The organism is Microbispora sp. H10830 (assembly GCF_014161375.1).
In the GTDB taxonomy this organism is placed as follows: Bacteria; Actinomycetota; Actinomycetes; order Streptosporangiales; family Streptosporangiaceae; genus Microbispora; species Microbispora catharanthi.
On record NZ_JABBWX010000012.1, the window covers coordinates 225,158 to 281,943 of the forward strand.

The 56,786-nt window shown below is 69.9% G+C and carries 52 protein-coding genes, 1 tRNA gene and 3 pseudogenes (2 of these 56 running past the window's edge); 25 read left to right on the forward strand and 31 right to left on the reverse strand.

What is annotated here, in order from left to right; translation table 11 throughout:
* The 7 genes from HHX35_RS28660 to rpmH all read right to left on the reverse strand — a co-directional run.
* Positions 1-614, reverse strand: the 5' portion of a protein-coding gene (locus HHX35_RS28660; RefSeq protein ID WP_205825859.1) for a ParA family protein. 160 nt of this gene lie to the left of the window's left edge; only the first 614 of its 774 coding nucleotides appear in the window; its start codon is at positions 612-614; its stop codon lies off the left edge, out of view.
* A gap of 322 nt (positions 615-936) precedes the next feature.
* A complete protein-coding gene (gene rsmG / locus HHX35_RS28665) occupies positions 937-1,617 on the reverse strand; it encodes a 16S rRNA (guanine(527)-N(7))-methyltransferase RsmG (protein WP_182901792.1) in 681 nt (226 codons plus the stop codon).
* 199 nt (positions 1,618-1,816) lie between these two features.
* Positions 1,817-2,311: a R3H domain-containing nucleic acid-binding protein gene (locus HHX35_RS28670; RefSeq protein WP_182901793.1), complete on the reverse strand. Its 495-nt coding sequence runs from the start codon at positions 2,309-2,311 to the stop codon at positions 1,817-1,819.
* Positions 2,312-2,329: 18 nt separating this feature from the next.
* Positions 2,330-3,280: a membrane protein insertase YidC gene (gene yidC, locus HHX35_RS28675; RefSeq protein ID WP_182901794.1), complete on the reverse strand. Its 951-nt coding sequence runs from the start codon at positions 3,278-3,280 to the stop codon at positions 2,330-2,332.
* 4 nt (positions 3,281-3,284) lie between these two features.
* Positions 3,285-3,599 (reverse strand): membrane protein insertion efficiency factor YidD, encoded by a 315-nt coding sequence (gene yidD, locus HHX35_RS28680; RefSeq protein WP_079314210.1) that lies wholly within the window; start codon positions 3,597-3,599, stop codon positions 3,285-3,287.
* On the reverse strand, positions 3,596-3,973 hold the full coding sequence (rnpA, locus tag HHX35_RS28685) for a ribonuclease P protein component (RefSeq protein WP_182901795.1): 378 nt from the start codon (positions 3,971-3,973) through the stop codon (positions 3,596-3,598). Before rnpA ends, yidD begins: the two co-directional genes overlap by 4 nt.
* 61 nt (positions 3,974-4,034) lie before the next feature.
* Complete coding sequence (gene rpmH, locus HHX35_RS28690; RefSeq protein WP_015772801.1) at positions 4,035-4,172, reverse strand: 50S ribosomal protein L34; 138 nt, start codon at positions 4,170-4,172, stop codon at positions 4,035-4,037.
* A gap of 435 nt (positions 4,173-4,607) precedes the next feature.
* Between rpmH and dnaA the strand changes: the two genes are divergently transcribed.
* The 9 genes from dnaA (at position 4,608) to HHX35_RS28735 (ending at position 16,879) form a co-directional block, all read left to right on the forward strand.
* The gene (dnaA, locus tag HHX35_RS28695) at positions 4,608-6,260 is read left to right on the forward strand and encodes a chromosomal replication initiator protein DnaA (RefSeq protein ID WP_182901796.1); all 1,653 of its coding nucleotides are present in this window, start codon (positions 4,608-4,610) and stop codon (positions 6,258-6,260) included.
* A gap of 522 nt (positions 6,261-6,782) precedes the next feature.
* Complete coding sequence (gene dnaN, locus HHX35_RS28700) at positions 6,783-7,922, forward strand: DNA polymerase III subunit beta (RefSeq protein ID WP_030508588.1); 1,140 nt, start codon at positions 6,783-6,785, stop codon at positions 7,920-7,922.
* A gap of 104 nt (positions 7,923-8,026) precedes the next feature.
* A complete protein-coding gene (gene gnd / locus HHX35_RS28705) occupies positions 8,027-8,971 on the forward strand; it encodes a phosphogluconate dehydrogenase (NAD(+)-dependent, decarboxylating) (RefSeq protein ID WP_182901797.1) in 945 nt (314 codons plus the stop codon).
* A 239-nt stretch (positions 8,972-9,210) separates the two neighbouring features.
* Positions 9,211-10,398 (forward strand): DNA replication/repair protein RecF, encoded by a 1,188-nt coding sequence (gene recF / locus HHX35_RS28710; RefSeq protein ID WP_182901798.1) that lies wholly within the window; start codon positions 9,211-9,213, stop codon positions 10,396-10,398.
* On the forward strand, positions 10,388-10,921 hold the full coding sequence (locus tag HHX35_RS28715) for a DciA family protein (protein ID WP_310739360.1): 534 nt from the start codon (positions 10,388-10,390) through the stop codon (positions 10,919-10,921). Before recF ends, HHX35_RS28715 begins: the two co-directional genes overlap by 11 nt.
* Before the next feature lie 367 nt (positions 10,922-11,288).
* Positions 11,289-13,235 carry a DNA topoisomerase (ATP-hydrolyzing) subunit B gene (gene gyrB / locus HHX35_RS28720; protein ID WP_259405474.1) on the forward strand — a complete coding sequence of 649 codons (1,947 nt, stop codon included), beginning with the start codon at positions 11,289-11,291 and terminating at the stop codon, positions 13,233-13,235.
* A gap of 28 nt (positions 13,236-13,263) precedes the next feature.
* Positions 13,264-15,765 carry a DNA gyrase subunit A gene (gene gyrA, locus HHX35_RS28725; RefSeq protein WP_182901800.1) on the forward strand — a complete coding sequence of 834 codons (2,502 nt, stop codon included), beginning with the start codon at positions 13,264-13,266 and terminating at the stop codon, positions 15,763-15,765.
* Positions 15,766-15,952: 187 nt separating this feature from the next.
* On the forward strand, positions 15,953-16,651 hold the full coding sequence (locus tag HHX35_RS28730; protein ID WP_310739361.1) for a DUF3566 domain-containing protein: 699 nt from the start codon (positions 15,953-15,955) through the stop codon (positions 16,649-16,651).
* A gap of 154 nt (positions 16,652-16,805) precedes the next feature.
* Positions 16,806-16,879 (forward strand) — tRNA-Ile (locus HHX35_RS28735).
* Between the two features lie 66 nt (positions 16,880-16,945).
* On the opposite strand, the pseudogene HHX35_RS28740 reads toward HHX35_RS28735, so the two are convergent.
* From HHX35_RS28740 to HHX35_RS28790, 11 genes and pseudogenes are all read right to left on the reverse strand, one after another.
* Positions 16,946-17,218: pseudogene (locus tag HHX35_RS28740) on the reverse strand (tyrosine-type recombinase/integrase); the annotation flags it as partial.
* A gap of 63 nt (positions 17,219-17,281) precedes the next feature.
* Positions 17,282-18,433 carry a glutathione-independent formaldehyde dehydrogenase gene (locus HHX35_RS28745; RefSeq protein ID WP_182901801.1) on the reverse strand — a complete coding sequence of 384 codons (1,152 nt, stop codon included), beginning with the start codon at positions 18,431-18,433 and terminating at the stop codon, positions 17,282-17,284.
* A gap of 13 nt (positions 18,434-18,446) precedes the next feature.
* Positions 18,447-18,899 carry a DUF1931 family protein gene (locus HHX35_RS28750; protein ID WP_182901802.1) on the reverse strand — a complete coding sequence of 151 codons (453 nt, stop codon included), beginning with the start codon at positions 18,897-18,899 and terminating at the stop codon, positions 18,447-18,449.
* Between the two features lie 31 nt (positions 18,900-18,930).
* Positions 18,931-19,095, reverse strand: coding sequence for a hypothetical protein (locus HHX35_RS28755; protein ID WP_220506034.1), 165 nt, complete (start codon positions 19,093-19,095; stop codon positions 18,931-18,933).
* A gap of 174 nt (positions 19,096-19,269) precedes the next feature.
* Positions 19,270-19,713 (reverse strand): thioredoxin, encoded by a 444-nt coding sequence (gene trxA, locus HHX35_RS28760; RefSeq protein WP_220505988.1) that lies wholly within the window; start codon positions 19,711-19,713, stop codon positions 19,270-19,272.
* A gap of 3 nt (positions 19,714-19,716) precedes the next feature.
* Complete coding sequence (clpB, locus tag HHX35_RS28765; protein WP_182901903.1) at positions 19,717-22,335, reverse strand: ATP-dependent chaperone ClpB; 2,619 nt, start codon at positions 22,333-22,335, stop codon at positions 19,717-19,719.
* Positions 22,326-22,652: a chaperone modulator CbpM gene (locus HHX35_RS28770; RefSeq protein WP_079314187.1), complete on the reverse strand. Its 327-nt coding sequence runs from the start codon at positions 22,650-22,652 to the stop codon at positions 22,326-22,328. The genes clpB and HHX35_RS28770 overlap by 10 nt, the downstream gene beginning before the upstream one ends.
* Positions 22,649-23,638: a DnaJ C-terminal domain-containing protein gene (locus HHX35_RS44805; RefSeq protein ID WP_182901803.1), complete on the reverse strand. Its 990-nt coding sequence runs from the start codon at positions 23,636-23,638 to the stop codon at positions 22,649-22,651. The genes HHX35_RS28770 and HHX35_RS44805 overlap by 4 nt, the downstream gene beginning before the upstream one ends.
* On the reverse strand, positions 23,638-24,132 hold the full coding sequence (locus HHX35_RS28780) for a nucleotide exchange factor GrpE (protein ID WP_182901804.1): 495 nt from the start codon (positions 24,130-24,132) through the stop codon (positions 23,638-23,640). Before HHX35_RS28780 ends, HHX35_RS44805 begins: the two co-directional genes overlap by 1 nt.
* 13 nt (positions 24,133-24,145) lie before the next feature.
* Entirely contained in the window at positions 24,146-26,044 is a 1,899-nt protein-coding gene (gene dnaK / locus HHX35_RS28785; protein ID WP_182901805.1) for a molecular chaperone DnaK, read from the reverse strand.
* Positions 26,045-26,066: 22 nt separating this feature from the next.
* Positions 26,067-26,534 carry a general stress protein gene (locus HHX35_RS28790; RefSeq protein WP_182901806.1) on the reverse strand — a complete coding sequence of 156 codons (468 nt, stop codon included), beginning with the start codon at positions 26,532-26,534 and terminating at the stop codon, positions 26,067-26,069.
* Between the two features lie 515 nt (positions 26,535-27,049).
* On the opposite strand from HHX35_RS28790, the gene HHX35_RS28795 reads away from it, so the two are divergent.
* The 6 genes and pseudogenes from HHX35_RS28795 (at position 27,050) to HHX35_RS28820 (ending at position 33,355) form a co-directional block, all read left to right on the forward strand.
* Positions 27,050-27,604 carry a hypothetical protein gene (locus HHX35_RS28795; RefSeq protein ID WP_182901807.1) on the forward strand — a complete coding sequence of 185 codons (555 nt, stop codon included), beginning with the start codon at positions 27,050-27,052 and terminating at the stop codon, positions 27,602-27,604.
* A 7-nt stretch (positions 27,605-27,611) separates the two neighbouring features.
* Positions 27,612-28,091: pseudogene (locus tag HHX35_RS28800) on the forward strand (transposase); the annotation flags it as partial.
* Positions 28,092-28,329: 238 nt separating this feature from the next.
* Entirely contained in the window at positions 28,330-31,098 is a 2,769-nt protein-coding gene (locus HHX35_RS28805; protein WP_182901808.1) for an AAA family ATPase, read from the forward strand.
* 160 nt (positions 31,099-31,258) lie between these two features.
* Entirely contained in the window at positions 31,259-32,083 is an 825-nt protein-coding gene (locus HHX35_RS28810; protein ID WP_182901809.1) for an alpha/beta fold hydrolase, read from the forward strand.
* A 136-nt stretch (positions 32,084-32,219) separates the two neighbouring features.
* Complete coding sequence (locus tag HHX35_RS28815) at positions 32,220-32,543, forward strand: putative quinol monooxygenase (RefSeq protein ID WP_182901810.1); 324 nt, start codon at positions 32,220-32,222, stop codon at positions 32,541-32,543.
* A gap of 119 nt (positions 32,544-32,662) precedes the next feature.
* Positions 32,663-33,355 (forward strand): SDR family NAD(P)-dependent oxidoreductase, encoded by a 693-nt coding sequence (locus HHX35_RS28820; protein ID WP_182901811.1) that lies wholly within the window; start codon positions 32,663-32,665, stop codon positions 33,353-33,355.
* Between the two features lie 179 nt (positions 33,356-33,534).
* Here the strand turns inward: HHX35_RS28820 and HHX35_RS45210 are convergent.
* The 5 genes and pseudogenes from HHX35_RS45210 to HHX35_RS28845 form a co-directional block, all read right to left on the reverse strand.
* Positions 33,535-34,197, reverse strand: a pseudogene (locus tag HHX35_RS45210) (methyltransferase); the annotation flags it as partial.
* A complete protein-coding gene (locus HHX35_RS28830; protein WP_182901812.1) occupies positions 34,164-34,511 on the reverse strand; it encodes a hypothetical protein in 348 nt (115 codons plus the stop codon). The pseudogene HHX35_RS45210 and the gene HHX35_RS28830, both read right to left, overlap by 34 nt.
* A 200-nt stretch (positions 34,512-34,711) precedes the next feature.
* Complete coding sequence (locus tag HHX35_RS28835) at positions 34,712-35,497, reverse strand: DUF1963 domain-containing protein (protein ID WP_182901813.1); 786 nt, start codon at positions 35,495-35,497, stop codon at positions 34,712-34,714.
* 321 nt (positions 35,498-35,818) lie between these two features.
* Positions 35,819-36,568, reverse strand: a complete 750-nt coding sequence (locus HHX35_RS28840) for an SDR family oxidoreductase (RefSeq protein ID WP_182901814.1) — start codon at positions 36,566-36,568, stop codon at positions 35,819-35,821.
* A 130-nt stretch (positions 36,569-36,698) separates the two neighbouring features.
* Positions 36,699-37,442 (reverse strand): SDR family NAD(P)-dependent oxidoreductase, encoded by a 744-nt coding sequence (locus HHX35_RS28845; RefSeq protein WP_182901815.1) that lies wholly within the window; start codon positions 37,440-37,442, stop codon positions 36,699-36,701.
* A gap of 127 nt (positions 37,443-37,569) precedes the next feature.
* Here HHX35_RS28845 and HHX35_RS28850 point away from each other — a divergent pair, with 127 nt between their 5' ends.
* Entirely contained in the window at positions 37,570-38,169 is a 600-nt protein-coding gene (locus tag HHX35_RS28850) for a TetR/AcrR family transcriptional regulator (protein ID WP_182901816.1), read from the forward strand.
* A gap of 126 nt (positions 38,170-38,295) precedes the next feature.
* Here the strand turns inward: HHX35_RS28850 and HHX35_RS28855 are convergent, their stop codons facing one another.
* Together HHX35_RS28855 and HHX35_RS28860 are read right to left on the reverse strand one after the other, a co-directional pair.
* The gene (locus tag HHX35_RS28855) at positions 38,296-38,658 is read right to left on the reverse strand and encodes a nuclear transport factor 2 family protein (protein ID WP_182901817.1); all 363 of its coding nucleotides are present in this window, start codon (positions 38,656-38,658) and stop codon (positions 38,296-38,298) included.
* Positions 38,659-39,033: 375 nt separating this feature from the next.
* Positions 39,034-39,996, reverse strand: coding sequence for a GlxA family transcriptional regulator (locus HHX35_RS28860; RefSeq protein ID WP_182901818.1), 963 nt, complete (start codon positions 39,994-39,996; stop codon positions 39,034-39,036).
* Between the two features lie 181 nt (positions 39,997-40,177).
* On the opposite strand from HHX35_RS28860, the gene HHX35_RS28865 reads away from it, so the two are divergent.
* On the forward strand, positions 40,178-40,807 hold the full coding sequence (locus tag HHX35_RS28865; protein WP_182901819.1) for a hypothetical protein: 630 nt from the start codon (positions 40,178-40,180) through the stop codon (positions 40,805-40,807).
* Positions 40,808-40,979: 172 nt separating this feature from the next.
* On the opposite strand, the gene HHX35_RS28870 is transcribed toward HHX35_RS28865, so the two are convergent.
* The 4 genes from HHX35_RS28870 to HHX35_RS28885 all read right to left on the reverse strand — a co-directional run bounded on the left by HHX35_RS28870 (position 40,980) and on the right by HHX35_RS28885 (position 44,143).
* A complete protein-coding gene (locus tag HHX35_RS28870; protein WP_259405476.1) occupies positions 40,980-41,267 on the reverse strand; it encodes a LysE family translocator in 288 nt (95 codons plus the stop codon).
* Positions 41,257-42,171, reverse strand: a complete 915-nt coding sequence (locus tag HHX35_RS28875; protein WP_182901821.1) for an alpha/beta fold hydrolase — start codon at positions 42,169-42,171, stop codon at positions 41,257-41,259. Before HHX35_RS28875 ends, HHX35_RS28870 begins: the two co-directional genes overlap by 11 nt.
* Before the next feature lie 264 nt (positions 42,172-42,435).
* Positions 42,436-43,065 (reverse strand): HD domain-containing protein, encoded by a 630-nt coding sequence (locus HHX35_RS28880; protein ID WP_182901822.1) that lies wholly within the window; start codon positions 43,063-43,065, stop codon positions 42,436-42,438.
* A gap of 100 nt (positions 43,066-43,165) precedes the next feature.
* Entirely contained in the window at positions 43,166-44,143 is a 978-nt protein-coding gene (locus tag HHX35_RS28885) for an L-threonylcarbamoyladenylate synthase (protein WP_182901823.1), read from the reverse strand.
* Between the two features lie 423 nt (positions 44,144-44,566).
* On the opposite strand from HHX35_RS28885, the gene HHX35_RS28890 reads away from it, so the two are divergent.
* From HHX35_RS28890 to HHX35_RS28905, 4 genes are all read left to right on the forward strand, one after another.
* A complete protein-coding gene (locus HHX35_RS28890) occupies positions 44,567-48,799 on the forward strand; it encodes a SpoIIE family protein phosphatase (protein WP_182901824.1) in 4,233 nt (1,410 codons plus the stop codon).
* Positions 48,799-49,101, forward strand: a complete 303-nt coding sequence (locus tag HHX35_RS28895; protein WP_182901825.1) for an STAS domain-containing protein — start codon at positions 48,799-48,801, stop codon at positions 49,099-49,101. The genes HHX35_RS28890 and HHX35_RS28895 overlap by 1 nt, the downstream gene beginning before the upstream one ends.
* Positions 49,102-49,254: 153 nt before the next feature.
* Positions 49,255-50,460: a cytochrome P450 gene (locus tag HHX35_RS28900; protein WP_182901826.1), complete on the forward strand. Its 1,206-nt coding sequence runs from the start codon at positions 49,255-49,257 to the stop codon at positions 50,458-50,460.
* A 52-nt stretch (positions 50,461-50,512) separates the two neighbouring features.
* On the forward strand, positions 50,513-51,142 hold the full coding sequence (locus tag HHX35_RS28905; protein WP_310739363.1) for a TetR family transcriptional regulator: 630 nt from the start codon (positions 50,513-50,515) through the stop codon (positions 51,140-51,142).
* On the opposite strand, the gene HHX35_RS28910 is transcribed toward HHX35_RS28905, so the two are convergent.
* Positions 51,105-51,965: a helix-turn-helix domain-containing protein gene (locus HHX35_RS28910; RefSeq protein WP_182901828.1), complete on the reverse strand. Its 861-nt coding sequence runs from the start codon at positions 51,963-51,965 to the stop codon at positions 51,105-51,107. The genes HHX35_RS28905 and HHX35_RS28910 overlap by 38 nt on opposite strands.
* Positions 51,966-52,055: 90 nt before the next feature.
* Between HHX35_RS28910 and HHX35_RS28915 the strand changes: the two genes are divergently transcribed.
* The 4 genes from HHX35_RS28915 (at position 52,056) to HHX35_RS28930 (ending at position 55,649) form a co-directional block, all read left to right on the forward strand.
* The gene (locus HHX35_RS28915) at positions 52,056-52,883 is read left to right on the forward strand and encodes an SDR family NAD(P)-dependent oxidoreductase (protein ID WP_182901829.1); all 828 of its coding nucleotides are present in this window, start codon (positions 52,056-52,058) and stop codon (positions 52,881-52,883) included.
* A gap of 72 nt (positions 52,884-52,955) precedes the next feature.
* The gene (locus HHX35_RS28920) at positions 52,956-53,183 is read left to right on the forward strand and encodes a FeoA family protein (protein ID WP_182901830.1); all 228 of its coding nucleotides are present in this window, start codon (positions 52,956-52,958) and stop codon (positions 53,181-53,183) included.
* A complete protein-coding gene (gene feoB / locus HHX35_RS28925; protein WP_182901831.1) occupies positions 53,176-55,356 on the forward strand; it encodes a ferrous iron transport protein B in 2,181 nt (726 codons plus the stop codon). Before HHX35_RS28920 ends, feoB begins: the two co-directional genes overlap by 8 nt.
* Positions 55,353-55,649, forward strand: coding sequence for a FeoC-like transcriptional regulator (locus tag HHX35_RS28930; protein ID WP_182901832.1), 297 nt, complete (start codon positions 55,353-55,355; stop codon positions 55,647-55,649). The genes feoB and HHX35_RS28930 overlap by 4 nt, the downstream gene beginning before the upstream one ends.
* An 8-nt stretch (positions 55,650-55,657) precedes the next feature.
* Here the strand turns inward: HHX35_RS28930 and HHX35_RS28935 are convergent, their stop codons facing one another.
* Positions 55,658-56,786: the 3' portion of a glycosyltransferase family 4 protein gene (locus HHX35_RS28935; RefSeq protein WP_182901833.1), read on the reverse strand. Its footprint extends 59 nt past the window's final position; the window shows 1,129 of its 1,188 coding nt (coding positions 60-1,188); the start codon falls outside the window, past its right edge — the gene reads right to left on this strand; its stop codon occupies positions 55,658-55,660.

The following is a 56,786-nucleotide window of genomic DNA, read 5'->3' on the forward strand; positions in this document are numbered from 1 at the left end:
GTGTCGCCGAAGTGGGAGCGCACCTCTTCGGCCACCTGGGAGGCGAGGCGGGTCCGGCCGTCGTACATCGTGAGCAGGATGGTCGAGACCGCCAGCGTCTGGTTGAGGTGCGCGCGCACCAGTTCCACGTTCTGCATAAGCTGGGTGAGCCCCTCCAGGGCGTAGTACTCGCACTGGATGGGAATCAGCACCTCCTGGGCCGCCGCCATGGCGTTCACGGTCAGCAGGCCCAGCGACGGCGGGCAGTCGATAAGGATGTAGTCGAACTCCATCGCGTCGAACGAGGCGAGCGCCCGCCGCAGACGGGTCTCCCGGCCGACCATCGGAACCAGCTCGATCTCCGCGCCCGCGAGGTCGAGCGTGGCCGGAGCGCAGTACAGGTTAGGCATGTCGGGGACCGGATTCACGATCTGCGACAGCGGCATGTCGTCCACGAGGACCTGGTACACCGACGGCATCCCCGACCGGTGTTCCGTCGCCAACGCCGTGGACGCGTTGCCCTGCGGGTCGAGATCGACCACGAGAACGCGCTGATCGTGCATGGACAGCGCCGCCGCGAGGTTGACGGCCGTGGTGGTCTTCCCCACGCCGCCCTTCTGGTTGGCCACCGTCATCACGCGACACCGGGTAGGCCGGGGCCAGGCCCCCTCGTCGCGTGTCGAGTAACCGACGGAAGGCGCAGCCGCCTGCGGGGGCGTGGCGGCTGTTTCACGTGAAACCACAGAACTCAGTGCCTCTCGTACCAGCGGCGAATCGCCAGGGTTAAGGGGGGTCTGGGACACGGTCGTCGTCCTTTCGACCGGCGAGACAGGGGGACGAGGCCAGCCCACCCCGGAGGACCGGCCTGCTGTCGCGATCTCCCAGCGTAGGGGGAGCCGAGTCTCCGGCCAACCCAGACCCGCTGTCACACCGCCTGATCCGGCGTCCGCCACCGGTTCACCTCTTTCGTCGCCTCCGCGTGTCCGTTCGCGGAGACCGTCCGGCGACGACGCGAACGAGGGTCGCGGGCGGCTCGACCTTACCGCGCCCCACCGTGATCAGCTCGACGTGCCTCACGCCATACGACTCCAACTGGGGGCGAGCCGCGTCCAGTTCCTCCTGTGCCCGCTCCCCCTTCATCGCGAGCAACTCCCCGCCCTCGTGCAGCAGCGGCATCGACCACGACAGCAGACGGTCGAGCGGCGCGACCGCCCGCGCCGTCGCCACGTCGAAGACGCGCTTGCGGGCGAGTTCCTCGGCCCGCCCGCGCAGCACCTCCACGTTGTCGAGCTTGAGCGTCTCGACGCACTCGGACAGGAACACGGTGCGGCGCAGCAGCGGCTCCAGCAGCGTCACCGTCACATCGGGGCGCACGATCGCGAGCACGAGGCCGGGCAGGCCGGCGCCCGAGCCGATGTCGATCACAGTCGAATCCTGCGGGACCGCTTCCTCCACGACCGCGCAGTTCAGCAGGTGCCGGTCCCAGATGCGGGGCACCTCGCGCGGCCCCAGCAGTCCCCGCACCACACCCGGCCCGGCGAGCAACTCGGCGAACACCCGGGCCCGCTCCAACGCCTCACCGGTGAAAATCTCCCGGGCCACCGGGGGCGCCTCGGGCAGCTCGTTGCTCTCCGTCATCACTCACTCATCCAGGAACGCTCTCGGCCAAGGGTAACCGTCCTTTCCCTTCGGCGACGGCCAGCCGTACATCCGGCGGCCGCCGGCCGTGCGATGCCGACCGAAGGGGCAGGGCGAGGAAAGGACGTACAGGACGGAAAAGCCGCCGGTCCCGGATGTGGGACCGGCGGCTTCCCCGCGTCGGAACTGTGAAAAGCGGTCAGGCGGGCAGGACCACCACGAAGCGGCGGGGTTCCTCACCCTCGGACTCGCTGCGCAGGCCCGCAGCGGCGACCGCGTCGTGAACGATCTTGCGCTCGAACGGCGTCATCGGCTTGAGCGCCTTCGGCTCGCCGGTGCGCTTGACGTCGTCGGCCGCCGTGGCGCCCACCTTGGTGAGCTCGGCCCGGCGCCGCTCCCGATAACCGCCCACGTCGAGCATGAGTCGCGAACGCTCCCCCGTCTGGCGGTGCACGGCCAGGCGCGTCAGCTCCTGCAGCGCCTCCAGCACCTCCCCACCGGGGCCCACGAGCTCGTCGCCCTTGACGCCCACGATCGAGACCATCGCACGGTCCCCCTCGACGTCCATGTCGATGTCGCCGTCGAGGTCGGCGATGTCGAGCAGGCCCTCCAGGTAGTCCGCCGCGATCTCGCCCTCCTGTTCCAGGGCTTCGACGTCGGGAGCAGGCTTGAGGGTCTCCTCAGCTTCGGTCACGTCCGGACTCTCCTTCTCCTACGACTTCTTGCTGCCGGTGCGCTTGCTGCGAGGCTGGCGCGTCGGCTGCTGACGGACGATCTTGGGGGCGGGTTCGGGCTCAGGCTGCGCCGCCGCCTTGGGCTTTCCCACCAGCTTGGTGAAGATGCCGTTCGTCGGCTCGGGAGTGGTGACGTTGCCCTTCTCGTCCACGACCGGCATCGGGTGACGGCTGTAGAACCAGTGCTGCTGGCCGAGCGTCCACAGGTTGGTGGTCACCCAGTAGAGGATCAGACCGAGTTGGAAGTTCAGGCTGAAGACGGCGAACAGCGGCGAGATGTACATGAGGAGCTTCTGCTGCTGCGCCATGGGGTTGTCCGGCATCTGCGCCATCGAGCGCTTCACGCTCTGCCGGACGGTGAGGAACGTGGTGCACGAGCTGATGGCCACGAAGCAGGCGAGCACGATCTTCGTCATCAGCGGCTGGGCGCCGAGACTCTGGATGACCTCGGAGCTGTCGAAGAACTTCGCCGTCAGCGGCGCGCCGATGACGTGCGCGGCACGCGCGCTGTTCACCAGTTCCTTGGTCATGCCGAAAACGGCCCGGTCCTCGGCGATGGCCCGCAGCACGGTGAACATCGAGATGAAGATCGGGAACTGCGCGACGATCGGGAGGCAGCCCCCGAGTGGATTGGCGCCCCCCTCCTGGTACAGCCGCATGACCTCCTGGTTCATGCGCTGCTTGTCGTTCTTGTACTTCTTGCGCAGCTCCTGGACCTTGGGCGCCAGCTCCTGCATCTTGCGCGACGAGCGCATCTGCTTCATGAAGAGCGGGAAGATCAGCAGACGCATCAGCACGGTCAGCGTGATGATGGTCAGCGCCCAGTTGAGACCGCTGCTGGAGGGGATGAAAGTGCTGTAGCCGGCGTGGATCTGGGTGATCACCCAAGCCACCGCCGTATACAGCCAATTCAGGAATGGCAGCTCCACCGAGCTAGCTCCCTTGCGTTTCGTCGTGAGACCGGACTCGGCGTGGGGGCACCGGGTCGAAACCTCCAGGATGGAACGGGTGACACCGTCCGATACGCCTGACGGTCAGCCATACCCCGCGCGCCGCTCCATGAACGGCGACGGCTTCCAGACCATAGGCACTGCAGGACGGCTCGAACCGGCACCTCGGCCCCAGCATCGGGCTGATGAAGGCGCGGTAGAACCGGATGATCGCGAGCAGCACGCGGGCGACCGGCCCGGTCGCGGGCCGATCCGCCTCCCCGGGCACCACGGCCGGGGTCGGTTGCTGCGCTGTCATGACCGTCCATCCGTCGGGGTCCGGGAATCGGACCCGCGCCGCCGGAGTAAACGACTCAGCGCGACGTCGAGTTCGGCGGCCAGGTGCTCGCTGCGCGCGGACGCGGCCGGTGGATTGGCGCGTACCACCAGAAGGCTACCTCTCGGCAGCAGCGGCAGGCGGCTCCGCACGAGGTGTCTCAACCTGCGCCTGACCTGGTTCCGCACCACGGCGCCACCGACCGCCTTGCTCACGACGAAGCCGACCAGCGGTGGCTCGTCGGCGTCACGCAGGTTCAGGTGTACGACCAGGGTGGGACGCCCGGCGCGCCGCCCACGGCGAATCGCGTCGGCGAACTCGTCACCCCGCCGCATGCGGGACGCGGACGGCAGCACCGGGCCTTCCTCGACGTATGGCCGCCCGCTCCGCTCGGCACGGGCGGGCGGCGTCTGATCGTCAGACCGTCAGCTCGGCGCGGCCCTTGCGGCGGCGCGCGGCCAGGATGGCGCGGCCGGCCCGGGTGCGCATGCGCAGCCGGAAGCCGTGGGTCTTCGCGCGGCGACGGTTGTTCGGCTGGTAAGTACGCTTGCTCACGGCTGGGCTCCAGGCTTCAGGTACGTCCGCGGCGTTCCGCGGGCGCGGTACATTCCATGGTCACGGCTCGTCATATGCGCGGGCATGCGAAATAGCCGTCGCGTGATTAGCCGACCGGGATACGTTACGGGCCCACCGTACGTCAGGTCAAACCGGCACCCGTGACGCCAAGCGCGTACGGCGAGCGACCATGGCCCGTTAGGCTGTGGACAACGCCTTGAACGCAGGTTGCGCACACCGCTACCGTCGGCCGTCCGGCCCTTCCCCCCACCAGCGTGAATGTGCCCGGGGAGGATGCACGGGCTGTGCACATCATGTGGATCATATGTGGATGGCAGCCGGACGAGGGCCGGTGCGGCGAGGCGTACAGGACTGAGAAACGACACGGATCGCGGCGGGCGAGCGGGGCCGCGCAACGAGAGGAGGGGCCGAGCCATGGAAGGCGTCGATCTCAACGCTGTATGGGCTCGGGCGCTCAGGACCCTGCTCGACGAGGGCGTCTCGGGGCAGCAGCGGGCGTTCCTCCAGATGACGCAGCCCTCCGGACTCATCAACGACACGATTCTCCTGGCGGCCCCCAACGACTTCGCCAAGGAGGTCATCGAGGTACGGCTGCGCCCGCTGATCGTGCACGCGTTGTCGCAGGAGCTCGGCCGGCCCGTGCGGATCGCCGTGATGGTGGATCCCGGCGCCGGCCTGCCCGCCGCCTCGGACCCCGCCATGGCACCGCCGGCCGACCATCGTCCACAGGTGCCGTCCACAGATTATCCACAGCCCCGCCCCCAGGCTCCGCGCTTCCCCTTAGCCGAGGACGGCCCGATCCGGCGCGACGCCGAGCCGCACGGGCCGCACTATCCACAGGGCCAGCAGTATCCACAGCCGCCGCAGCACATGTCCCCGCCGGATCACCCGCAACGGCCCGGCGGCTACTCCCCCGAGCCGCCCGCCGCGCCCAAGCCCGAGCCGGTGCCGGGCCCCGTGCCCGGTCCTGTGCCCGGCGGCCCCGGGCAGAACCGCTGGGACGCCCGCGGCGGCCGCACCTCCGGCGAGCCGGCCCGGCTGAACGCCAAGTACACGTTCGAGACGTTCGTCATCGGCGCCAGCAACCGCTTCGCGCACGCCGCCGCCGTCGCGGTCGCCGAGGCCCCCGCCAAGGCGTACAACCCGCTGTTCATCTACGGCGACTCTGGACTGGGGAAGACCCACCTGCTGCACGCGATCGGCCACTACGCGCAGAGCCTGTACGACGGCGCCCGGGTGCGGTACGTGAGCTCCGAGGAGTTCACCAACGACTTCATCAACTCCATCCGGGACCACAAGGCCGACGGGTTCCGCTCCCGCTTCCGGGCTGTGGACATCCTCCTCGTGGACGACATCCAGTTCCTCGAGGGCAAGGAGCAGACGCAGGAGGAGTTCTTCCACACCTTCAACACCCTCCACAACGCCAGCAAGCAGATCGTCATCTCCAGCGACCGGGCGCCGAAGCAGCTCGTGACGCTGGAGGACCGGCTGCGCAACCGGTTCGAGTGGGGGCTGATCACCGATGTCCAGCCGCCCGAGCTGGAGACCCGCATCGCGATCCTGCGCAAGAAGGCGATCCAGGAGGGCCTGGCCGCGCCGCCCGACGTGCTGGAGTACATCGCCAGCCGCATCGCGACCAACATCCGGGAGCTCGAGGGCGCACTGATCCGGGTCACCGCGTTCGCCAGCCTCAACCGGCAGTCTGTGGACATCCAGCTCGCCGAGATCGTCCTCAAGGACCTCATCAGCGAGGACGCGAGCCCGGAGATCACCATCTCCCTCATCATGTCCACAACCGCCGAGTACTTCGGTGTCTCCCTCGACGACCTGTGTGGAAGCTCACGCTCGCGCGCCCTGGTCACCGCCCGCCAGATCGCCATGTACCTGGCCCGCGAACTGACCGACCTGTCCCTGCCCAAGATCGGCCAGCAGTTCGGCGGGCGCGACCACACAACCGTGATGCACGCGGAGCGTAAAATCCGGTCGCTGATGGCTGAGCGGCGCTCGATGTACAACCAGGTCAACGAGCTGACGACACGGATCAAGCAGCGCGCACGCAACGCTTAGTACACAGCTGTGGATAACTCTGTGGATCAAAAATGTCGCCCTCGGCGGCGGCTCCGTGCGTTACCCCCACCCTCTCCGGCCCGCCAACGCGCCGTCCCCACTTGGGGACAACTTTGGGGAGAACCTGGGGATGGCTTGGGGAATACCCGTGGACGAGCTGGGGACGCCCTGTGCGTACTCGTCACACACAGCTCAGCTGTCCCTTTTACCCCGTGGACAACCGGTGGAAACCTCGTGGATTACTCGTGGACAGAGGGCCCTCCGCCTGGGGAACGGGTGTGGGGACAGCGGGGCCACCCACAGTCCACAGGGGGTCCGTCCACGTTTCCCCCACACCGGCGGTGGATGAATCAGCTCCGCTGAGCTGCGAAAATGCTCGACATCCACATATCCACACTGCCTATTAGGACGACTTGTATCTCTCTCTAAGGAACTCAAGAACCATAGAAGGGGTTCTGGAGGCACACAGGTGCGGGAGAGTGAAGACTTGACGAAGCAGCGACACCCAGGAGGCTGATCCACGTGATGTTCCGGATCGATCGCGACGTGCTCGCCGAGGCCGTGGCGTGGACGGCACGGAGCCTTCCGGCCCGTCCCTCGGTGCCGGTGCTCGCCGGCATGCGGCTGGAGGTGACCGACGACCAGCGGCTGAAGCTCTCCGGCTTCGACTACGAGGTCTCCGCCGAGGTGACCCTCGACCTGCAGACCGGAGAGCCGGGCGTGGTGCTCGTCTCGGGCAAGCTCCTCGCCGAGATCACCCGCGCGCTCCCCGCACAGCCGGTCGAACTGGTTGTGGACGGAGCCAAGGCCGTCGTCACCTGCGGCAGCGCCCGGTTCACACTTCTCACCATGCCTGTGGAGGACTACCCCTCCCTCCCGGCCATGCCGCCCGCCGCCGGACGGGTCGGCAGCGACGTGTTCGCCTCCGCCGTCGGCCAGGTGGCCGTCGCCGCGGGCAAGGACGACACCCTCCCGATGCTCACCGGCGTACGGATGGAGATCGAGGGCGACACCGTGACCCTCGCCGCCACCGACCGCTACCGCCTCGCCGTACGCGAGCTGAAGTGGCAGCCCGAGCAGCCCGACTTCCAGGCCGTGGCGATGATCCCCGGCCGTACGCTGGCGGACACGGCCAAGGCGCTGGGCGGCACCGGCGCGGAGGTCGAGATCGCGCTGAGCTCGGCCGGCGGCACCGGCGAAGGCATGATCGGGTTCTCCAGCTCCGGACGGCGGACGACGACCCGGCTGCTCGACCCCGAGTTCCCCAAGTACCGCTCGCTGCTGCCCACCGAGTTCTCCGCGCGCGCCGACCTGTCCACAGCCTCGTTCGTGGAGGCCGTCAAGCGCGTCGCGCTCGTCGCCGAGCGCAACACCCCCGTGCGGCTGGCCTTCCGCGGCGGAGAGGTCGTCCTGGAGGCCGGCAGCGGCGACGAGGCGCAGGCCGTGGAGGCGCTGCCGGTCGAGTTCGACGGCGACGAGATCAACATCGCCTTCAACCACCAGTTCCTGCTGGAGGGCCTCGGGGCGATCGACTCCGACGTCGCGCGGCTCCAGTTCACCACGCCGACCAAGCCCGCCATCCTCACCGGGGGCAAGCCTGTGGACGACGGGGGGAGCGAGGACTACCGCTACCTCATCATGCCCATCCGCCTGTCCAGCTGACGCGGCCCGAGCACCCCGGGCGTACGATCTCCTGCGGGCATGGACCCCTGATGCATGGGTACGCGTGCCTCGGTGGACGACGCAGATGTTGAGGGGTGGCTCAGATGCAGATCGGCATGATCGGGCTCGGCAAGATGGGCGGGAACATGGCCGAGCGGCTGCGGCGCGGCGGCCACGAGGTCGTCGGCTACGACCGCGATCCCTCCATCAGCGACGTCGGCAGCCTGAAGGACCTCGTCGAGAGGCTTCAGGCACCGCGCGCGATCTGGGTCATGGTCCCCGCCGGGGCGCCGACGCGGAGCACCGTCGAGCAGCTGCGCGACCTGCTGTCGGACGGTGACGTCGTCATCGACGGCGGCAACTCGCACTACCTGGACGACCAGCGGCACGCGGCCGACCTCCGCACCCACGGCATCGGCTTCGTCGACGTGGGCGTCAGCGGCGGCGTCTGGGGCCTGGAGTACGGCTACGCCCTGATGACCGGCGGCGACGAGGAACACGTCCGCCGGCTTATGCCGATCTTCGAGACGCTCAAGCCGGAGGGTGAGGACGGCTTCGTCCACGCGGGCGGCGTGGGCGCCGGCCACTTCGCGAAGATGGTCCACAACGGCATCGAGTACGGCATGATGCAGGCCTTCGCCGAGGGCTGGGAGCTGCTGGAGGCCAGCGACGCCGTCACCAACGTGCCCGAGACGTTCAAGAGCTGGCGGCACGGCACGGTCATCCGGTCCTGGCTGCTCGACCTGCTGGTGCGGGCGCTGGAGGAGGACCCCGACCTCACCGAGCTCAAGGGCTACGCGGAGGACTCCGGCGAGGGCCGGTGGACGGTCCAGGCCGCCGTGGACCACGCCGTGCCCCTGCCGGCCATCACGGCCGCGCTGTACGCCCGCTTCGCCTCGCGCCAGGCCGACTCCCCGGCGATGAAGATGGTCGCGGCGCTGCGCAACCAGTTCGGCGGGCACGCGGTCGCCTCGGTCGAGGGCCAGACCGGCAAGGGCGCCGACGCCCCCGGCGCCGACGTCACCCCGCCGGTGGAGGCCGAGGGCTGACGCGCGGTCAGACCTCGTCGTCCCTGCGCTGCGGCCGGGCGAACTCCGCGCCGCGGGCCTTGAGTTCGTCCACAAGGGTGTGAATTCGGGGTTGTCCGGGTACGTGGCTCGGCGGCGCTGATCTTCCACAGGCTGTGGACGAACAACCCGCACCCACTCGCTTCTCCACAGCGCGCCGTTTCTCCACAGCGCATCGTGGCCGGGACACGAAGGCCGGGCACCGGCACTAGCCTGGCGGGGTGCACGTGGCAAGCCTGTCCCTGACCGACTTCCGGTCCTACCCGGAGGTCGAACTCGTGCTGGAACCGGGGGCGACGGCGTTCGTCGGGCCGAACGGGCAGGGCAAGACCAACCTGGTCGAGGCGCTCGGCTACATCGCGACCCATTCGAGCCACCGCGTGGCCACCGACGCGCCGCTCGTACGGCACGGCGCGCAGCGGGCGATCGTGCGCGCTGTGGTGGTCAGGGACGACCGCCGCGCGCTGATCGAGATCGAGATCAACCCGGGCCGGGCCAACCGCGCCAGGGTGAACCGCTCGCCCGTCCCCCGGCCGCGCGACGCCCTCGGCCTGCTGCGGACCGTGCTGTTCGCCCCGGAGGACCTCGCACTGGTCAAGGGTGACCCGTCCGAGCGCCGCCGTTTCATGGACGACCTGCTGGTCGCCCGCGTCCCCAGGTTCGCGGGCGTGCGCGCCGACTACGAGCGCGTGCTCAAGCAGCGCAACGCGCTCCTGCGTACGGCCGCGGCGACGCGGGTGGGACGGCGGCGCGGCGGCCGCAGGCAGGAGGACGACGCGGCCTTCGCCGCCGCCGGCGCGGGAGACGTCCTGAGCACGCTCGAGGTTTGGGACTCCCACCTGGTGCGCCACGGCGCGGAACTGCTGGAGGCGCGGCTGCGCCTGGTGGACGCGCTGCGTCCGCTCGTGGCGAAGGCCTACGCCACTCTCGCTCCGTCGTCGGGACTCGCCGATCTCGAATACCGGCCGTCGGGGTTATCCACAGATATCCCCACCCTGGGGACAAACCGGGAACTACTGGCCGAGCACCTGCGGACGGGCCTCGCGGAGGCTCGTCAGGCGGAGCTCGAACGCGGCGTGACCCTCGTCGGCCCGCACCGCGACGACCTGCTGCTGCGGCTGGGCGAGCTGCCTGCCCGGGGCTACGCGAGCCACGGCGAGTCGTGGTCGTTCGCCCTCGCGTTGCGGCTGGCCGCCTATGACCTGCTGAGAGCCGACGGCGGCGACCCCGTGCTGATCCTGGACGACGTTTTCGCGGAGCTGGACGGTCAGCGGCGCAGGCGGCTCACCGAGATCGTCGCCCCGGCCGAGCAGGTGCTCATCACGGCGGCGGTGCCGGACGACGTGCCGCCCGAGCTGGCCGGCGCCCGGTTCGACGTGGTGGAAGGGAGCGTGACCCGTGTCCGATGAGATATCCACAGGCGGTGGACAGTCCCCGCGGGGCGCGGCCGCGCGGGGTGCCGCGGCGGCGCGGGAGAAGCTGGCCCAGGCGAAGGCCGACGCGCTGAAACGGGGGCAGCTCCCGCGCACCGAGCCGCGCCGCCGCTCCGGCTCGGGCGCCCAACGACGGGACGCCGGCGACCCGCTGCCGTTCGGCCGGGCGATCCGCGACCTGCTCGCCGCCCGGGGATGGGAGCAGCCGGTCGCGGTGGGCGGGGTGTTCGGCCGCTGGGCGGAGATCGTCGGTCCCGAGCTGGCCGCCCACACCAGGCCGGAGACCTTCGAGGACGGCGAGGTGGTGGTCGCCGCCGACTCGACCGCCTGGGCGACCCAGGTCCGGCTGCTCGCGTCCACCCTGGTCAGGCGGTTGAACGAGGAGCTCGGCGACGGCGTCGTGACCCGCGTCAAGGTGCACGGCCCCGGCGTGGGTCACCGCCAGGAGGGCGGCCTGCGCGTACGCGGGAGCCGTGGGCCGGGCGATACATACGGCTGAGCGGGAGGCGGCGAGCGCCGTCCGGGGCCCGCGCCGGCGCGCGACGATCTGAAAACCGGCCCGAGGAGAGCCCGAACCGGCCCAAAATCGCGTCTGCGGCTCCGACCCCCGTTCCGTGTGGGGGGTGCTCGGAAACATGATCATCAAGCGACAGGGCATCACAGCCCCCGTGAATGCCACCTGATGTCCGCCGGACCGGTAGAATGTAAACGGACTCAAGGACACGTCCGGTTTGCGTCACCCCGGTCCCATGGGCCGATTTCCCCTGGGTGTGCGCATCGGGGCACTCACGACGGTGACGGGCACGGCAGGGGCAGCCAATCCACGGTGTCGCCCGCCGCGTGTCCGCGGCAGGAGGATTTCGCACTTGTCCTACGACGCTAGCTCTATCACCGTTCTCGAAGGGCTGGAAGCGGTCCGCAAGCGCCCCGGCATGTACATCGGTTCCACCGGTGAGCGCGGGCTGCACCACCTCGTCTACGAGATCGTCGACAACGCGGTCGACGAGGCGTTGGCCGGCCACAACGACCTGATCGAGGTCACCCTGCTCGCCGACGGCGGCGTGCGCGTGATGGACCACGGACGCGGCATTCCCGTGGGCATCGTCGCCGCCGAGGGCAGGCCCGCCGTCGAGGTCGTCTTCACCGTGCTGCACGCCGGCGGCAAGTTCGACAGCAAGTCGTACGCCGTCTCAGGCGGCCTGCACGGCGTGGGCGCCTCGGTCGTCAACGCGCTGTCGACGCGCCTGGAGGTCGAGGTCCGCACCGACGGCCACGTGTGGCGGCAGAAGTACGTGACGGCCAAGCCGACGGCCCCGCTGGAGAAGGGCGAGCCGACCGACGAGCACGGCACGACGATCAGCTTCTGGCCCGACCCGGACATCTTCGAGACGACCGCCTGGAACTTCGAGACGCTGGCGCGCCGATTCCAGGAAATGGCCTTCCTCAACAAGGGCCTCATGATCAAGCTGACCGACGAGCGGCCCGACCACATCATCGACGGCGCGTCCAAGGTGGTCACCTACCACTACGAGGGCGGCCTGTCCGACTTCGTCACCCATCTGAACTCGAAGAAGGACCCGATCCACAACTCGGTCATCGACTTCGAGGAGCACGGCGACGGCATCTCGGTCGAGATCGCCATGCAGTGGAACGCCTCCTACAGCGAGTCGGTCTACACCTTCGCCAACACGATCAACACCGCCGAGGGCGGCACTCACGAGGAGGGCTTCCGCGCCGCGCTGACGACCATCGTCAACCGGTACGCGCGCGAGCAGAAGTTCCTCAAGGAGGGCAAGGACGACAACCTCAGCGGCGACGACGTCCGCGAGGGGCTCGCCGCGATCATCTCGGTGAAGCTGGCCGACCCGCAGTTCGAGGGCCAGACCAAGACCAAGCTGGGCAACACCGAGGCGAAGTCGTTCGTCCAGAAGGCCTGCAACGACCATCTGCGCGACTGGTTCGAGCGCAACCCGGGCGAGGCCAAGGAGATCATCAACAAGTCGCTGCAGGCCTCCCGGGCCCGCATCGCGGCCCGCCAGGCGCGCGACCTCACCCGCCGCAAGTCGCTGCTGGAAAGCGGCAGCGGCCTGCCGGGCAAGCTGGCCGACTGCCAGTGGTCGGAGCCGGAGAAGTGCGAGCTGTTCATCGTCGAGGGCGACTCGGCCGGCGGCTCGGCCAAGGGCGGGCGCGACCCCAAGTTCCAGGCGATCCTCCCGCTCCGCGGCAAGATCCTGAACGTCGAGAAGGCCCGGATCGACAAGGTCCTCAAGAACAACGAGGTCCAGGCGCTCATCACGGCCCTCGGCACCGGTGTGCACGACGAGTTCGACATCGCCAAGCTGCGCTACCACAAGCTGATCCTCATGGCGGACGCCGACGTGGACGGCCAGCACATCACCACGCTGCTGCTGACGCTGCTGTTCCGCTTCATGCGGCCGCTGATCGAGGCGGGTCACGTCTACCTGTCCCAGCCGCCGCTCTACAAGATCAAGTGGGACCGCAAGGGCGAGGACGCGTCGTATGCGTACTCCGACCGGGAACGGGACGCGATCATCGAGGACGGCGTCGGCCGCGGCCGGCGCGACCCCCGGCTCCACGACGGCGTGCAGCGGTTCAAGGGTCTGGGCGAGATGAACGCCTCCCAGCTGTGGGACACCACGATGAACCCCGACACCCGGGTGCTGCGTCAGGTCACCCTCGACGACGCCGCCCAGGCCGACGACCTGTTCAGCGTGCTGATGGGTGAGGACGTCGAGGCCCGCAGGAACTTCATCATCACCAACGCCCGCGACGTCCGGTTCCTCGACGTCTGAGCAGCGCGGCCAACCAGAAGGACTTTTCGTGACGGAAGTGAACACGCCGCCTGGGCCCCCCGCCGATCGCATCGAGCCGGTCGACATCCAGGCCGAGATGCAGCGCAGCTACATGGACTACGCGATGTCCGTCATCGTGTCCCGCGCGCTGCCCGACGTCCGCGACGGCCTCAAGCCCGTGCACCGCCGCGTGCTGTACGCGATGTTCGACGGCGGCTACCGGCCCGACCGCGGCTACTTCAAGTGCTCCCGCGTCGTCGGCGACGTCATGGGCTCCTACCACCCCCACGGCGACACGTCGATCTACGACACCGTCGTACGGCTCGCGCAGCCGTGGTCGCTGCGCTACCCGCTCGTCGACGGCCAGGGCAACTTCGGCTCGCCGGGCAACGACCCGGCCGCCGCGATGCGGTACACCGAGTGCCGCCTCGCGCCGATCGCCATGGAGATGCTCCGGGACATCGACAAGGAGACCGTCGACTTCCAGCCCAACTACGACGGGCGGTCGCAGGAGCCGGTCGTCCTCCCGTCGCGGTTCCCGAACCTGCTGGTCAACGGGTCCGCCGGCATCGCCGTCGGCATGGCGACCAACATCCCGCCGCACAACCTCCGGGAGGTCGGCGAGGCCGTCAAGTGGGCGCTCGACAACCCCGAGGCGTCCGACGAGGAGCTGCTCGACGGGGTGCTCGCGCGGGTCAAGGGTCCCGACTTCCCGACCGGCGCGCTGATCGTCGGCCGCCGCGGCATCGAGGACGCCTACCGCACCGGCCGTGGCTCGATCATCATGCGGGCCGTCGTCGAGGTCGAGGAGGACCCCAAGGGACGGCAGTGCCTGGTGGTCACGGCCCTGCCCTACCAGGTGAACCCGGACAACCTGGCGCTCACGATCGCCGAGCTGGTCAGGGACGGCAAGGTCACCGGCATCGCCGACGTCCGCGACGAGACCTCCTCGCGTACCGGCCAGCGGCTGGTGATCGTGCTCAAGCGCGACGCCGTCGCGAAGGTCGTGCTGAACAACCTCTACAAGCACACCCAGCTCCAGACCACGTTCGGCGCGAACATGATCGCGCTGGTGGACGGGGTGCCGCGGACGCTCCGGCTCGACCAGTTCGTCCGGCACTACATCACCCACCAGATCGAGGTCGTGGTCCGGCGGACCCGGTTCCTGCTGCGCAAGGCGGAGGAACGGGCCCACATCCTGCGCGGCCTGCTCAAGGCGCTCGACCGGCTCGACGACGTCATCGCCCTGATCAGGCGGTCGCCGTCGGCGGCCGAGGCGCAGGGCGGCCTGATGACGCTGCTGGACATCGACCAGGTCCAGGCGCAGGCCATCCTGGACATGCAGCTGCGCAAGCTGGCCGCGCTGGAGCGGCAGCAGATCCAGGACGAGTACGACGGCCTGATGACGCAGATCGCCGACTACCAGGACATCCTGGCCTCCGAGCCTCGGCAGCGCCGGCTCGTGTCGGACGAGCTCGGCGAGATCGTCGCCAGGTATGGCGACGAACGCAAGACCGAGATCACCGCGTACGAGGGCGACATGTCCATCGAGGACCTGATCGCCGAGGAGGACGTGGTCGTCACGATCACGCGCGGTGGCTACGCCAAGCGGACGAGCACCGACCTCTACCGGGCGCAGCGGCGCGGCGGCAAGGGGGTCAGGGGCGCGCAGCTCCGCCAGGACGACATCGTGGAGCACTTCTTCGTCACCACGACGCACCACTGGCTGCTGGCCTTCACCAACAAGGGCCGGGTCTACCGCTTCAAGGCGTACGAGCTGCCCGACTCGGGCCGGGACGCCCGCGGCCAGCACCTGGCCAACCTGCTCGCCATGCAGCCCGACGAGCACGTGATGGAGATCCTCGACCTGCGGGACTACAACGTGGCGCCCTACCTGGTGCTGGCGACCCGCAGCGGTCTGGTGAAGAAGACGCGGCTTTCCGAATACGATTCGCCGCGATCCGGTGGCCTGATCGCGATCAATCTGCGCGAGGATGACGAGGTGATCGCCGCCCGTCTCGTGTCCGAGGGTGATGACCTGCTGCTCGTGTCCAAGAACGCGCAGTCGATCAGGTTCACCGCCTCGGACGAGGCGCTGCGCCCGATGGGCCGTGCCACCAGCGGTGTGATCGGCATGCGGTTCATCGACGGTGACGAACTTCTCGCGATGAACGTCATGAGCGACGGCGATGACGTGTTGATCGCGACCGAGGGTGGGTATGCGAAGCGGACACCCGCCGACCAGTACCCGGTCCAGGGCCGGGGCGGCAAGGGCGTACTGACGGCCAAGATCGTCAGCGCTCGTGGCAAGCTGGTCGGAGCCGTCATGGTGCGTCCCGAGGACGAGGTCTTCGCGATCACCTCTGCCGGCGGGGTGATCCGTACCAGCGCCGGCGAGATCAAGCAGTCGGGCCGCCAGACCATGGGCGTCCGCTTGATGAACCTGGCCGAGGGTGACAGCGTTGTGGCCCTCGCTCGCAACGCCGAGTCGTTGGAGACCGAGGAGAACGGGGCAGGAGGCGAGGCATGAGCGAGCGAATCGTCATCCGCGAATGCGCACCAGGTGAGGGCGTGGCATGAGCGACACCGGTGGGCCGCGGACACCCGGCGGCAAGCAGAGACCCACGGGCGCCCGCCCGGCGTCGTCTTCGAACGGCGTTACCGCGCGGGCGCACGATGGCGGTAGCGTCGCCAAGGTGGCTTCCGAAGGAGATGACGTGACCGCCGCCGACAAGGCGAAGGCCGACGACACCATGCGCATCCGGACCTCGGCCGCCGACCAGCCATGGAAGCGGCAGACGGCCACGGACGGCGCGTCCGACAACAGCAGGTCCGAGGGCGGCGGAGCGACCGCGCAGTACCCCCGGCCCGCCGGCCTCGGTACGTCCACACCCCCTGTGGACAACGGTCGTCCGTCTGTGGACAACGGTCGTCCCTCGGCGGACGGCGGCTCCGTACGCGGCCTGAACTTCGGCCCGGCTGGAGATCGAGCCGAGTCCTCCAAGAAGGACAAGGACAAGAAGCTCGGCGTGCGCCCGCCGCGCAAGGCCCACCTGGTCCTGCGCAGGATCGAGCCGTGGTCGGCGATGAAGTTCAGCTTCGTCGTGTCGCTGGTGTGCTTCGTCGTGCTGTTCGTGGCCGTCGCCGTGCTGTACGGCGTGCTGTCGGCGCTCGGCGTCTTCTCCTCGATCACCGACACCGTCAACCAGCTCACCAGCGGTGCCGGTGGTGCCGGGGCCGGCACCATCGACATCGCGAGCTGGTTCGAGCCGGTCCGCATCCTCGGGTACGCGGCCCTGCTGGGCGCGCTGAACGTCGTGCTCATCACCGCGCTGTCCACCCTCGGCGCAGTGATCTACAACATCTCCGCGGACCTCGTGGGCGGTGTCGAAGTCACCTTCAGCGAAGCCGAGTGACCCTGTCGGTACGGCAGGCCGCCCGCACGAGCGGCCCGCCGTACGGATGCGCTTCGATGGCACGACCACGGCCCGGACACGGTAAGCTTTTCCTCGTTCGGAACGACGGATTCGCCACCGGAAACGGGATGCGGTAACGTTCGTTGCGCGGTGCGGGGCTATAGCTCAGTCGGTTAGAGCGCTTCCCTGATAAGGAAGAGGTCCCAGGTTCAAGTCCTGGTAGCCCCACCTCGATAAACGCCCCGAAGCGGTCAAGCTCCGGGGCTTTTTGCTGTAACGGGTACTGCAACAGACTCACTCGAATAGTCCCGTCACCCTCTTGAGGGCATTCTCGCGGCTCTCACCGTCCCCGTGCGTGTAGATCTCCATCGTCACCGAGATCCGGCTGTGCCCGAGGATTTCCATCGCGTCACGCGGCGCGACGCCGAACTTCTTGAGCAAGGACGCGGCGGTGTGCCGGAGGTCGTGAACCCGGATCGGCCGGAGCTTATGCGTCTCCGCGATCCGGGCGAAGGACCGGGCGAGGTTGCGTGGCTCGATCGGCTTGCCCGATCTGGTGGTGAAGACGAGTCCGGTGTCCGTCCAGTCCTTCCCCGCCTCCTCGCGGGGCCCGCGGCCGCCATGGGAGGGTCAGCCGGTGCCAGCGGGATGTAGGACAACCTTGGTCCAACCGGGATCCCGCCGGTCGAAGTGCTCGTAGCCGCCGGGCGCGTCGTCCAGATCCAGCTCGTGTGAGACGACCCACGACGGCCGGGCCTTCCCCTCGTGGATGAGGGTGCAGAGCTGCCGGTTGTAGTTCTTGACGTTGCACTGACCGTTGCCCATGGTCTGGCCCTTGAACCAGAACAACCCGTAGTCGAAGGCGATCTCACCCTGCTTGTAGAGGTCGTCGGGGCTGCCGGGATCCATGGCGATGAACACGCCCACGACCCCAATCGTCCCGGCGAACCTCACCGACTTGACGAGGTTGTTCAGCGTCATGTTGGGATGCTCGTGCCCCTGGGGGTCGTGCGCCTGGTAGCCCACGCACTCGCAGCCCCGGTCGGCGCCCCTGCCGTGCGTGAGCTCCATGACCTGGTCGACCGGCGACGTCTTGGAGTCGTCGATCGGGATCGCCCCAATCTCCTCGGCCTTGGCCAGCCGGTCCGGGTGGCGGTCCACGACCATCACCATGCCCGCGCTCTTGAACGTCGCGGAGTAGGCGGCCATCAGACCGACCGGCCCCGCCCCATAGATCACGACCGAGTCGCCGGCCTGCACACAGGCGAGCTGGGTCGCGTGCCAGCCGGTGGGCCAGATGTCGGCCAGCATGACGTAGTCGCTCTGCCTCTCCCGCGCGTCGTCCGGCAGGACCAGGCAGTTGAAGTCGCCGAACGGCACGCGCAACAGCTCGGCCTGGCCGCCGTTGTACGGGCCCATGTCCGCGAAGCCGTAAGCGGCCCCGTCCACCCCCGGCTCCGGGTTGGTGGTGAGGCAGAAGGCGGTCAGGCCGCTCTCGCAGTTGGCGCAGAAGCCGCACGCGACGTTGAACGGCACGCAGACCATGTCGCCGACGCGGACGCGTACCACTCCCGGCCCCACCTCGACCACCTCGCCGAGGTTCTCGTGGCCGAGGACACGGCCCGGCTCCAGGTCGGTCCGGCCTTCGTACATGTGCAGGTCCGACCCGCAGATGTTGGTCGTGGTCACACGGATCAGGACGTCGGTGGGCATCTCTATCCGCGCGTCCGGCACGTTCTCGACGCCGACCTGCCGGGGTCCCTCGTATACGACTGCCTTCATGATGTCCTCGCTTCTAGAGCAGCAGCTCGAAAAGGCGGATCACGCGTTCCCACTGCTCGGTCCTCGGATTCTTCAGGCCGGGATCGAGGATGGTGAACGTGCGCGCCAGCGCCAGCGACAGCCCGCCGACGATCTCGGGCAGCCGTTCCCTCACCTCCTCGCCGATGGACAGGTCGAGCGGAGGCAACGCCGCGAGCTGCTCCAGGATGGGCTTCAGCTCGATGTCCTCGTCGAGGTCGCGGAACCGGTGGATGCTCTCCTGGAGGCCCTTGGTGATGGGCAGGTCCCAAATCTCGACGACGTCCCGGACGTTCGCCTTCGCGTGGGCCTGGCCGATCACCAGCAGGTCGTACAGCTTCTGGTTCACGAAGTCGCTGTAGCGCCGGAGATCCTCCTTGTCGACGTCGAGGCCCGCCGCCGTCCTGAAGAACCGCTCGAACCTCGGCACCGCCATCACTTCTGCCATCGCCAGTCCCCTTCCTCCCCGCGTGGGCGGCTCAGCCCCTCAGCTGAAGGTGTTCGTGCACGAGGCGCACGGCCATCGCGCCCTCGCCGACGGCCGACGCGACCCGTTTGATCGATCCGTTCCGCACGTCGCCGGCCGCGAACACACCCGCTCTGCTGGTCTCCAGCGGGAACGGCCGACCGGTGGAGTCCGGCACGCCCTCGCCACCTTGCCGCTCAGTACGACGAAGAAGGCGGCGCACGGGTCGCCGTCCACGAACAGCACGTCGTCCCGGTGAGCCGGGCGGCGCTCGCCGTGGGCGGCCAGCGTCCGCATCTGCACATCGCTCAGCCGGGGGTAGGCGCCCTGCAGATCGGGCGACTCGGTGAGCTCATCCGGCCAGCGCATCGCCGACCCACTCCCGCAGCACGGGCGCCGGCGCCGCACCGGCCCGCTGGGCCACGACCCGCCCCAGCCGGAGGACGACGAGCGTCGGCACGGCTCGCACGTCGAAGCGCCGCGATGTCTCGGGCGCCTCGTCGATGTTCACCTTCACCAGCTTGATCCGCCCGGCCAGCTCGGTGGCGACCTGCTGGAGCGCCGGGCTCACCATGCGGCAGGGCCCACACCAGGACGCCCAGAAGTCGACGACGACCGGAATCCGCGCCGCCTCGGCGACCTCGGCGAAGTCCTCGTCCCCCGCGTCCACCACCCAGGGCAGCGACTCGCGGCACTCGCCACAGCGCGGCGCTCCCGCCCCCGCCTTGGGTACGCGGTTGTTCCGGCCGCAGTGCGGGCACCGGACGACGCTCGACTCCACGACCTTCGGCGGCATCGGTCAGCCCTCCGGGTTGTCGTATGTGACGACGAGCTCGCCGCCGGACAGCCCCACCCGGATGGTCGCGCCGTCCCTGACGTCGCCGGCGACCAGCGCCCGCGCGACCCGGGTCTCCACCTCGCGGGAGATGTAGCGGCGCAGCGGACGGGCTCCGTAGATCGGGTCGAACCCGCGCTCGGCGATGTGGTGGACCGCTTCCGGGCTGATCTCGAGCGTCATCCTGCGCTCGGCGAGCCGCGCTCTGATGTCGTTGAACATCAGCTTGACGATCTGCTCGATCTCGGCCTCGGTGAGCGGCTTGAACAGCACGATGTCATCGATGCGGTTGAGGAACTCGGGGCGGAAGCGGGCGCGCAGCTCCGCCATGACCATCTCGCGCACCTCCGGGTCGATCTCGCCTGACGGCGCCGCCTTCTCGCTGAGGTAGTGCGAGCCGATGTTGGACGTCATGATGATCACGGTGTTGCGGAAGTCGACCGTGCGCCCCTGGGCGTCGGTGAGCCGCCCGTCGTCCAGCACCTGCAGCAGGGTGTTGAACACGTCTGTGTGTGCCTTCTCGATCTCGTCGAAGAGCACCACGGAGTAGGGCTTGCGCCGCACGGCCTCGGTGAGCTGGCCGCCCTCCTCGTAGCCGACGTACCCGGGCGGGGCGCCGACGAGGCGGCTGACGGTGTGGCGCTCCTGGTATTCGCTCATGTCGACGCGGACGATGTTCTCCTCGGTGTCGAACAATGCCTCGGCCAGCGTCTTGGCCAGCTCGGTCTTGCCGACTCCGGTCGGCCCGAGGAAGATGAACGACCCGATCGGGCGGCGGGGGTCCTTGATCCCCGAGCGTGCCCGGATGATGGCGTCGGCGACCGCCTGCACGGCCTCGTCCTGGCCGATCACCCGCTGGTGCAGGATCTCGTCGAGCCGTAGCAGCTTCTCCCGCTCGCCCTCCTGCAGGCGGCTGATCGGGATGCCGGTCCACCGCGAAACGATGCCGGCGATCTCCTCCTCGGTCACCACCTCGCGCAGCAGCCGGTGCCCGCCCTGCTTGCTCTCCAGCTGTTCCTCCGCGGCACGCAGCCTGCGCTCCAGTTCGGGAAGCCTGCCGTGTCGCAGCTCGGCCGCGCGGTTCAGGTCGTACATGCGCTCGGCCTGCTCGGCCTCCCGGCGTACGCTCTCGATCTCCTCGCGCAGCTGCTGCACCTTGCGCAGGGCGTGCCGCTCGGCCTCCCACTGGGCCCGCATGGCGTCGGCCTCGGCCCGCAGGTCGGCCAGCTCCTTGCGTAGTGTCTCCAGGCGCTCCCGGCTCGCCGGGTCGTCCTCCTTGGCGAGCGCCGCCTCCTCGATCTCCAGCCGCGTCACCCGGCGGGTCAGCTCGTCCAGCTCTGCGGGCATCGAGTCGATCTCCGTACGGAGCATGGCGCACGCCTCGTCGACCAGGTCGATCGCCTTGTCGGGGAGGAAGCGGTCGGAGATGTAGCGGTGGCTCAGCACGACCGCGGCGACGATCGCGCCGTCCTGGATCTTCACGCCGTGGAAGACCTCGAGCCGCTCGCGCAGCCCGCGCAGGATCGAGATGGAGTCCTCGACTGACGGCTCGTCGACGAAGACGGGCTGGAAGCGGCGCTCCAGCGCGGCGTCCTTCTCGATGTGCTTGCGATACTCCGTCACGGTCGTCGCGCCGATCATGTGCAGCTCGCCGCGGGCCAGCATCGGCTTGAGCATGTTGCCGGCGTCCATCGCCCCCTCGGCGGCGCCCGCGCCGACCACCGTGTGCACCTCGTCGACGAACAGCAGGATGCGTCCCTCGGACGCCGTCACCTCGGTGAGCACAGCCTTCAGGCGCTCCTCGAACTCGCCGCGGTACTTCGCCCCCGCGACGAGCGCGCCCATGTCCAGGCTGAAGATCGTCTTGTCCTTCAGGCCCTCCGGTACGTCGCCGCGCGCGATGCGCTGCGCGAGGCCCTCCACGATCGCCGTCTTGCCCACGCCCGGGTCGCCGATCAGGACCGGGTTGTTCTTGCTCTTGCGGGACAGGATCTGGACGACCCGGCGGATCTCGCCGTCTCGCCCGATGACCGGGTCGAGCTTGTCCGCCCGCGCCGCGGCGACGAGGTCGCGTCCGTACTTCTCCAGCGCCTCGTAGGCGACCTCCGGATTGGCGGAGGTCACCCGCTGATTCCCGCGTGCCTGCGTCAGGACCTGCAGGAAGCGCTCACGGGTCAGCCCGTGTCCCTTGAGCAGCCGGCCCGCCGCGCTGTCGACGCCCTCGTCCAGCAGCGCCATCAGCAGGTGCTCGACCGACACGTACTCGTCCTTCAGCCGGCCGGCCTCCCGCTCGGCGGCGTCGAGCAGCCGCGACAGCCGTTGGGTGACGTAGACCTGGCCGGGGGCGGCGCCGGGACCGGTGACGCGGGGCCGCCGCTCCAGCTCGTGCTCCAGTTCGAGCCGGAGCTTGTCCGGGTCGGCGCCGGCGGCGGACAGCAGGCGCGGGACGAGCCCGTCGGGCTGCCGGACCAGCGCCAACAGCAGGTGCTCCCCGTCGACCTCGGTGTGTCCGAAGCGGATCGCCGCGGTCTGGGCGTCGTGCAGGGCCTCCTGCGACTTCTGCGTCAGGCGGTTCAGGTCCACGATCTGTCTCCGGTCCATCTCGTATGGGTGCGCAGAGCCGCCTCCAGCTCCGCGATGCGGTCCAGGAGGTCCGTCACGAGGCCGAGGGAGGCGTAGTTGACGGCGAGCCCCGCGTGCAGGCGCTGAAGGCGCCCCACGGCGGCGACCTGGGCGGGCGGGAAGCACAGGCCGCCCGAGAAGCCGGTCCAGGCCTCGATCAGCCCGAGCGCCACCAGGCGACGCACCAGTTCCGGGTGCAGTCCCGTGGCCCGGGAGAAGGACTCCAGGTCCAGGTGCCCGACGTCCACCTGGGCGAGCCGGACGAGCGGATAGGTCATGACGGGCTCCTCGGGTTGAACGCCGAGATCCTGGCCAGTTGCTCGTACAGGCGGCGCTCCTCGTCGCCGAGCGTGGGCGGCACCATGATCCGGGCCTCGGCCAGCAGGTCTCCGGGCCGGCCGCGCGGGTTCGGCATGCCCTGTCCGCGCAGGCGCAGGCGGCGCCCGGACGAGGTGCCCGGCGGAACCTTGACCTTCGCCTCCCCGCCGGGCGTGTCGACCGCTACAGTCGCCCCCAGCGCGGCCTCCGACGGCGTCAGCGGGAGGCGGACGTGGATGTCGCGCCCCTCCAGGCGGTAGCGGGGGTGGTCGGCGATCCGCGCGATCAGGTAGAGGTCGCCCGCACTGGCGCCGTCGCTGCCCACGCCGCCTTGGCCCGCGAGCCGGATCCGCTGGCCGTCGGTCACCCCGGGGGGAATGTTCACCTGGAGGGTCCGCCCGCCTCCCGCGCCGGGGATCGTGATGGTCCGCCGGCCGCCGCGGTAGGCCTCCTCGACCGTGAGCGGCAGCTCGGCCTCCTGGTCGGCGCCGGGCACCGGGCCCCAGCCGCGGCCGGTCGCGCCGCGCCTGCGCCTGCCGAAGACGCCGCCGAGCAGGTCTTCGAGGTCGATGCCCTCGAAGCCCTCGCCGGTGGTGAAGTGGATCTCCTCCCCGCCCGGTCCGCGCGCCCAGCCGGGCCCCTGTCCCGCCCAGCCCGGCCCCGCGCCGGCTCCCGCTCCGGCGCGGGCGCGTGCGTACGCCACTGGGTCCACGCCCTCGGGCACCCGGCGGAAGTCCGGCCCGAACGCGTCGTACCGCCGCCGCGTCCCGGGGTCCGACAGCACCTCGTACGCCTCCGAGACCTCTTTGAAGCGGTCCTCGGCGTCGGGGGACTTGTTGACGTCGGGATGGTAGGTGCGGGCCAGCTTCCGGTAGGCCCGCTGGATCTCGTCCTGGTCCGCCGTTCTCGGCACGCCCAGGATCTCGTAGAAGTCGCGCTCCGCCATCACTCGTCGGCTTTCGTGGAGACGACGACGGAGGCGGGGCGTAGTTGCAGCGCGCCGTCGCCGTAGCCGGGCCGTACGACCTCGACGACGGTGCCGGGGTCGGCGTCCGGGACGGCGACCGTGCTGACCGCCTCGTGCCTGGCGGGGTCGAACCGCGTGCCCACGTCGTCCCTACGCGGGAAGCCGAGGCGCGCGAGCACGCCGACCGCCTGGTCGCGGACGGCCCGAACCCCCTCGATCACCGCGTCGGCGTCGGCGCCCGCGTGCCTCAGCGCGAGTTCGAGGTTGTCGACCACCGGCAGCCACTCCGCCGCGACGCGTGTGCGCTCGTCGATCCGCTGCCGGTCCAAGTCGCGCGCGACACGCTTGCGGAGGTTGTCGAGCTCGGCGACGGCCCGCAGCCACCGGTCCTCCAGCTCGGCGAGCTTCTCCGCAACGGGTTCCTCGACGGCCTGCCGGGGCTCCGCGGGAGGTGTCTCATTGCGCTCGGTCATGTCATCTCACGGGCTATTCGGAGCTGGTGAACTCGGCGTCGATGACGTCCTCGTCCGAGGGGCCGGCGGCGGCCTGGCCGGGCCCGGCCTGAGTCGGCCCCTGGGTCTGGGCCTGGGCGGCGGACGCCGCCACGCCGAGGCCGTGGTAGACCTGCTGCAGCTCCGCGGTCAGGCCGCGCAGCCGGTCGACGGGCACCTCTTCCTTGATCGCCTGACGCGCCTCCATGATCAGCTGCTCGGCCCGCGCCTTCTCGTGCACCGGGACGGCCTCGCCCAGCTCCGACAGCCGGCGTTCCACCTGGTGGGCGACCGAGTCCAGCTCGTTGCGCGCGTCGATCGCGGCGCGAAGCTGCGCGTCCTCGGCGCGGTGCCGCTCCGCGTCGGCGATCATCCGATCGATCTCGCTCTTGTCCAGGTTGGAGCTCTCGCTGATCGTGATGCGCTGCTCGGCGCCGGTGTCCTTGTCCTTGGCGGAGACGTTCAGGATGCCGTTGGCGTCGATGTCGGTGGTGACCTCGATCTGCGGCACCCCGCGCGGCGCGGGCCGGATGTTCTCCAGCCGGAACCGGCCGAGCACCCGGTTGTCGGCGGCCCGCTCGCGCTCGCCCTGCAGGATGACCACGTCCACGGCCGACTGGTTGTCGTCCGCCGTGCTGAACGTCTCCGTGCGGCGGGCTGGGATCGTGGTGTTCCTGTCAATGATCTTCGTCATCACGCCGCCGAGCGTCTCGACGCCGAGCGACAGAGGAGTGACGTCGAGCAGCACGACGTCCTTCAGCTCGCCCTTGATGATGGCGGCCTGGACGGCCGCGCCGACGGCCACGACCTCGTCCGGGTTGACCGTCATGTTCGGTTCCTTGCCCGTCAGCCGCCGCACGAGTTGCTGCACGGCCGGCATGCGGGTGGAGCCGCCGACGAGGATCACCTCGTCGAGGTCGTTCGTCGTCAGCTTCGCGTCGGCCATGGCCTGCTCCACCGGGCCCCGGCAGCGTTCGAGCAGGTCGTGGGTGATCTGCTCGAAGGTCGAGCGCATGAGCGTCGTGTTCAGGTGTTTGGGGCCGGTCGCGTCGGCCGTGATGAACGGCAGGCTGACCTGCGTCTGGGTGACCGCCGACAGCTCCACCTTGGCTTTCTCCGCGGCCTCGAACAGCCGCTGGAGGGCCTGCGGATCGCGCCGCAGGTCGATGCCCTGCTGCTTGTGGAACTCGTCGGCCAGGTGGTCGACGATGCGCCGGTCGAAGTCGTCGCCGCCCAGGTGGGTGTCGCCCGAGGTGGCGCGGACCTCGATGACGCCCTCGCCGATGTCGAGGACGCTGACGTCGAACGTGCCCCCGCCCAGGTCGAACACGAGAACGGTCTCGTTGCCCTTCTTGTCCAGGCCGTATGCCAGGGCCGCCGCGGTCGGCTCGTTGATGATCCGCAGGACCTCCAGGCCGGCGATCTTGCCGGCGTCCTTGGTGGCCTGCCGCTGCGCGTCGTTGAAGTACGCGGGCACCGTGACGACGGCCTCGTTGACCTTCTCCCCCAGGAACTTCCCGGCGTCCGAGGCCAGTTTGCGCAGCACGAAAGCGGATATCTCCTCCGGCGCGTACAGCTTGTCGCGCACCTTGAACCGCACGGCGCCGTCCGGGCCCGGCACGACGTCGAACGAGATCGCCTTGATCTCGCTCTGCACCTCGTCGAACTTGCGCCCGATGAAGCGCTTGGCCGAATAGATCGTGCCCTTCGGGTTGAGGATCGCCTGGCGTCTGGCCATCTGGCCCACCAGCACCTCGCCCTGGTCCGTGAAGGCCACCACCGAGGGAGTCGTGCGCGACCCCTCGGCGTTCGGGACGACCGTCGGATGCGCGTCCTCGGTGGTCGCGATGACCGAGTTCGTCGTGCCGAGGTCGATGCCCACCGCCTTGGCCATGTCCTCATCCCCCTCCTGGCGCTCACTTGAGCGCAGTGGCCTCACGAGCGTCGCTGAGCACTCGCCGGGCCTCGTCGGCGAATTCGGGGTCCACGAGGATGTCGTAGTGATCGGCGACGACCGCAGGCATCGAGGCGAACGCCCGGTGCTGCACCACGTGACTGATCGCACCCCAGACGAGGCCGAAGATCAGCCCGAGCACGATCGAGGAGCCGATGGCCCATCCGGCCCACGGGCTGAAGATCGCGAATATCAAGCCGATGAGAAGACCGATCCAGCCGCCGGTACCCGCGCCGGTGACGAGCGCTCTGCCGAGGCCCCATCGCCCGAGCACCTTCTCCTCCCACCGCAGATCGCAGCCCACGATGGTGACGTGTGCGATCGGGAAGTCGTGGCGGGCCAGGACGTCCACCGCGTGCTGGGCCGCGTCGTAGCTGCTGTAGGTGGCCAGCACCACCTTGTGGGGCCCTGCTGTTCTCGGGACGCTCACGGGACCAACCCCTCGGCTATTCCAGCTCGTGAAGACGACTCGCTCCGCCGCCGCTGCGTATCGGCCGGAGCGGGAGAACCGGAATCCACGCCACCTTCGACGTTGGCGGTGTCAGGGCTCTACCAGCGAGAACAATCCCTATGACGCGTGTCCCCCCGTCGGCTTGTGGAACACCCGACGGGATTTTCGTCTCCTATGCCAGGATCCCGCCTGCCGTTCCCCCGCACCACCCTCCCTGCCCCTCATCTGCCTCCCATGAGCAGTAGCAAGTCGCCCAGGGGGAGCGCCAGGTGCGAAGCAATTCCGTATTTACTCGGTCAGGCGTCGTGGCTCCCCGAAATTCACCCTTCCCGTCCCGCCGGACGGCCCGGGTCATGTATCCGCGCGAACACCTGCTGGTACACGCGTTCGTAGGCCCGGTCATCACCGGGAGGTCGAAGCGTTGCAGCGCGTAGGCGCGCACGGCCGCCGGCTCCAGCCTCCCGGCCTCCTGCTCCCAGAAGGTCCTGTCGGACATGCTCGAGGTCAGCGACTTCACGATCGGCTATTGGATCGCCGAGACCCGCAAGCTGCTCACCGAGCGCCAGGTCACGGTCCCCGCCACCACCATGCGGTTCACCACCGCCGCACAGCTGCGTAGTTTCCTGGACAACGACGACGCCCCCGCCCAGCGGCCCGGGGTCTCCGAAACGCTCTCGCATCCCGCTCTGACCGGGATGAGCCGCGAAAAACTCCGCCAGATGATCGAGCGACTCACCCCGCTCCAAGCCGCCCGTCTCGAACGCCTCCGCTACCAGCGACGCGGCGGTGAACGACTCCCCGGAGCGCGAGGCGGCATCTTCCGACAGAAGATCACCGACGCCGAGCGGATCCTCGCCGCCATCCTCTACCAGCGGAAAGTCTGCACAAGGCAAGTCCTCAGCGAACTGTTCGAAGTCAGCCCCCGCACGATCGGCAACACCCTCATCGAGACTCGCCCACTCCTGGAACACGACGGCTACAACCCCACACCCGCCCCAACCCGCCGCCGGACCGCGGAAGCGCTCCGCGCCTCCATCTCGCCGTGTTGATCCTTAACGCCTTCACTACCTGCGGAATTTGCTCACGACCGTGCCAAAGTCGGCCCAGCCGTGGGTGGCCACTTTGGTGCGGACCATCTTCGGCCAGCCGACCGCCGAGCAGGTGCGCACCCAGCACGTCTGGGTCATCGACGCCCTGGAGCCCAAGTATCCGGCCGTCGCCGATCACCTCGATGGCGCCCGTGACGATCTGCTGGCCTTCGCTCAGTTCCCCAGGGAGATCTGGAAGCAGATCTGGTCCAACAACCCCCAAGAGCGGCTGAACAAGGAGATCCGCCGCCGCACCGACGTCGTGGGCATCTTCCCCGACCGGGCCGCCATCATCCGCCTGGTCGGCGCCGTGCTGGCCGAGCAGACCGACGAGTGGACCGAAGCCCGCCGCTACATAGGCCTGGACATTCTCGCCAAAGCACGCCTCCGCGTGATCTGCGGCGACACACCGGACCAGGAACAGCTCCCCGGCACTCTCACCGCTTAACCTGCAAAAACGGATCACGCGGTGGCAGTCTCATACACCACCTCCGTGGACGTGACCCCGCACAACAGAGGTTCCCATGACGGGAGCTGAAACAACGCAACCGTAGACCCGGCCGCTGAGCAGATGGCGCGCGCGCCGTCTGTTGGTGAGATACTTCCTGCTCACGCGCGCGGCCGGTCGTTCGGCTGCTCCGCGCGGCAGGGCGAGGGACGCAGCGGATGCGAGGCAGGCGAAGGCAGTGGCAGGCGGGGGCTTCGACCTGACCGGACTGATCGGCCGAGATCGCGAACTCGCTGAACTCGCGACGTTCCTGGACACGGCCGGGACGGACGGAGCCGCCATCCTGCTCACGGGTGATCCGGGTGTGGGGAAAACGGCGCTCCTGGACGCGACCGCTGAGCTGGCGGTCGCGAAGGGAACCCGAGTCATCCGCGGGAGCGGCGTCGAGTACGAGACGGACATCAGCCTCGCGGGGCTCCACCAGCTCGTCATCCCGCTGTCGCGCGAGCTCGGTCGTCTGCCGCCTCCCATGAGAGAGGCCATCGAAGTCGCGCTCGGTCTCGGCGTCGGCCCCGCGCCGAGCCGGATCGCCGTCCTGAACGCGGCACTGTCGCTGTTCGCTGAGGCTGCGCAGGAGCAGCCGTTGCTCCTCGTGGTCGACGACCTCCATGTCGTCGACCACGCGAGCCGATCCGCGGTGGGTTTCGTCGCCAGAAGACTGGGCGGTCGCCGCATCGGGCTGCTCGGAGCCCGGCGAGCGGAGACCAGTGGGTCGTTCCAGCCCACTGGTCTGCCAGAGCTCGAGGTCGTGCCGCTCAACGACGCGAATTCACTGCGGCTGCTGTCCCGGCGTTTCGCTCATCTCCCTCGCCGGGTCCTCCTGACAGTGGCGCGAGAAGCACAGGGAAACCCCCTCGCCCTACTCGAGTTCGCCAGCTCCACCACCGTGTCCGGCGATCGGCACGGCAAGAGGGTGGAATGGGCGAGCGGCCCGGGGCGAGATGTCCGTGCTCTGTACGGCGCACGCGTCGAACGACTACCGCAACGAACGCGTGACCTGCTGCTGCTCGCGGCTCTCGAGGGCTCCGGCGACATGCGCGTTCTCGAGGCGGCTGGCGGGCCGGGTGGGCTCGCCGGACTCGCTCCCGCGGAGCGCGACCACCTGGTCAAGGTCGCGGAGAACGGCCGCGCCGTGCGTTTCAGGCATCCGCTGGTCAGGTCCGCGGTGGTCGACGGTTCCACCGGCGAGCAGCGGCGCAGCGCCCACCGCCGGTTGGCCGACGCACTGGTCGACCAGCCCGAACGTCGCGGTGACCACCTCGCGAGAGCCACGACGGCGCCCGACGAGGCGGTCGCCGCCGTCATCGAGTCGGCGGCCTGGAGCAGCCTGCAGCGCGGCGATGCCGACGGCGCGATCTCGAGGCTGCGGCGAGCAGCCGAGCTGAGCCCCGACCAGGCGGCCCGCAGGCGCCGCCTGTCGCAAGCCGCCTACGTCGCCGCCTGGGTCGCAGGCCATCTGGAGATCTCGCACGAGCTCATGCGCGAGGTGCAGGGCGACCCGGCGACCCGGTCACTCTCGGCGGCTGCGGCTGCCGGTTTTCTGGGTCTTGTCACGGAGGGCGACGCCGACACGGTCCACGCGCTCTTGATGAAGGCGATCGAGCAGGCCCCGGTCTCGTCCGAACTGCCACGCGGCGAGCTGGAGACCGCGCTCTTCACCCTCACGCTCGCCAGCCAGTACTCGGGTCGGCAGGAGCACTGGCGGCCTCTGGTCGACGTGCTCGCCCGGCTTCCCGAAGCGTCGCCCGCCGCGGCAGTGTCGCTGGGGCGCATCCACCACGACCTCGGCTCCGTCACCGACGACATGCTGCGGCGCCTGGACGAGGAGATCTCGCGGCTGAGGGGCCAGACCGACGCCGACGTGGTCATCCGCACCGCCCTGGCCGCCTCGTACCTCGATCGGCTCCCGGGCTGTCGTGAGGCCGTGTCCCGGGTCATCCGCGACGGCGGCGCGGTGGGGGCGAGCATGCCGGGCCTGATCTTCTTGGCTCTGGACGACCTGTACGCCGGTCGGTGGCAGTCGTCGGCGGACGCTGCGGCCGAGCTCATCGCGCTGTGCGAGGAGAAGGGGTACCACCTGTTCGGTCAGGTGGGGCATTACATCGCTGCGATGGCCGCGGCCCAGCGTGGCGACCTCGACGCGTGCCGTGACCACTGCGAGGACATCTGGGGCTCGTCGGGGCCCAGGGGCCTGCGGCGGCTGGAGAACTGCGCCCACCAGGCGGCGGCCCGGGCGGCCCTCGGCGCCGCCGACTTCGAGACGGCCTTCCGGCACGCCACGGCGATCTGCGCCCCCGGTGTGCTGCCGCCCTTCAACCCCGAGGCCGTGTGGTCCGCGCCGGACCTCGTCGAGGCGGCCGTACGCTCCGGGCGGCACGCGGAGGCGCGACGGCACGCGGACGCGATGCGCGACGCCGGTGTCGGCCGCCTGTCGTCGCGATTCGCACTGAGCGCGGCCACGGTCACGGCGATGACATCGGCTCCCGAGGTCATGGCCGGGTGCTTCGAGGAGGCGCTCGGCCTGCCGGGCATCGAGCAGTGGCCCTTCGAGGTCGGCCGTGCTCATCTGGCGTACGGCGAGAGGTTGCGCCGTCAAGGACTCAACCGTGACGCCCGGGAGCAGCTGGCTGCTGCCCGGAGCCGCTTCGAGGAGCTCGGGGCCCGCTCGTGGGAGGCCCGGGCAGCGGCGGAGCTCCGCGCCACCGGCATGACACGGACTGCCCGGGGCAAGGCCGGCGCGAGCCTCACCCCTCAGGAGCTGGAGGTCGCAAGGCTGGCAGCGGCGGGGTTGTCGAACCCGCAGATCGCCTCGCGTCTGTTCCTTTCGCCGCGGACCGTGTCGTCACATCTCTACCGTGTGTTCCCGAAGCTGGGGATCACGTCACGTGCCGCCCTCCGCGACGCTCTCGAGGCGCTGCCTCCCCAGCCGCCGGCCGACCGGCCGTGAGGCATGCCGGCCGGGCCGCTATGCTGCCCCGGCCCTGACGTAAGCGACCCGTCGGCCGGATGTCAGTCAGCTGACGGAGGCTGTCGGTACGGTGACCGAGGCATCCTCGTGGGGACATCGAATCCGCCCGGCGCTCGGGCGAGACCACGAGGAGCACACCATGCCCTTCGTCGCCACCGACGACGGCGTCGAGATCTTCTACAAGGAATGGGGCTCGGGTCAGCCGATCATGTTTCACCACGGCTGGCCGCTGAGCTCGGACGACTGGGACGCTCAGCTGCTCTTCTTCGTCCAGCAGGGCTACCGCGTCATCGCCCACGACCGCCGGGGGCACGGGCGCTCCGCGCAGGCCGGCCACGGGCACGACATGGACCACTACGCAGCGGACGCCGCCGCCGTCGTGGCGCACCTCGACCTGCACGACGTCGTCCACATCGGTCACTCCGCCGGTGGCGGAGAGGTTGCCCGGTACATCGCCAAGCACGGTGCCGGTCGAGTCGCCAAGGCCGCCCTCATCGGAGCGGTTCCCCCACTCATGATCCAGACGGAATCAAACCCGGGAGGGCTGCCGATCGAGGTCTTCGACGGCTTCCGCGAGGGCGTGGCCACCGACCGCTCCCAGTTCTACCTCGATATCGCCTGCGGGCCGTTCTACGGGTTCAACCGCCCGGGCGCGGACGTGTCCCAGGGCGTCATCTGGAACTGGTGGCGCCAGGGGATGGCCGGCAGCGCGATGGCGCACTACGAGGGAATCAAGGCGTTCTCAGAGACCGACTTCACCGAGGACCTCCAGGCGATCGGCGTGCCCACGCTCATCATGCACGGTGACGACGATCAGGTCGTTCCGATCGCCGTCACCGCCGAGCTGTCGGTCACGTCGGTCGAGAACGCGACCCTGAAGGTCTACCCGGGCCAGTCGCACGGCATGTGCACCCTGAACGCCGAAACCATCAACGTCGACCTCCTCGACTTCATCAAGAGTTGAGGCCAGCAGGGCCGACGAGTAAGGCCTCGTCCGGGGCCCCGGCCTCAGCGCCTGCTCCTCCACGATCGATGCGTGACCGGAGCGGGCACGACGCCGACAACCAGGCTTGTGAGCACACAACGAGAAGGGAATCACCATGACCGCGACACCCAACGGCTACGTGACCGTCATCTGGGAAACGAAAGCGAAGGCGGGCAAGGAGGCCGACCTCAAGGCATTCATCACCGCAGCCGTCACCCCCTCCCGCAACGACGCGGGCAACATCGACTACGAAGCCCACGAAGTCGAGGGCCAGCCTGGTGCGTTCGTCATCTACGAACGCTGGGAGACACGCGCCCATCTCGACGCCCACCTCGGCGCACCCCGGATGCAGGAACTCGTCCCGCAGATGCTCGAACTGATCGAAGGATCCATCGAGGACGGCATCCGCCTGCTGCGCCCCTTCCGTCCCGCCCACTAGAGCAGAACGCCCTCCTAGTGACCCGGCGACGACGAGCCACAGGACCGAGAACGCCGCAGGTGCCCCCGGGCGCTTCTTCCCGCAGGGCACCTGCACCGACGGCATGTCAGGAGAGAAACATGACGACCACATTGATCACCGGCGGCAACAGGGGCCTCGGCTACGAGATGGCGCGCCGCCTCGTCCAGGTAGGCCAGACGGTTTGGATCGGAGCCCGCGACGCCGAGAACGGCCGCAAGGCCGCCGGCCGGCTCGGTGCCGACTTCGTCCAGCTGGACGTGACCGACGACGCGTCGGTCAAGGCGGCGGTCGAGACGCTGCGCGCGCAGGCCGGCCACCTGGACGTCCTCATCAACAACGCCGGGATCCTCGGCGAGGTGACCGCACCGGAGGACATGGCGGCCGACCAGATCCGCCACGTCTATGAGACCAACGTCTTCGGACTCGTACGAGTCACACACGCGTTCCTGCCGCTCCTGCGAGCAGCAACCGTCCCCTCCGTCATCAATGTCACCAGCGGTCTTGGGTCGTTCACGCTGACCCATGACCCGGAGCGTGTCGAGTCCCGGTATCCGCTCGCCGCGTACGGCTCGTCGAAGAGCGCGGTCACTATGCTGACCATGCAGTACGCCAAGACGATCACCGACGTCCGCTTCAACGCGGTGGACCCCGGCCAGACCGCGACCGAGTTCACGGGCAACATCGGGCACAGCGTCGAGGAGGGCGCTGAGGCAGCGGTGCGCATCGCCACCCTGGGGCCTGACACACCCACCGGCACGGTGACCGACCGCACCGGTGTGCTCCCATGGTGATGCGGCACCCGTAGGTGCCTTACCGTCGAGCTGGGACTGGTGGTCTTGGTCGCGGGTGGATACCCGGGCGTACCCTCGTCGCGCACGTGCCGGATGGTCGCCGCCTCCAGTCGGTCGCAGGCCGGCCCGCCGACCGGGAAAGATCCCGCCGCGGCGACATCTACCGAGCCGGCCTCACGCAGTGCCCGCGGCAGTGTCCGGCCGTAGCGCAGGTCCGCGCCGCGGCGCGTCAGCAGCTCCCGGACCGCGTCGCGCAGCCGGTTGGCCCGCCGCTGCGCCGGGCCGCTGTCGTCCAGGCATGCCAGTGGCTGCAGAGCGGTATCGGCGTCTTCGACCAGCAGCCAGCCGCCGGGCCGCAGCGCCGCCGCCATCGTGGCCAACGCCTGAGCCCGGTCGGGTACATGGACCAGCACGAGCCGGGCGTGCACCAGATCGAACGTCCCCGGCTCCGGGGGCGGATCAGCGGCGACGTCGTGCCGGCGCACCTCGTACCCGTCGCCTGCCCTCAGCCACGACGGGTCGATGTCCGTGGCCAGCACGTGCCCGGTCGGACCGACGGCCGCCGCGAGCGCCTCCGGGATACTGCGGCCACCGGCCCCCACCTCCCAGCAGCGCGAGCCGACCTCGACCCCCAGTCGATCGAAGTGCCCCCGCGTCACACCGTCGAACAGCTCGGCCAGCCAAACGACGCCAGCGGATCCAGCAGATGCACGGCGGACCTGCTCTTCTTGCTGTTCTGTCGCTGCCGCTGTGCTGAGGTGTGCTCCCAAGAGAGCGCCGGCGGCCTGGGCGAAGCGGCCCGGCCGAATCAGCTCTTCCAGACCGAGCAGCTGTAGTCCCACTCAGACCAGTATTCGCAGAGAGAGATTCTCCAGACATCCTTGGACAGGCTCGCAGTCGATCCGGAGCCCGGCCCGGTGTCGAGCGTTCCGCCGCTGCCGTCGTAGTACTCCCAGCGGACCTCGGCCTTGCTGGCACTCGTCCAGACCCAGACCCAGGCCTCAGCGCCGTTGCCTGGATTGTTTTCGAACTGAGCCTGGCTGTGTTTGTAATTGACGGTGGTGGCGGCTGCGGCGGGTTGCGAGGTGAGAGCCGTGCCGGCGACGGCCACCGTCATCGCGACAGCGGTGACGCGGCCTAAGCGTTCGAGAGTCATCGTGCCCTTCCCTGGATCTGCCGGGGCTTTGTTGCCACCGGTTCGCCAGTAAAGACCGGACAGCCTCCCGATTACGTGACAGTCGCCGCGAGAGCCAACGCCGACGCGAGCTCGGTCCGGACGGGGCGGCGAACTGATCGGCGGGAATACCGGTCCGCCGCGGTCATGACATGTCGGCTAGGGGCCGGATGCCCGGGCGGTCAGAAGGTGTCGACGTACACGTACACCCGGTCGAAGCGGAGAGCGGCCAGGTCGGTGCGGCGAATCACCCAGTGAAAAAGGCCCGCCTCCAGCTCCTCGCAGTCGTCTTCACCGCGCCAGGTGGCCAGCAGCGTCCACTCGTCGCCGTCCGCGACGGGCAGCGGCACTTCGTCCCGGGCCATCTCGACCGGGTCCCAATTGAAGAGGACAGGCTCACCGCCAAGCTGGAAGCGCCAGTGAGGGCGCCAGCCGACCACATGCGACCAGGCGGACTCCAGCTCGGCGGCCCGCTGCGACTCCTCGTCGTCGTCCTCCTCGCGCCAGGGCCACGACCACTGGTGAAAGCAGAAGTCCAGCCGCGCCCGGCGGTAGGTGTTAGAGCCGTCGTCCGGGTCGACCGGTCGCTCTGCCGACGGCGTCCCGGCCGGTATATACCGCACGGCGTCGGCGACCACCGCCCCGCTGCCCGGATCGGGGTCGGCGAAGAACAGCAGCCGACCCTCGGTGGGCAGCGGCAGATCCGTCGCCCCCGGCGGCAGGGCCGCGCAGTCGACGGCCGCGACGAACGCCGCGACCGGCGCGGGGGCGCCCTCCGGCAGCGGTGGGTTCCCGCCGGTCAGCGCCACCACCGGGCCGGGGCCGTCCTCTGCGAGGTAGACCGCCGGGCGGGCGGTGCGTATGTACGCCTCCACCTCGGCGGCCGGAATCCCCCGTGCGGCGGCCTCTGCGCGCAAGCGGGCTGCCCTCGCCGCCGGGGTCTCGTCAACGGTTTCCGTGTCAGTCATGGGACGACCCTATGGCCGTCATTCGGTTCATATGGGCCATGTCGATGTCTGATTTTGTCCGCGAGAACGGGAGCCGGTGTTGGTCACTTTCGGCGCCACTTGTTGACCACGGCCGAGATCCTGGGGAGCCGGCGTTCTCCTCGTGGCGGAAAGGCGGGGCAGTTCGCCCCAGACCGATCCCGGCTTGCGGATCGCCGGGGTGGGCACGTTGAGGGTCTTGGCCAGGTGGGGGACGAGCCGGAAACGGGCGGTGTGGCACTGGACGGCACGCGGCCCTTGCCGGTCCGGCACGGTGACCCGGCGGGGGCCGCGTCGCGAAGGTCAGTAGGCGAGTTCTCCGATGCCGCCATCGACGCGCAGGACGGTGCCGGCGGTGTAGGCGGACTCGTCAGAGGCGAGGTAGACAGCCGCCTTCGCCAGCTCGGTGGCGGTGCCGATGCGATGCAGGGGCACGGTCTGCCGGATTTCGTCGTAGATGGCGGCCTGTCGCTCGGGGCCAAGCGACTTGAACGTGTCCGTTAGGGTCGGCCCCGGGCTCAGCCCGTTGACCCGGATGCCCCGGTCCTTCAGCTCATAGGTCAGCCCGCGGGAAAAGGACAGCAGGCCTGCCTTGGCGGCACCGTAGACTGCCGCGTTCTCGTGCCCGATGAAAGCGGAGACAGAGCCGACGAGGATGACCGAGGCTTGCCGTGAAAGGAGCGGCAGCAAGGCCTTGATCAGGAAGAACGGCCCCTTGAGATTGGTGGCGACGAGCCTGTCGAATGCCTCCTCGGTCCATTCCTCGATCGGGAGATGGGTGACGTCGGCGGCGTTGCTCATCACGATGTCGAGCCGCGGCCACTCCTCCTGCAGCCGCGCCGCGAGCGCCGCCTGGCCGGGCACGTCGCCGGCGTCGCTGACGATGGGCAGCAGCGGGCCGTCCAGCTGCCGGGCGGCCTCCTCCAGCCGTTCCCGCGAGCGGCCGGTGATCGCGACAGTCGCTCCCTCGGCGAGGAACTCACGGGCGGTCTCCAGCCCGATGCCGCTCGTCCCGCCTGTGATCAGTGCGTGCTTTCCCGCAAGACGACCCATTGAACTCATTTCCTCACTCGCGCCAAGGCGCGTGATTCTGGTAACGATGACGGCATCCCCGTCATCACGGGACACTCGCCAGAGGCCGGCTTCCTCACTGCGGACGTGGCCCTGGCCGGCGTGTCCGGGGTCAGATGGCGGTCCGGCCTCCGTCGGCGGCCACGACGGCACCGGTTACGTAGCTTGCCTGGTCGCTGGCGATGAAGGCGATCACCTGGGCGACCTCGGCGGGGTCGGCGGCGCGCTTCAGCGCGGTCGTCAGTCCCATGCCGCCGAGGTCCGGTCCCATGGCCGCCACCACCTTGGAGGTGGTCATCGGGCCGGGTGACACGGCGTTGACGCGCACGTTCGACCCGGCGAACTCGGCCGCCCAGGTGCGGGTCAGGGATTCAAGCGCTGCCTTGGTGGCACCGTAGACCGCCATCAGCGGCATGCCCAGGCCGGCGGCGGTGGAGCTGACGTTGACGATGCTGCCGCCCCCGGCGGCGGCCATCTTCGGTGCGAGCCGGGCGACCAGGACGAACGGCGCGCGCACGTTGACCGCGAAGGCGGCGTCGTAGGCGGCGATGTCCTGGTCGGGGGTCGCGCTGAAGGGGACGACGCCCGCGTTGTTGACGAGGATGTCCACCGCCCCGGCGTCCTCGGCCAGCCGTTCCACGGCCTGCGGGTCGGCCAGGTCGGCGGGAACGAAGCGCACGGTGCCGGTCGTCGCGCTTCCCCGAACGTCGTCCACGACCTGGACGCCGCGGTCCGGGTCGGTGCCGGTGATGATCACGTCAGCCCCGCCGGCGGCGAGGATTCTCGCTGTCGCGTGCCCGAGCCCGCCGATGGCGCCCGATCCCGTGATCAGCGCCGTCTTTCCCTCGAAGTCCATGTGGTCCTGCCTCTCGTCCGCTGGCACGCTCGCGTGCCGCCGACTTCTGTGTCATCGTTCAAGAAGTCGCTCGACCATCACCGTACGGACTTTTGTGCGCACAGTCAAAAAGTCGTAACCTTGGGGCATGGCACGGACAGGACGCCCTCGCGCATTCGACAAAGGCCAGGTCCTGGAGCGCGCGCTCCTCCTGTTCTGGTCCCGGGGCTACGAAGCGACCTCCGTTCAGGACCTCGTCGACGCGCTGAGCCTGGAGCGGGGCAGCCTGTATGGCGCCTTCGGCGACAAGCGGCAGTTCTACCTGGCGGCGGTCCAGCTGTACTGGGACACCTACGAGCGCCAGTTGGTCGCAGCGCTGGAGGCCGGGCCGGTGCTGCCGGCGCTGCGCGAGGTGCTCGCCAACCCGGCCCGGGTGCAGGAGTACGCCTCCGACGTCGGCATTCCGCTCGGGTGCATGATCGGCAACACCACCGCCGAGCTGGTCCCGCACGATGCCGAGGCCAGCGAGATCGTGGCCCGATCGCACGCCCGCTTCACTCAAATCGTCGCCGACGCCCTGCGGCGCGCGCAGGCCGGCGGCGAGGTCAGCCGGGGCGCCGCCCCCGAGGCCCAGGCGCAGCTACTGCTGTTCACCGTCCAGGGCCTGTCCCTGGTCTCCCGCGCAGGACTGGACACGGCCGCCGCGCTCGCCGCCGTCGATGCCCTGATCGACGCCCTTCGAGCTTGAAGAGCATCTCGTTCCGCAGGGGAGGCCACAGAGGCTGCGGAGGCGAACCCGACCGGCTCGGGATCAGGATCAGCCTGATCCGCGAAAAGGCGACGGGAACGCGAAGATCGCGAAGTGTCTGGAGTGCTAGACCGCGTAGACGGGGGCGAGATCGACGAATATGCGGTAGTCCGAGATCAGGCCGTCGTCGCGGGTGCGCCAGATCGATACGGCTACGGCGCTTGCATCCTTGCCATCGAGCCTCCGGTAGGTCACCTCGGTCTCGGCGATGATGTCGGCATCCAACCGCCAGTTCCGGACAATCCGGTGCTGCAGGCCGCCGATGGTGGAGTAGAACTCCCGGAGCCCGGCGACGATGGCCGCACGTCCCGCAAGCGGCTCGGCATTGCCGAACACCAGCGTGGCATCCTCGGCCAGCAGTCGCCCGAACTCCTCAGGATCGAACGAATCGACTGTTCGGAAAACGCGTCGCACCGCATCGTCGGACATGCCGGTCCCTTCTCACACAGACGGGATCACTGATGGGGACGATACGGGGCGAAGGATGGCGTACAACTAGCGCAAGGGTGGGGATTGCGTCTCCGAGCCCGGGTCGGAGACCTGTCTCAGGTCGCCAGGCCGCGGCGGTAGGTGTGGGCCACCCTTTCGCGGCTAGGTCGTGTCTGACAAATCATGGCCCCGCTGCGCGTGGCCCAGGCGGCGCCTCGCTGCGTTGCCCCACCCACGAAAATCCCTCGCAGGCTCAGGATTTCCGCGGGGCCCGGGGTCGTCGTCGCCGATAACGCTGTTATCGGCTCCTCCTCCGCCTTGCGATGCATCCACCTGGATCCACGCTCGCGACGGGCAGCATTTGTCAGACACTCCCTAGGGCATGGTCTTGGTCTGGCGGTAGCGCGAGGGCGGGATGCCGTACCGATCGAGGAAATTCTGACGGAGGCTTTCGGTCGTGCCGAAGCCGCAACGGCACGCGATGGCGGCCATGGGCAGGGATGTGGAGACGAGGAGATGCGCGGCGGCCTCGGTGCGGGCCCGGCGTACGAAGCGGCCCGGGCTCTGGCCCAGGTGCCTGAGGAACAGGCGGGTGAGATGCCGCTCGCTCACACCCGCATCGGCCGCCAGGGAGGCCGTGGTCAGGTCGCCGTCCAGGTGACCCGTGATGTGGTCGACGACGCGTTTGACCAGGCTGTCGCTTGGCGGCGGGCTTTCTGTGAACATGCTCATCTGCGCCTGATTGCCGGGTCGCTGCAGGTAGGCCACCAGGTAGCGGGCCACCTCCCGGGCGAGCGGGGCCCCGTGATCCTCTTCGATGAAGGCGAGGGTGAGGTCGAGGGCGCTCGTGACCCCGGCGGCCGTGGCGACGTTGCCGTCGCGGATGAAGATCGGCTCGGCGTCGACGGTGATTTCCGGGTGACGGGTGGCGAGTACGTACCCGTACTTCCAGTGGGTGGTGGCCCGACGCCCGTCGAGCAGGCCGGCGGCGGCCAGCACCGCCGCGCCCGTGCACACCGAGGCGACGCGGCGACTCTCCCGGGCCAGGCGGCGGACGTGGCCGACGATCACTTGGCTGGCGGCGGCGTCTTCGTGCCCGATTCCCCCCGACACCACGAGTGTGTCCAGCGGTCCGGTGATGTGCTCGAGGGCCTGCTGCCCCTGCAGCGTCAACCCGCTCGCGCACGTGATGGGCAGGCCTGACGGGGTGGCCAGGCACACGTCGTAGAGCGGCACGGCGCCGTGCAGGTTCGCCATTATCAGGCTGGACGTCACGCATGAAATGTCCAGCAACTCCGCCGCGTGGTACCCGAGCACGACCACACGTCGTCGATTCATGGCACGACTCTACGTCGGAAAGACACACAGCCAAGGTTCCCGGACCTGTTTCCGGTCCCCTCATTGGCGCTTTCTCAAGCCGCCGGGACAGTTGAGCCAGGCCTCGGACGGAGCTCAATACGCGCCCTGGTGCCGGGTCTACGGAATGAGATATTCCAAAACCCTCCGAGAAAGGACCGAAATGTCAGCCGAGCCACGATTCCACAAAAGTGCCGGCTCCGCACGCCGCGCTCTTCGTTTGAGTGCGGCCGCCGCGCTGGGACTGGCCGTACTCCTCAGCGGCCCTCCTGCTGCCGCGGCGCAGGGCGACCCGATCGCGGATGCGCTCGCCCGAGTCGCGGACGGGACCTACACGAACGAGGATCTGGAGTTGCTCAAATCCGATCCGGAGATCGCCGCGCAGGTCCCGGACCCCACGAAACCCGACGAGTCCAGTACATCCACGAATGACGACGCGAGCACGCACGCCATTTGCGGTGCGTACGCGGACGTCTGGTTCCGCAAGCGGAGCCTGCTCGGGTCGACCATATACGTATGGCATCACCGCGTCGTCTACTGCCGCGACGGCTCTCGGGTGACCTCCTGGCAGAATCGCTACGACTACCTGAGCGATGCTCAGAGCATTGTTTACATGCGAGAGCTGCTGGTCAACCAAGCAGGCGGGGTCGGGACAACATCGGCATGGTCGCACCTGCAACGCCATCTGGAGTACTGCGTGGCGAAGTACGGATGCTATGCCAGCATGAAGCCGTGGTCGCGTATCACCGTTCACGGCAACGCGACGTACAGCTACACGGGTTCGGCAGGATGAGCCGGCGATCGTCCGGGCGCGACGGGGTGAGCTTCCGGCTGTGAGCGGCGCTCATGGCGGAATCGCGACCGGTCAGGACATCGGGCGCAGGTGAACGCCGGCTGCCATTCGCTTCGGAGCGGACCTCGGCAGCCGGCGTTTCCGCTCGTCACGGAAATGCTCCTCGCCGACGTCAGCCGGCTTCGAGGGGCCACGGAGGATGGCCCACGACGATGAACAGCGCGCCGAGGAAGAAGAACTGCGCGGTCACGCTGCCCCGGGCCGGGTCGACGAACTGTGGGAAGAACGCCAGGTAGAAGGCGATCACCTTGGGGTTGGCGAGGTTCGTCAGCACGGCCTTGCCGTACACGCGTCCCCGCGGCGCCCTGAGCTCCTGCGCGGGGACGTCCTGGTCGTGGCGGGCGGCGAGGAACGACGTGACGGCCAGGTAGACCAGTCTGGACCTGTGGTCACTCACCATGAGCGTGACGTGCGGCCTGCGCGGTGACGCGTTCGATGGCCTGGACGGCGACATCGGGCTGGTCGACGTAGATGTAGTGGCCGCTGTTCCTGGCCGTGCTCAGCTTGCTGGCGCTGGACAGCGCGAGCCACTCGCGCTGGCCCGCGGCCCACGCCTGCTCCAGGCGCGGCCCATACGTGGGGACGGCCGCGAGGTACTGCTTCCCGTGCTGGATCACCTCCACCGGGATGCTCCCGGCGGAACGGACCTTGCCGTCGGCGATGACGAGCTTCTCCGGGTTCTCGCCCTGGAACATCGCGAGGTTCTGTGCGCGCAACTCGGCCGCCGGGCCGGTGGCCGACTTGGGGATCGCCTTCGTGATGTCGTCCGCCATGGTGGGTGGGGTGGCGTCCATCAGGACCAGCCCCTTGACCCTGTCCTGGTGGTCGGGGGCGTACCTGGCGGCGATCAGTCCGCCCAGCGAGTGCCCGGCCAGGACGACCGGGCCGTCACCGGCGACGCGGTCGAGCACCCCGGTCAGGATCTTCCCGGTGCTGGAGAAGCTCTGCGGGCCGTCCGGCTTGTCGCTCGCGCCCGCGCCGAGCCGGTCGTAGGAACAGACCCGGTTCTTCTTGCTCAGCGTCTTCTGGACGGCGGCCAGCTTGTCCAGCCCATCGCCTCCCCCGTGCATCAGGATGATGACCGGTCTGCCTTTCTCCGGGTCTCCAGAACAGGACACGTTCACCGACCGGCCCGCGACATCGATCTTCTCGGTCCCGGAGATCGGGGCGGCGTCGGCTGTCCGCGTGGCGGGGGTGAGGGGATCCCAGTTCTCCAGCGATTCGCCGTCGCAGCCGGCGACCCCCGCGCCGAGCACGGTGCAGCACAGCGCGGCCACAACGGATGTCTTGATCTTGGGGAGCATGAGGTCCTCCGATGAGGGAGTCGACGCCGGGGTGATGCGCACGGCGGTGTAGCGGGAAAGCGGACGGAGCGCCGTGGCTGCGTCGTAACGCTACGGATCCGGCGGTCCGGGATCGTCACCTCACGGTGGACATTCGCCGGTAGCTCGTGCGGGGGACACGTGCGGTCTGCCGTCAGCGCACACGTGTGGCACGCCTTGGCGAGCTCGACATCGGCTCCCGTCTGGAGCTCATCCGCATCGTCCTCGACAACGACTCGCGGTGACCTACTCCGGCCAGGGGGAGCCGAGAATCGTGTCGACGAAGTTCCCCCGTCGGTAGCCGGGCACGTAGCGCTCGAGAACGTCGGCCTTGACGTTGCCGAACGTGGTCCCCGGCTTGGGCGCGACGCCCTCGGTGAACGCCCGCAGGATCGCCTCCTTGAAACCCGGCCGGGGATGCAGGGCGGTGATCTCGGCCCGCTGGGCGTCGTCGAGATCGTGATAGCCGATGCCGAGCACGTCGTACTCCACACCCGCGGTGACCAGCGCCACCTCCGGTTCCATGAACTCGGGGATGCCGGGGGTGGTGTGCAGGGCGATCGCCGTCCACACCCGGCGGACGCTGTCCTCCGGCACACCGCGTTCCTGCAGGAAGCGGCGGGCGGCATCGGCGCCGTCCACCTCGAAGCGCCGCCCGCTGCCGCGATACTCCTCGTTGAGCCCCAGGTCGTGGAACATGGCGCCGATGTAGAGCAACTCCGGGTCGAAGCTCAGGTCCCGTCTGCGCCCCATCAGGCTGCCGAAGAAGTAGACACGGCGTGAATGGTGGTAGATCAGGTCGCTGCTGACCTCGCGTACGAACTCGGTGGCCTCCGCCGTCAACCTGGTATCGGGTACGGTCCGGTCGATCGTCATGGTTCTTCTCCCCTCCGGCTGTGCCATACGCCGTTGTGAACGCTGTCGGGAACCTTGGTCCCGGCCGTGGGGAACCGCGATCAGTGGGGAGAGTCGCCGATCACTCGGAGGGCCGGGGCCCCGCGGCGCGGTGGAGCCGGTTGGCGATCGCGAGTCCCAGCCCCTTCTCCACCGGCAAGGACGCGACGATGAGGTCGCACCCCCGCTGGTCGAGCTCGCGCAGGAACCCGTACAGCCCGCGCGCGTAGGCGGCCATCGAATCGGGGACCGCCACCACGGCGTGCGCCTTCACCTGGGCGCCCGCGAAGGAGGGGGGAAGAAAGACGCCCACCTGGTGCCCTAGCTCCTGCGCGAGCTCCGCTTCGGCGACGACCTTCTCGGGCTCGACGAGGACGACCCGCGCACGCGGCGCGTAGTGTGACGGGTGCTGGCCCGGCACCCGGACGCGGCTCGTGGAGTGAACCGCGAGCGGGCGCCCCAGCACCGCCTCGAGGTCCTCGCGCGTCACCCCGCCGGGCCGAAGGACGCTCGGAGTGTCGTCCGTGGCGTCGACGATGGTGGACTCGACGCCGACCTCGCAGGAGCCGCCGTCCAGCACGAAGTCGACGGCATCACCAAGCTCCGCCCGGACGTGGTCCGCCGTCGTGGGGCTGACCGAGCCGAAGCGGTTGGCGGACGGGGCCGCGACACCTCCGCCGAAGGCCGACAGCAGCGCGAGTGCGACGGGGTGATCGGGCACGCGCACGGCCACCGTCTCCAGGCCACCGGTCGCTTCGAGGGACACCCGGCGACCACGCCGCAGGACCAGAGTGAGCGGCCCCGGCCAGAAGCGTTCGGCCAACAGGCGCGCCGCCGCGGGCACGTCCTCGACCCAGTCGCCCAGGTTCTCCGCGCCGCCGATGTGGACGATCAGCGGGTGGGAGGGCGGGCGCCCCTTGACCTGGAAGACGCGCGCGACGGCGGCGGGGTCCTCGGCGTTGGCGCCCAGACCGTAGACGGTTTCGGTCGGGAAGGCCACCAGGCCTCCGGCGCGCAGCACACCGGCCGCCTTCTCGATGTCACTGGTTCTTGCCGTCACCCTCGCAATCCTTTCACTGTTCCGCTCTCCACACGCCGGGGTCTCGTGGCGCATGGTGACGAACCACGGCCGACAGCACCGCGTGAGCCCGGACGGACGAAATCCGTCACAGCGGCACGGGGGAACACCGCCAGGACGGCCCCTGCCTCAGCGTAGAACCCGCAGGCCGCACCCCATCTCGCCGGCCACCTCCAGGCGGTGGCGTCCTTCACCAGGGTGATCGCGCCATCCGACGCAAGTCACACGAATGGGCCCGGACACGCCACTTCGTACGGTTCATCCGGGTTCGGCGTGGCGGGAGTATCCTGCTGCGCACGTGTCACCGACCTCCCCCCACAGCTCTGCGGGCCCGCCGGGTGGCAACGGCACGGTACGGAGTCCGGCGTGGGTGGGCTGGGCTCGGCGTGAACGAAAGGGTGTCAAGTGACGCGCTGTGAGGACGCTGAGCAGGGGCCGTCGGCAGCGGCCGGAGCCGGGGTGTTCGCCGCCGAAGACGAGGTCGGCCGGGATCTGGCGTTGGTGGACTGGCGGGCGACCCCGCTCGGGCCGCCGGAGGAGTGGCCGCAGAGCCTGCAGACGGCGGTGAGCATCCTGCTGTCGTCCCGGTTCTCCATGTGGATGGCGTGGGGGCCGGAGCTGACCTTCTTCTGCAACGCCGCCTACCGCCGTGACACCCTGGGCCGGAAATACCCATGGGCGCTGGGCCGGCCCGCCAGCGAGGTCTGGGCGGAGATCTGGGACGACATCGGCCCGCGGATCGACACCGTCCTGGCCACGGGGAAGGCGACCTGGGACGAGGCGCTGCTGCTGTTCCTGGAGCGGGCCGGCTATCCGGAGGAGAGCTACCACACGTTCTCCTACAGCCCCCTCCGGGACGACTCCGGCACCGTGGTCGGCATGTTGTGCGTCGTCAGCGAGGAGACCGAGCGGGTCATCGGCGAGCGGCGCATGGCGACCCTGCGGGATCTCGGGTCCGATCCCAGCGTGGTCCGCACCGAGCAGGAGATGCTGGCTTTCGCCTGCCGGCAGCTCGGCCGCAATCTGCACGACCTTCCGTTCACGTTGACCTACCTGTTCGAGGACGGCGGCGGGGCACGACTGGCAGGGGTGACCGGGATTTCCGCCGGGCACCCGGCCGCCCCTCTGACGTTGCCGGCCGACGCCCCGGACGCGGTGTGGCCCGCGACGGCGCTGGCCCGGGGAGAGTCGGTGATCGTGCCGCTCGACCCTGTGCCAATCGACCCTGTCCCGATCGACCCCGCCCCAATCGACCCTGTGCCAATCGACCGGGCCCCGTTCGCCGGTCTCCCGGCCGGAGGCTGGCCCGAACCGCCCACGCAGGCGCTGGTGGTGCCGCTGCTCCAGCAGGGCAGTGCGCCGTACGGGTTCATGGTGGCCGCGCTCAACCGGTACCGCCCTCTGGACGAGGCGTACCGCGGGTTCATCGACCTGGCCGCGGGGCATGTCGCGGCGGGCGTCGCGAGCGCCCGCAGCTACCAGGCCCAGCAGCGGCGGGCGGAGGAGCTGGCCGAGCTCGACCGCGCGAAGACCGTCTTCTTCTCCAACATCAGTCACGAGTTCCGCACACCGCTGACCCTGATCATGGGGCCGGTGGAGGAACTGCGCGGCCGCCTGCAGGGAGCCGACGCGCAGGTGCGCGAGGAGCTCGAGGTCATCCGCCGCAACGGGTTGCGGCTGGGCAAGCTGGTCAACACCCTGCTGGACTTCTCCCGTATCGAGGCCGGCCGGATGCAGGCCAGCTACGAGCCGGTCGACCTGGCAGCGGTCACCGCCGAGCTGGCCAGTCTCTTCCGCTCCGCCATCGACAAGGCGGGTCTGGACTTCCGGGTCGACTGCCCTCCCATGGACGAGCCGGTCTACGTCGACCGCGGCATGTGGGAGAAGGTGATGCTCAACCTGCTCAGCAACGCGCTGAAGTTCACCTTCGAGGGCTCGATCGGCGTCACCGTGCGCAGGGAGGACGACCACGCGGTGGTGACCGTCACCGACACGGGCATCGGCGTCCCGGCCGAGGAGGTGCCGCGACTGTTCGAGCGGTTCCACCGCATCGAGAACGCGCGATCGAGGTCCAACGAGGGAAGCGGCATCGGGCTGGCCCTCGTGCAGGAGCTGGTCGGCCTGCACGGCGGCACCATCGGCGCCGACAGCGCCGAGGGCGCGGGCACCCGCTTCACCATCCGCCTGCCGTACGGCTCCGCGCACCTGCCCGCCGAGGCGATCACGACGGCCGGCACCGGCGCCGGCGCCACCACCGCGGACCCGTACGTCGAAGAGGCATTGCGCTGGCTGCCCGTGGACGACACCGGCCAGTCCACCGGGGACGCGATGCGGATGCCGTCCCACGACGGCTCCGCCGCCCGTTCCGGGGGCTCGGCCGCCCCGGCGCGTGTGCTGGTCGCCGACGACAACGCCGACATGCGCGAGTATCTCGTCCGTCTCCTCAAGGGCGCCGGCTATGTCGTCAGCACCGCGAGCGACGGGATGGAGGCGCTGGACGCCGTCCGCGCGGACGCCCCCGACCTCGTGGTCAGCGATGTGATGATGCCCCGCCTGGACGGCCTGTCCCTGGTCTCGGCGCTGCGGTCCGACCCACGCACCGCCGCCGTGCCCGTGGTGCTGCTGTCGGCCCGGGCGGGCCAGGAGGCGTCCATCGAGGGCCTGCAGGCCGGAGCCGACGACTACCTCGTCAAGCCCTTCGCCGCCGCGGAGCTGCTCGCGCGGGTGAGGGCGAACATGGACATGGCGCGGCTGCGCCAGCACCAGGCGCGCTGGCGCAGCGCGCTGGTGGACTCGCTGCAGGAGGCGTTCTTCGTCTGCGACGAGCAGGGCGCCGTCGTCGAGATCAACAGCGCCTTCACCGACATCCTCGGCTACGGCCCCGAGCACCTGCCCTACACGCCGATCCACCCGTGGTGGCCGGACGCCACCACCGATCCCGAGGCCTACCAGCAGGTCGCCGACGCGTTCAGCGGCCTTCTCGGCCCGGGCCAGGGCAGCTACACCATCCCGGTCACCCACAGCGACGGGCACCGGCTGTGGGTCAGCGTCACCTTCAACCAGGCGCAGGATCCCGACACCGGGCGGCATGTCGTCGTCGGCACCTTCCGCGACGTCACCGCCGAGCACTACGCCATCCAGCGTGAGAGCGCCCTCGCCTCGCTGAGCACCAGCCTGTCCCAGGCCGGGAGCCTCTCCGACGCGCTGACCGGCGCACTGCGGGAACTGCGGAGTCTGTGGCGCGCCCAGTCGGTTCTGGCCGCCGTCTTCGGCCACGGTGAGGAACCGACCCTGACCGCCGCCGACGAAGCGGTGGACTGGCACGGGCTGCCGGACGATCGCCGCCGGGTGCTCACCGATCTGCTGCGGCGGCCGCTGCTCACCCCGGTCGCCGGCCGCGACGGGGTCGGCATCCTGCTTGAGCACCCCGAGGGCCAGCTGGCCCTGTGGGTCGACCTGGGCGACCACCGGCCTTTCACCGGCGAGGACCAGGTGCTGCTGTCGCTGCTGGCCGGGCGTCTCGCCCAGGGGCTGGTGCGCGCCCACCAGATCGACCAGCAACGCGAGACCGCCATCGCGCTGCAGCGTGCCATCCTCGGCCCCGCCCAGCTTCCCGAAGGGTTCGCCGTACGCTACGAGCCCGCCACCAGGCCCCTGGAGGTCGGCGGCGACTGGTACGACACCATCGCACTGCCCGGCGGACGCATCGGCATCGTGGTCGGCGACTGCGTCGGGCGCGGGGTGGAGGCCGCCGCCGTCATGGGACAGCTGCGCAGCGCCTGCCGCGCGCTGCTGCTGCAGGACGACAGCCCGGCCCGCGTGCTCATGGCCCTGGACCAGTTCGCGGCCGGCGTTCCCGGCGCCAGGTGCACCACCGTCTTCTGCGCCGTCCTCGACCCGGAAACCGGGCGCCTGTCCTACTCCAGCGCCGGACATCCGCCGGGAATCCTCGCCCTCCCCGACGGCAGCACGGGCCTGCTCGACGGCGGACGTTCCGTTCCCCTGGCCGTACGCCCGGGCGCGACCCGTCCCGAGAGCGAGACGATCATCCCCGCGCGCGCCACGCTCATGCTCTACACGGACGGCCTGGTCGAACGCCGCCGCCGTCCGCTGTATTCGGGCATCGACCAGGCCAGCCAGGCCGTACAGGACGGCAGGAACGTCGCCGTCGACGACCTCGCCACTCAGGTGATGATCCGCCTGGCGCCCGCGGACGGCTACGACGACGACGTCGCTCTGCTGCTCTACCGGCACCCTGCCCCGCTGGAGATGACCTTCCCCGCCGAGTCGTCCCAGCTGGCGCCCGTTCGCAAGGCGCTGCGGAGCTGGCTCGGCCAGTGCGACCTACCGACCCAGATCGTCCAGAACATCCTGGTCGCAGCCGGTGAGGCGTGCGCGAACGCCATCGAACACGGCCACCGGCACACCCCCGGCGACATCGTCCGCCTGCGGGCCGAGGCGTCGGTCGACAATCTGCGCCTCACCGTCGCCGACACCGGCCGCTGGAAGTCCCCCGAGCCCGAGGCCAACGCCCACCGCGGCCGCGGCGTCGCGCTCATGCGCGCCATGATGCAGCAGGTCACCATCACCCCCGGCCCGTACGGGACCACCGTCGACATGCAGATGAGGATCGCCTGATGACCACGCCCCTGACCCTCACTCCTGGGGTTCGCCCGGACGGCGCCGCTCTCCTGACCGCGGCCGGTGAGATCGACATGAGCAACACCGATGCCCTCGAGGCCGCTCTCGAGAGCACCCCGGGGCCCGTCGTCCTCGACCTGACCTCCGTCGAATACCTCGACAGCGCGGGCCTGAGCGTCCTGTTCGCCCACGCCGACCGCATCACCCTCATCGCCAACCCGCTGCTCACTCCCGTCCTGACCATCTCCGGGCTGGCGGACATCGCCACCGTCCACGACGGCGAGCTCGACGCCCGATAGGGCAGGTGTTCCGGCCTCCTCCTGCGGTCACACCGCCTCAAGTGAGATTTTGCTCTCGTTTGAGTTGATCTCTTTACACGAGTCATGTGATAGTTGACTATCAAGTGGCGACTCGACGGCTCGTGGTGAACGACGATCCGCTCTGGAGGCATCATGACCACTGTCGAACCCCGGACCCTCCCCTTCGGCCAGGTGGACCGGCTGGAGGTGGACCCCCTTTTCTCCCGGCTGCGGCAGGAGGAACCGCTGTGCCGGGTCCGGCTGCCCTACGGTGAACCCGCGTGGCTCGCGACCCGCTATGAGGACGTCAAGGTCGTGCTCGGCGACGCGCGGTTCAGCCGGGCCGCGGCGATCGGCCGCGACGAGCCGCGGATGCGGCCCCACCAGTCCCGCCCCGGCAGCATCCTCAGTTTCGACCCGCCCGAGCACAGCAGACTGCGCAGGCTGGTGTCGAAGGCGTTCACCGTACGGCGGATCGAGCTGCTGCGGCCACGGACCCAGGAGATCGCCGACGATCTCGTCGGCGCGATGCTGGCCAAGGGCGCCCCGGCCGACCTCGTCGAGGACTTCGGGCTGCCGCTGCCGATCACGGTCATCTGCGAGTTGCTGGGCGTTCCGGTCGAGGACCGGGTCGACTTCCGGACCTGGTCGGACGCGCTCCTGTCCACCACGCGGTTCACCCCCGAGCAGGTGGTGCGCTGCATGGGCCTGCTGCGGGAGTACATGGCCGGTCTGATCGCCGAGCGCCGGCAGACCCCGAAGGACGACCTGCTCAGCGCGCTCGTCGCGGCCCGCGACAACGAGGAGCGGCTGTCGGAGGAGGAGATGCTGTCGCTGGCCGAGGCGTTGCTGGTCGCCGGTCACGAGACCACGGCCACGCAGATCCCGAACTTCGTCTACGTGCTGCTCACCCACCCCGAGCAGCTCGCGGCGCTGCGCGCGGACCTCGACCTGATCCCCAGGGCGGTCGAAGAGCTGATGCGCTTCGTCCCGCTCGGGAACGGCGCTTCCATCGCCCGTTACGCCCTGGAGGACGTCGAGCTCGGCGGCGTCACGGTGCGCGCCGGAGAGCCGGTGGTCGTGAGCCTGGTCTCGGCCAACCGCGACGAGTCGGTCTACACGAACCCCGACGACCTCGCGTTCGACCGTCAGCAGGCCTCGCACGTGGGGTTCGGGCACGGGGCGCACCACTGCCTCGGCGCCCCGCTCGCCCGGATGGAGCTGCAGGTCGCCCTGCGTACGCTGCTCACCCGGCTGCCGGGACTCCGCTTCGCCGGCCCCGAGGACGACGTCGCGTGGAAGACGGGGTTGTCCACCCGAGGGCCCGAGCACATGCTTGTCACCTGGGACGAGCCCTGACGAGCGTGCGGAGCTAATCGATAGTCGCCTATCACTTGGTTATCCTGTGGAGGTGACCACCGAGACCTCACGGCGGCTGCGCGCCGACGCCGCACGCAACTCCGGCAGGATTGTGCGCGCGGCCCGGGAGGTCTGGGCCGAGCAGGGCCCCGACGCGCTGCTCGAAGACATCGCCCGCCGCGCCGGGGTCGGCATCGCGACGCTCTATCGCCACTTCCCGGACAAGGCGGGCCTGGTCCGGGCGGCCCTCGACCAGAGCTTCGCCGAGGACATCGCCCCCGCCATCGAACGGGCGCTCGGCGACGACGATCCCCGGCGCGGTCTGACAGCCGTGCTCGAGGCGGCGATGTCCACGGCGGCCCGTGAACACAACACCCTGGCCGCCGCCCGGAACTCCGGCGCCATCACCGCGGAGGCCAGTAGCCCGTTCATCGAGTCGCTGACCCTGCTGGCCCGGCGCGGGCAGCAGGCCGGTCTCATCCGTGCCGACCTCGTCCCCGACGACCTGCCCAGGATCATGGTCATGCTGATGGGCGTGCTGTGGACGATGGATCCCGGCAGCGACGGCTGGCGGCGCTACCTCGCGCTCGTCCTCGACGCCCTGTCTCCCGGCGCGGCCTCCCCGCTGTCGGCCGCCGTGCCGCTCAGGTCGCCGCGCAGGCGGGGTGGCTGGCCCGTGTGACGCGCGCGGGGGCGGTGAGCCGGGCGAGGGCGGCGGCCGAGGGCGTTCCGGGCTCGGCCTGGTAGGCGATGACGACCTGACCGTCCGTCCCGCCGACCGTCAGGCTGTGACGCCGCAGGACGAGCGGCCCGACGACGGGATGGGCGAACTCCTTCGTCTCGTCGCGCGTCGGGCGGACGTCGTGGCGTTCCCACAGGCGGCGGAAGTCCTCGGAGGCCGCCGACAGCTCCTCGACCAGCTCGCGCAGGGCCGGGTCGTCGAGGTCGGTGCCGGCCACGGCCCGCAGCGCGGCGACCGAGTCGGCCGCGACGGCGTCCCACCTGGGGAACAGGGCCCGCGCGCCGGGGTCGAGGAAGACGTCTCGGACGAGGTTGCGGCCGGGCCGATACATGGGCGCCAGGGCGATTGCCGTCGCGTTGGCCGCCAGCACGTCGAACCGCCGTCCTCGCAGGTAGGCAGGCGTGTCCACCCACGCGTCGAGGAGGAGCCGCGTCCCCGGGGCCGGTCGCTCCCGCGGCCGGCGGGGCCGGCCGCCGTTCCGTCTCGGCGCATCGCGGGCCAGGGCGTGCAGGTGAGCCGTGAGGTCGGCGTCGAGGCGCAGGGCGGCACCGAGCGCATCGAGCACCTGCTCGGAGGGGTTGCGGTCGCGGCCCTGCTCGAGCCGCGTCAGGTAGGCGAGGCTGACGCCCGCGAGCGCGGCAAGTTCGTCGCGGCGCAGCCCCGCGACCCGGCGCCGCCCGGACGAAGGCAGCCCGACGTCCTCCGGGCGTACGAGCGCACGGCGGGCCTTGAGGAAGCTGCCGAGAGCGTTGTTGCCGGGCATGTCACCCGCCACTGTACGCAGGGCCCGTGGGCGATGGTGACCCTGTCACGGTGATGGCTGTGCCGTTCCGCGCAGGGCAGAGTGACCGGTATGAGTACCGAACACACACTTACCTGGTTCATCACGGGAGCATCCCGCGGCTTCGGGCACGTGTGGACGCGGGCGGCGCTGCGGCGGGGCGACCGGGTCGTCGCGACGGCCCGCGACGTTTCCGTGCTGAAGCCGCTCACCGACGAGTTCGGTGACTCGGTCCTCCCGCTGACGCTCGACGTCACCGACCGGGAGGCCGCCTTCGCCGCGGCGGCCCGGGCGACCGAACGCTTCGGCGGGATCGACGTCGCCGTCAACAACGCCGGGTACGGCCTTTTCGGAGCGGTGGAGGAGATCACAGAGGCCCAGGCGAGAGAACAGCTGGAGACGAACCTGCTCGGCGCGCTCTGGGTCACCCAGGCCGTGCTGCCCGGCATGCGGGAGCGCGGCCGGGGCCACATGCTGCAGGTGTCGAGCATCGGCGGCGTCGCCGCGTTCCCCATGCTCGGGCTTTACAACGCGTCGAAGTGGGGCCTGGAGGCGTTCAGCGAGTCGCTCGCGCTGGAGGTCGCCCCGCACGGGATCAAGGTGACGATCATCGAGCCCGGCCCGTACGGCACCGACTGGAGCGGATCGTCGGCCGTCCACGCCGAGCCGCTCCCCGCGTACGAGCCCGTCCGGGAGGCCCGCCGGGCCGCCGCGGCGGGCAGGGTCCCGATCGACCCCGAGGTCACGGCCGCGGCGGTCCTCGCGGTCGTGGACGCGGAACGGCCCCCGCTGCGCCTGTTCCTGGGGAGTTACTGCCTGCCGGTCGCGGAGCGGGTCTACACCGAACGCCTGGACACCTGGCGGGAGTGGCGCTCCCTTTCCGAGTCCGCCGACGGCTGACCCGGCGGCACTGGCGCACCCCACCAGTCTTAGGTAAACCTAACCTTAGGTACGCTGAGTCGGGAGGTGCCTATGAGACCGGGTGACTTCGCGAGAGGCGCCGTTATGCGGCTGCGCCGGGTGACCGGCGACCGGCGGCATCGCAGACGGCTGGCCGAGCTGGGGTTCGTGCCGGGCGCGTCGCTCTCGGTGCTGGGACGGGGCATGCACGGCGGCCTCGTCCTGGCCCTCGGCGACGGCCGGGTGGCCGTCGACGCCCTGACGGCGGCGACGCTGGTGGTGGAGCCGGCCGATGGGTGAGCGGCCGATCACCAAGGCACCCGTCGCCAAGGGACCGGTCGCCAAGGCCCTCCTCACCAAGCCGTGCTGCGACGACGACGTCCCGGGCGGCGTCAACGCCGGTGATCCGCGGGTCGCCCTCGTCGGCAATCCCAACGTGGGCAAGTCCACGCTGTTCAACATGCTGACCGGGGCGCGGCAGCGGATCGGCAACTGGCCCGGCAAGACGGTGAGCGTCGCGCAGGGCACCTGGCGCTCACCCAACGGCGAGATCACCCTCATCGACCTGCCGGGCACCTACAGCCTGGTGCCGGGCTCGCCCGACGAGGCGCTGACCAGGGACCTGCTCGTCGACCGGGGCATGGGGGGCCGCCCCGACCTCGTGGTCATCACCGTCGACGCCGCGAACCTCGCGCGCAACCTCTACCTGCTCGCCCAGGTCATGGAGACGGGCGTGCCGCTGGTCGTCGCACTCACCATGGTCGACATCGCCGGGAGCCGGGGCATCCACGTCGACGCCGGGCGGTTGTCCGAGCTGATCGGCGCCCCCGTCGTACCCCTCGTGCCGCGCCGGGGCGAGGGCGTGGCCGAGTTCGGCCGTGTCGTCGCGCGGGCGCTGGCCGCTCCCCGCAGACCGGCCCTGCCCATCCTGGGCGAGGACATGGAGGCCGCGCTGGCGTCGATCACCGCCGAGGTGCCCGCCGAGACCGCCGTACGCTACCCGGCGCGCTGGCTGTCGATCGCGCTGCTCACCGGGGAGGACGTGCCCGGCGTACCGGAGGAGACCGCGGCCGCGGCACGGGCCGCCGGCGCCGCGCTGTCCGGCGGCGAGCCGACCGGCGACGACGAGCCGGACGACCCGGAGCTGCTGGTCGCCGAGCAGCGGTACGCGTGGGTGCACGAGGTGATCGCGGAGGTCGTGACCCGCCGCGGGGCCGGGCGGGCCACCTGGTCGGACCGCGTCGACCGGGTGCTGACCTCCCGGTGGTTCGGGCCGCCGATCTTCCTCGCGGTCATGTGGGCGGTGTTCGCGCTGACCACGAAGGCCGCCGCGCCGCTCATGGCCGGTTTCCAGGGACTCGTGGACGGCCCGGTCTCCACCGGCGCGGGCCGCCTGCTCGACGCGCTGGGGGCGGGCGGCGCGATCCGCGGCCTGGTGCTCAACGGCCTCATCGCGGGCGTCGGGCAGGTGCTCTCGTTCGTCCCGCTGATGGCCATCATGTTCGTGCTGCTGTCCTTGCTCGAGGACTCCGGATATCTGGCGCGGGCGGCGTTCGTCGTCGACCGGCTCATGCGGGTCATCGGCCTGCCCGGCCGCGCGTTCCTGCCGTTGATCGTCGGTTTCGGCTGCAACGTGCCCGCCCTGGCCGGCACCCGTATCCTGTCCGACCGGCGGCACCGCCTGCTGACCGGACTGCTGATCCCGTTCGTGACCTGCAGTGCCCGGCTCACGGTGTACGTGCTCGTGGCGACCGCGTTCTTCGGCAGCGCAGCGGGCACGGTCGTCTTCGCGATGTACGTGCTGTCGATCGCCCTGGTCATCGGGATGGGCCTGCTGCTGCGCGGCACCCTGTTCCGCGGCATGGCGGAGGAGCCGCTCGTCCTCGACCTTCCGCCCTACCGGCTGCCCGCCGTACGGGTGATCGGGGCGCAGTCGTGGGTGAAGCTGCAGGCGTTCCTGAAGACGGCGAGCGGGATCATCGTGGCCACGGTCACGCTCGTGTGGCTGCTGTCGTCGATCCCGTTCGGCGGCCAGGGGTCGTTCGGCCACACTCCGATCGAGCACAGCGTCTTCGGCGCCGCCTCGCACGCCGTCGCCCCCGCCTTCGCCCCGTCCGGGTTCGGCGACTGGCATGCCTCGGCCGCCCTGATCACCGGATTCGTGGCGAAGGAGGCCGTCGTCTCCACGATGGCCCAGACGTACAGCATGGGCGAGCCGGCCGACGGGCACCAGCCGGGCGGGCTCGGCGGCGCCCTGCGGGCCACGATCGAGCAGACCTCGCACGGCCACCCGGTGCCGGCGGTGCTGGCGTTCCTGGTGTTCCTGCTCGCCTACACGCCGTGCATGACGACCGTGGCCGCCCAACGCGTGGAGATCGGCGGGCGGCTGACCCTGTTCGGCGTGGGGATGCAGCTCACGCTGGCCTGGCTGCTCGCGGTGGCGGTCTTCCAAGTGGGGAGCCTGTTCCTTTGAGCGCGCTGCGCAGGGTGCTCGAAGAGATCACCGCGGCCCGCGGCGGGGTCAGCCTGGACGACATCGCCCGGCGGCTGGGCCTCGGCCGCGACGAGGTCGACGCGATGGTCGAGTACTGGGTCCGCAAAGGGCGCCTGTCGTCCGACGACATCGCGGCCGCCTGCCCGAGCGGCGGCTGCGGCACCTGCGCGCTGGGCGACGACGGGAAGCCGGGCTGCGGCACGCGGCGTGACGGCCCGGTGCTGCTCGCGATCACAGTACGCCGCCGAGAGGATCGCCGGGAGGACGCCTGAGCCGGCGCCTACCCGACTCTGGCCGCTCCTGTGCCGGTCGCCCGGCCCGGTGGCTGGTGCAGCTCGGCGAACAACCGTTCCCACGCCTGACGTATCCCGTCCATGTCGTACCGCATGACCGACGTCCTGGCCGCGTCGCCCAGCGCGTGCCGTAGCGACGGGTCGCCGATCAGCGCCTTCATGGCGGCGGCGAGCGCGCCGGCGTCTTCGGGAGGAACCAGCAGCCCGTCCCGGCCGTGGGTGACGATGTCCGCGGGCCCGTGGGGGCAGTCGAAGCTCACGACGGGCAGCCCGTGGGCCATCGCTTCGATGAGCACCATGCCGAAGCCCTCGTATCGCGAGCTGAGGACGAACATCCCTCCCTTGGCCAGTTCCTGTTCGAGCGTGGTCGTGCCGCCCATCAGGAAGGCGTGGTTGTAGAGATGCAGGCGGTGGATCAGACGCCGTAGGCTGCCGTGCTCCCTGCCGTCGCCGTAGATGCGCAGTCGCCAGTCGGGGTGTTCGGCGACGACCTCGGCGAACGCCTTGATCAGCAGGTCGAACCCCTTCTGGCGGGTGAGCCGCCCCGCGGCCACGATGATCCTGCCGTCGAGCGCGGCGGGAGCCCGTTCGGCGGGCGTCAGGCCGTTGGGGATGGTCGCCAGACGGGTCCGCGCGCCGTCGAGCAGCGCCGCGTACTCGGCCAGGTCGGCGTCGGTGAGGCTGACCACGGCGTCCAGCCGCGGGTACCAGCGGGCGATCTCGGCGACGAGTTCGGGCTTGTGGGAGCGCAGATACATGTGTTCCTGGGCAACCCGTACGACGTTCCGCGGGGCGTAGCGGGCGGAGAGCAGGTTGAGCGCGGGGCGGGTGGTGACCAGAACGCCGCCGTCGAGCGACCGCAGATATCTCACGATCTTCTGGTCGCTCAGCCGGTTGAAGGCGGCGTAGCGCACCTCGGAAGGAGGCACCAGCAGGCTCGGTCGGCGCCGGAGCCACTCGCGGACGGGATGCCGCCGGCCCGGGCCCCGCAGGTCCGCCAGGGACCGCAGGCGGACCCGGGGATCGAGGGAGAACCTGGGCCGGTCCCTGGTCTGGAAGACGCTGACCAGTTCCACGTCGTGGTCGGCGGCGGCCATGACGTTGGCCTGGTTGATC

Excerpts from the sequence above, each read along its gene's own strand:
- rsmG (WP_182901792.1), bottom strand. The coding sequence starts at position 1,617 with ATGACGGAGAGCAACGAGCTGCCCGAGGCGCCCCCGGTGGCCCGGGAG.
- yidD (WP_079314210.1), bottom strand. The coding sequence starts at position 3,599 with ATGACAGCGCAGCAACCGACCCCGGCCGTGGTGCCCGGGGAGGCGGAT.
- dnaA (WP_182901796.1), top strand. The coding sequence starts at position 4,608 with ATGGAAGGCGTCGATCTCAACGCTGTATGGGCTCGGGCGCTCAGGACC.
- gnd (WP_182901797.1), top strand. The coding sequence starts at position 8,027 with ATGCAGATCGGCATGATCGGGCTCGGCAAGATGGGCGGGAACATGGCC.
- HHX35_RS28745 (WP_182901801.1), bottom strand. The coding sequence starts at position 18,433 with ATGAAGGCAGTCGTATACGAGGGACCCCGGCAGGTCGGCGTCGAGAAC.
- HHX35_RS28750 (WP_182901802.1), bottom strand. The coding sequence starts at position 18,899 with ATGGCAGAAGTGATGGCGGTGCCGAGGTTCGAGCGGTTCTTCAGGACG.
- trxA (WP_220505988.1), bottom strand. The coding sequence starts at position 19,713 with ATGCCGCCGAAGGTCGTGGAGTCGAGCGTCGTCCGGTGCCCGCACTGC.
- HHX35_RS28770 (WP_079314187.1), bottom strand. The coding sequence starts at position 22,652 with ATGACCTATCCGCTCGTCCGGCTCGCCCAGGTGGACGTCGGGCACCTG.
- HHX35_RS44805 (WP_182901803.1), bottom strand. The coding sequence starts at position 23,638 with ATGGCGGAGCGCGACTTCTACGAGATCCTGGGCGTGCCGAGAACGGCG.
- HHX35_RS28780 (WP_182901804.1), bottom strand. The coding sequence starts at position 24,132 with ATGACCGAGCGCAATGAGACACCTCCCGCGGAGCCCCGGCAGGCCGTC.
- dnaK (WP_182901805.1), bottom strand. The coding sequence starts at position 26,044 with ATGGCCAAGGCGGTGGGCATCGACCTCGGCACGACGAACTCGGTCATC.
- HHX35_RS28795 (WP_182901807.1), top strand. The coding sequence starts at position 27,050 with ATGCTCGAGGTCAGCGACTTCACGATCGGCTATTGGATCGCCGAGACC.
- HHX35_RS28810 (WP_182901809.1), top strand. The coding sequence starts at position 31,259 with ATGCCCTTCGTCGCCACCGACGACGGCGTCGAGATCTTCTACAAGGAA.
- HHX35_RS28815 (WP_182901810.1), top strand. The coding sequence starts at position 32,220 with ATGACCGCGACACCCAACGGCTACGTGACCGTCATCTGGGAAACGAAA.
- HHX35_RS28820 (WP_182901811.1), top strand. The coding sequence starts at position 32,663 with ATGACGACCACATTGATCACCGGCGGCAACAGGGGCCTCGGCTACGAG.
- HHX35_RS28830 (WP_182901812.1), bottom strand. The coding sequence starts at position 34,511 with ATGACTCTCGAACGCTTAGGCCGCGTCACCGCTGTCGCGATGACGGTG.
- HHX35_RS28835 (WP_182901813.1), bottom strand. The coding sequence starts at position 35,497 with ATGACTGACACGGAAACCGTTGACGAGACCCCGGCGGCGAGGGCAGCC.
- HHX35_RS28840 (WP_182901814.1), bottom strand. The coding sequence starts at position 36,568 with ATGGGTCGTCTTGCGGGAAAGCACGCACTGATCACAGGCGGGACGAGC.
- HHX35_RS28845 (WP_182901815.1), bottom strand. The coding sequence starts at position 37,442 with ATGGACTTCGAGGGAAAGACGGCGCTGATCACGGGATCGGGCGCCATC.
- HHX35_RS28850 (WP_182901816.1), top strand. The coding sequence starts at position 37,570 with ATGGCACGGACAGGACGCCCTCGCGCATTCGACAAAGGCCAGGTCCTG.
- HHX35_RS28855 (WP_182901817.1), bottom strand. The coding sequence starts at position 38,658 with ATGTCCGACGATGCGGTGCGACGCGTTTTCCGAACAGTCGATTCGTTC.
- HHX35_RS28860 (WP_182901818.1), bottom strand. The coding sequence starts at position 39,996 with ATGAATCGACGACGTGTGGTCGTGCTCGGGTACCACGCGGCGGAGTTG.
- HHX35_RS28865 (WP_182901819.1), top strand. The coding sequence starts at position 40,178 with ATGTCAGCCGAGCCACGATTCCACAAAAGTGCCGGCTCCGCACGCCGC.
- HHX35_RS28870 (WP_259405476.1), bottom strand. The coding sequence starts at position 41,267 with ATGGTGAGTGACCACAGGTCCAGACTGGTCTACCTGGCCGTCACGTCG.
- HHX35_RS28875 (WP_182901821.1), bottom strand. The coding sequence starts at position 42,171 with ATGCTCCCCAAGATCAAGACATCCGTTGTGGCCGCGCTGTGCTGCACC.
- HHX35_RS28880 (WP_182901822.1), bottom strand. The coding sequence starts at position 43,065 with ATGACGATCGACCGGACCGTACCCGATACCAGGTTGACGGCGGAGGCC.
- HHX35_RS28895 (WP_182901825.1), top strand. The coding sequence starts at position 48,799 with ATGACCACGCCCCTGACCCTCACTCCTGGGGTTCGCCCGGACGGCGCC.
- HHX35_RS28900 (WP_182901826.1), top strand. The coding sequence starts at position 49,255 with ATGACCACTGTCGAACCCCGGACCCTCCCCTTCGGCCAGGTGGACCGG.
- HHX35_RS28910 (WP_182901828.1), bottom strand. The coding sequence starts at position 51,965 with ATGCCCGGCAACAACGCTCTCGGCAGCTTCCTCAAGGCCCGCCGTGCG.
- HHX35_RS28915 (WP_182901829.1), top strand. The coding sequence starts at position 52,056 with ATGAGTACCGAACACACACTTACCTGGTTCATCACGGGAGCATCCCGC.
- HHX35_RS28920 (WP_182901830.1), top strand. The coding sequence starts at position 52,956 with ATGAGACCGGGTGACTTCGCGAGAGGCGCCGTTATGCGGCTGCGCCGG.
- feoB (WP_182901831.1), top strand. The coding sequence starts at position 53,176 with ATGGGTGAGCGGCCGATCACCAAGGCACCCGTCGCCAAGGGACCGGTC.